Raw genomic sequence first — 54,992 nt, forward strand, 5'->3', positions numbered from 1 at the left:
AGCTGGAGCGAGCCGGGCTGATCAGCGGAATCATCACCCAAAACGTTGACGGGCTCCACGCGGAAGCCGGCTCCCGCAACGTCATCGCCCTCCATGGGGACATGGAGCACGTCGTGTGCCTCGATTGCGGTTTCAAGGAAGCACGCTCGCTTTTCGACGCCCGCCTCGAGCAGGCCAACCCCGGCTACCTGCAATCAGTCCTGGTGGACGAGTCTATGATCAACCCCGACGGCGACGTCGAACTGCCGGAGCAGGCTGTCCAGTCCTTCACCATGGTCGACTGCACGCAGTGCGGGGGCTGGCGCATGAAGCCGGACGTGGTCTATTTCGGGGAGAACGTGCCGGGGGAGCGTCGAAAAGCGGCCGCTGAGTGGCTGGATGCCTCGACGTCCCTGATCGCGGTGGGCACTTCGCTGGCTGTGATGAGCGGATACCGCCTGGTCCTCGACGCGCGCGGCGCAGGCAAACCCGTCGCCGTGATCAACGGCGGGCCCGGGCGCGCCGACACGAAAGCCGCGGCCGTGTGGCGCACCGACGTCGGCGACGCCCTCGACGCGATTTTGGATGCCCTCGACATCTAGCGCGCCGACCGCACACAACGGGCCTTGAGCGGGGTAGCGTTCAATGCGTGAAACAGCTGGCAGGACGTACGACCGTAATCGCAAGCCTAAGTGTGCTTGTGGTGCTCATCGCGCTGCGCTACGCGGCCAACTACGAGTCCCTGAACAGCGTGTTCAAGACTGATGTGCCGCTCGACCTGTGGATCTACATGCGCGGCGGCGAGCGCGTCACCGACGGGGTGAACCTCTACGAAGGCGCCATCTACAACGACCTGCCGTTCACGTACCCGCCGTTCGCGGGCATGATCTTCGCGTGGGTGAGCATGCTTGACGACGCCTCCGTCACCGCCATCTGGCACACCACCACCATTGCGTGTGTCATGGTCGTCGTCTGGCTGTGCCTGCGGCGGATGAAAGTCGACGTGAACCCGATGTCCTTCCTGCTGATCATCCCGCTGCTCGCCGCGTTCTTCCTGCTCGGCACCGAGCCCCTTCACGCCACGATGTTCTGGGGGCAGATCAACGTGGTGCTCATGCTGCTCGTGTGCCTCGACTTCCTGCCGCTGAAATACCGGCTGCCCGGCATCGGCGTCGGATTGGCCGCCGGGTTGAAACTGACGCCCGCGTTCTTCGGCATCCTGTTCCTCATCCAGCGCCGCTGGTGGGCCGCTGCCGGCAGCTTCCTGACGTTCCTGGTCACCGTCGGTCTCGGATTCCTGGCGGTCCCCGATGCGAAGGCTTTCTGGTCCGACGCCATTTTCAACTCCGGCCGCGTCGGCGACCACACCAACCCCGGCGCCCAGTCCTTGAAATCCGTGCTGGTGCGCAACCTCGGTGTTGAATCCGCCGACATGTGGATGCTCGCCGTGATCGCCGCCGTCGCCGTCGTCGCGTACGCCGCCTGGCTGGCCGTCAAGCTCGACTGCATTCCGGCCGCCGTCGGCATCACCGGCTTCGGAGCGTGCCTCGTTTCCCCATTCACCTGGTACCACCACTGGGTGTGGATCATCCCCGTCGCCGTGACCGTCTTCGTCGCCGCGAACCAGGCTGCAGCCCATTTTGCCTGTGGAAACGCCGCGCGATGGCAGTTCGCTGGGCTGCTGTCCGTCGGCGCGCTCGTCTTGGTGTCGGCGCCGTTCGTGGGCATCAGCGTCGCCGCTAACCTGTTGATGGAATGGAACCCCGACCGGGGCTTCTCCTGGATGTACGTGCCGGGTGCGCTGGTGTTCCTCGCGGTCTTCCTCATCTACGCCCTGGTGGAACGACGCCGTATCGCGCTCGCGCGAGACCGCAGGTGGCTAGAGCTGCAGCGCGCTGAACTCGGTGTGGGGTAGCGCGCGGAGATGCCGGGCGGTGCGCCCGGGCAAGAGCTAGGGTAGCTGGACGGCCAGAGGCTCACGCAGCACGAGGTCGAGAGCGACCGCGCGGGCGATGTCGCGCACCATCTCGCGGTGGGTGGGGATCATGCGGAGGCGGGCGTCGGCACCATTGGGGAGCGTCTGGCGGACGGTGCGGGCGAAAATGGCGGGGGCCTTGGAGTCGTCGATGAAGGCGGAGCCGGCGACGACGAGCGTGGAGGCGCCGTTTGCGGCCATCAACCGCGCGGCGACAGTGCCGAGGTTCGCGGCGCGGCGGTCCAGGGCAGTACGGATGGGGGGTTGGGTGTGGGAGAGGGAGACGGCGTCGTTAAGCGATTGCCCGTGTTTGCCGATGCTTGCGAGCAGACCGTGCGTTGTGAGGTCCTCGCGGTCGACGGCGATGGGCACGACGCGTTTGTCTTCCGTGACGGCGGCGCCGATGGAGTCGTCGGCGAAGATCGCCATGATGGGTGCGTCGCCGATAATCTCGCCGGACTGGATTTCGGAGCCGATGATCGCGGCGACCGCGGACGAGACGGTGACGGGCACCGCGAATTGCTCGCTGAGCTGAGCGCCGATATTGACGTCGTGCCACCCGAGGTTCGGCGCGCTGACGACGCCGTCCGGGCTGACCGCGCCGGACGTGGTCACGCCGACGGTCGCGAGCGGGCGGTCGAGGTCGGCCATGAGGCGGTTGAGTCCCGCCATGATGTGCTGGATGAAGTCGTCCTGGCTGAGATTCGCGACGGGCAGGTCGACGTCGGCGTCGCGGATCGTGCGGCCTTTAATGTCGAAGAGCGCGATGTACGTCGCGGTGGTGCCCACGGAGATGCCGGCGAAGACGGGCTCGAGTTCGGCGAGCTCGAGCGGGATGATGGGGCGGCCGCGGCCCTGCGATTTCGACAGGTCCATGCGTTCGTTGACGAAGCCGGCGGACATGAGCGCGGCGATAGCGCGCGTCACGGTGGGCTGCGAGAGACCGGTTGCCGCGACGAGCTCGCTGCGCGAGGTCACGGAGTTCAACCTCACCAAGTGCAAGCACTTCGCGGCAGGGTTCTGGGGGCGTGAGAACGCAGACCACGAGGATTTCATGCATCCTATCTTAGAACGCGACTAGACCATGTTGTCCATTCGGGGCCTGATTCACTGAACCAAGCGGACTATTTCGCGTCTCTGGGCCGGGTCCCGGCTGCTTCCCGAATGCAGAAACCGCCCCGACACGGTTAGACTCTGCACTCATGAGTGAACGCGCCCCATCGCTCCTAGACGCGACGTGCGAGGATTTCGTGTACGATCTCGCCGAGCTCTCGCCGACGCTCGCGACGGAGCTCGGCATTGCCGGCCACGACGACCAGCTGCAGGACTTCAGCCCGCAGCACTGGAACGACATCGCGGACCGCATCCGCGACCTCATCGCGGACGTCGACGCGCTTCACGACGGCACCGACGCCTCCGACGACGACGACGATTTCGACGAGGTCGATTACGTCACCGGCGCGATCCTGCGTGACCGCATGCTGGTGGAGCTGGAGCTGCACCACCGCGGCGAGAATCTGCGCATGCTCAACAACGTCACGTCGCCGGTGCAGATCATCCGCAACGCTTTGCGGGTCATGCCGAAGGAGACGGCGGAGGACCTGGACAATCTAGCGGAGCGCATGCTGCATGTGCGGCGGTCGCTGGCGGGCTACCGTGAGTCGTTGGCGGAGGCGGCGGGGCAGGGCGATGTGGCCTCGCAACGCCAGATCGATGCTGTGATCAGCCAGTGCGAGGCGCTCGCGGAAGACGGCTCGTTGCTTGAGTCGATGGGGCTGGCGATTGATTCGGAGCCGGTGTCGCAGGCGAAGAATGCGTTCGCCGAGATGGCGGATTGGCTTTCGACTGAGCTCGCGCCGCTGGCCTCCCACGAGGATTCGGTGGGGCGCGACCGCTACGAGCTCTTCTCCCAGTTCTTCCTGGGCCGCGAGATCGACCTCGATGAGGCGTATGCGTGGTCGCTGGATGCGCTGGCACAGATCGTCGAGAGGCAGCAGAAGGTCGCGCACGAGCTGTTCAGCGAGGAATGCACAGCGCGCGGCGCTTATCGACGGCTCGATGAAGACCCCCACTACACCCTCACCGACAACGACGTCCTGGTGGAGTGGATGCAGAAAGTCTCCGACCAGATGATCGAACGCCTCGACGGCGAAATGTTCACGCTGCCGGAAGAGGTCAAGCACCTGGACTGCCGCGTCGACGCCGCTGGCACCGGCGGAATGATGTACACTGCCCCGTCCGAGGACCTCGCGCGCCCCGGCATCCTGTGGTGGTCGGTCCCGCAAGGCCAGGACGGCTTTCACGCGTGGCACGAGCTTGCCCGCATCTGCCATGAGGGCGTGCCCGGTCACCACGTGCAGCAGAGCATCGCGATGGCGCAGCGCTCCACACTGAACCTGTGGCGCCGCACCCTGAACTGGAATGCCGCCCACGGCGAAGGCTGGGCCGTCTACGCCGAGACCCTCATGGAAGACTTGGGCTATTTCGACGACCCCGGCTACCGCATGGGCCTGCTCGACTCGCTGCGGATGCGTCTCGCGCGCGTTGCCGTCGACATCGGCGTCCACCTGGGCAAGAAGACTCCCGACGGCACCGGCCACTGGGACGCCTCCTACGCCAAGGCCTTCCTGCGCGACAACACGGCTATGAACGAGCAGAACCTGAGCTTCGAGCTCGACCGCTACATGGGCTGGCCGGGTCAGGCGACTTCGTACGCCCTCGGTTACCGCGACTGGATGGACCTGCGCGAAAAGGCGCGCGAGCAGGGCATGACTCTGCGCGAATTCCACGACAAGGCGCTGCGCCTGGGCTCCATGCCGATGGACATGCTCGCGCGCGAGGTGCTCTGCCGTTAGGGAATAGACGCTAAGCCCTAGCGCTTCCCGCGCCTGTCGATCGCCCGCAGAATCTTCGGTAGCGACCCCGCGAACAGCAGGATGCAGATCAGGCGGATCAGCTGAAGCGCCACGACGGCCGGCCCGCCGCCACCTTCGGAGGACAGCGCCAGCACGGTCTCGATCGCGCCGGGGCTGGTGGCCAGGTAGCCCTCGAAGAACGTGATGTCCAGCCACACCGACACGACGGCGCCCATCGCGGCGCACGACACCATGACCACCACGATGAACGTGATGGTGGCGGGCAGCAGTGTGGCGAACCGTTTCAGCGCCGGCACGCTCAGTCCGCCGCCGCAGACCCAGCCGATGGACATGAACGCCGTGACGGCGAGCGGCTCCGGCGGGGCGATGGGCACGGGAAGCAGCGTCGCAATCACGGCGGTGAGGATCAGCGGCCCGAACACCGCCGGTGCCGGAAGGTGGACCTTGCGGGCGATGGGCTCGCCGATCAACGCGATGGCGATGACGAGCAGCCACATCCACCAAGTCACCTCCAGCCCGGCGGAGTGGTTCTCGCCGGGGTGGGTGAGAAACGACGCAACGAGGGGCAGGGTCATTGAGACAGCGAGCAACCGCAGGTACTGGGTGAGGGCGACGTAGCGCATGTCGGCGCCGAGTTCGTCGGCAAGCGTCATCATGATGGACGCGCCGCCCGACAGCATGGACAGGACGCCGGTCTCGCGGCTGACGGTGAGCTCGTCGCCGTGGCTTTTGCGCGCGGAGTATTGCGCAAGCGTGAGCCCGCCGACGAAGCCGATGCCGATGATCACGGCCGCTGAGACGAGCCCGGGTAGCAGGTAGTGCAGCAGTTCCGCGGGCGGGACCCCGGCGAGCGGCAGGGCGGCGAGCACGCCGATGATGCCGCGGCAGAAATTGTAGAACTTCGCGTTGACCTTTAGCTCGCGGCCTGTTCCCAGCGCTGAGATGCCGGACACCACGATCGCGCCGAGGATCCAGGCGGCGGGCACGTGGAGCCGGGCGAGCACGAATCCGAGGAGCACCGAGAGCGGTGCGACAATCATCCATCGGTTGCGTTGTTCCACGGTTGGTCATAGTAGCGTGGGGGTTCATGTTCGCTTTGTTGGTCGCCGCTGCAGCTCTCGCGGGCTGGGTCGATGCGGTGATCGGGGGCGGCGGGCTCGTCCTCATTCCGGTGCTGATGGCAGGCACGTCGATGCCGCCGGCGGCGATCTTGGCGACGAATAAAGTGGCGGCGGTCTTCGGCACGGCGTCCGCGGCCGTCACGCTCGTCCGCCGCGTGGGCGTGCCCCGCCAGACGTGGGGTTACGCGCTCATCGCCGGGGCACTGTCAGCAGTGGGTGCGCTTCTCGCGTCGCTTATCGACGCCTCCCTTCTCCGCCCCCTCATCCTCGTCCTCCTCATCGCCGTGGGCGTGTTCGTGGCGCTGAAACCGGAATTCGGCACGAGGCAGTCGCTGGAGGATCAACCGGTGCTCACCCCGCGCCGGGTTCTCGCCGCCGCTGGTTTGGTTGCCGTGATCGGGTTTTACGACGGAACCTTCGGCCCCGGCACCGGCATGTTCCTCATCATGGGATTCACGGCGCTGTTCGCCCAGAACTTCCTGCGCTCCGCCGCGATGGCCAAAGTGATCAACACCGCGACGAATCTCGGTGCACTGGCGGTGTTCATCGCAGGCGGGTTCGTCGACTGGCCGTTGGCTATCGCACTCGCCGTGGCCAATATCGTCGGCGCACAGATCGGAGCCCGCACAGTGCTGGGCGGCGGTGCGAAACTGGTGCGGTACGCCCTGCTCACGCTTGTGGTCGTGCTGTCGACGTATCTGGCGTTCCAGCTCTAGAGCCAGCGCAGCTCTCGGCGGAACCTACAGACAACCACAGAGATTCCTCAGCCGGCAGGGTTAGAGTCTCCGTTCATGATCACAACTAAAACGGCCATGGCGGTGACGGTGGCAGCTGCGGAGGATGGCGCGGCCGTCGATACGCAAAAGGCCGAGGAAATCGTGGATGCTGCCGTGAAATTCGTGGGCGGCACCACCATCGAGCAGCTGCATATTGTCGCTGACTCGGAGGCGCTGCCCGCGCTCGCTGTCGCCCTTGCAACGAGGGAAAATCTTCCGGAAAACCTCACGTTGGTGGAGGCGGGCCACGAGCTCGACAACGAATTCGTGGTGGTCTCCGCCGACTTCATCCTGGCGATGGCCGGCTAAGAGCGGCTTACTCGAGGACCAGCGACCCGTTAGCCAGGCCGACGACTGCGGCGATAGCCCCGACGATGACGAGGCCGACGATGACCCACTCAAAGGTGTTGAAGACTTTCTCCTTGTTGGCGATGCGCGTCCACAAATACGGGATGAGACCCGGAAGGACGGCGAGAGCGCCGAAGAGCACGTAGACGGGGTCGGCGGCGTAGATCAGCCACATCGAGTAGATGAAGCCGACGATGCCGATGGCCAGGTGGCGGCGGTTGTCGGAGGAGGAGATGGCGGGGCCGGAGTCGTCGAAAAGCTCGCCCGCGTGCGGGTGCGTCAGGCCCTTGCCGCGGACGGCGAGGAGCACGAGGTAGAGCGCCGAGAAGATGTACGGCAGCAGGTACATGATGGTCGCGAGCTGGACCATCGCGTTGTACGACGTCTCATTGGCGAAGAAGAGGATGACGAAGAACTGCACCACGCTGGTGGAGACGAGCTGCGCCATCCACGGTGCGCCCGCCTCGTTCTTCGCGGCGAGGCGCTTGGGCAGCAGGCCGTCGGCGGCCATCATGACGATCGGTTCCGCGCAGAGCATCTGCCAGGAAATGTAGGCGCCCAGAACCGACAGACACAGGCCGATGGAGATCAGTGCGCCGCCCCACGGGCCGACCGCGGCTTCGAGGACCGCGCCCATGGAGTTGTCCGGCAGCGCCGCGAGCTCCTCGCGGGTGAGCACGCCGTACGACAGCGTGGACACGGCGACGAGCAGGCCCAGCACCGACAAAAAGCCGATCACCGTCGCACGCCCGACGTCCTGGCGGGACCGCGCCTGCTTGGAGTACACCGACGCGCCCTCAATGCCGATGAACACCCAGACGGTGAAAAGCATGATGCCCTGGATCTGGTCCGACAGGGAGATGCCGGAGTTCTCGCCCCAGAAATCCAGCGTGAACTTGTCCCAGCTGAACCCGATGAAGGCTATGAGCACGATGAACGCCAGAATCGGGACCAGCTTCGCGATGGTGGTGACCAGGTTCATCAGCGCCGCTTGCTTCACGCCGCGGGTCAGTGCGAAGAAGATGCCCCAGGTGAGCACAGAGACAGTCAGCGCCATGACCCACGGGTTGTCCTGGTCGAAGAACGGCAGGTAGTGGCCGAGGGTGCCGAAGAACAGCGTCGCGTACCCCACCTGCGCCATCACCGAGCCGAGCCAGTAGCCCCAGCCGGAGGTGAACCCGATGAAGTCACCCAGCCCCGCGCGCACGTAGGAGTACACGCCGGAATCCAGGTGCGGCTTACGCCGCGCGAGGATCTGGAAGACGAATGCGATGGAGAGCATGCCCACGCCCGCGATCGCCCAGCCGATCAGCATCGCGCCCGGGCTGGCCACCGAAGCGATGTTCTGCGGCAGGGCGAAGATGCCAGATCCGACGGTGGAGCCGATGATCAAGGACACCAGGGTCCAGATGGTCACCGAATGGGCGCGCTGACTGTGGGCTGTGCTCATACAGGATTAACTTACTGGGAGATTCCCAGCTTTAGCGAATGATGGGGTCACATCCGGTTCTTGGTCCTCGCGGTCGCTTGCGCGCTCCAAGGGTCTTCGGGCCAGGGATGCTTGGGGTAGCGGCCGCGCATCTCTTTGCGGACTTGGATGTAGGGGCCGTCCCAGAAGCTGGTCAGGTCGTCGGTGACGGCGAGTTCGCGGCCGGCGGGCGACAACAGGTGGAACAGTACCCGCACGCCGCTGACCTCGGGGGAGGCGGACAGGCCGAAGCATTCCTGCAGCTTGACGCGCACGACGGGGCGCTCGGTCGAATAATCCACGCGCGGGTGCGAGCCGCTGGGCACGCTCAGCCGCTCGGGCGCGAGCGCATCCATGTCGGCGGCTTCGGGCCACGGCAGTTGCCGCATGAACGCGGCGTGCATGTCGAGTGCGCTTATCGACGCCCCTTCTGCCAGCTTCCCCACCTCCGGCGAATAGTCACCGGCGGTCACGTCGGGCCATGGTTCGCCGTGGCGTTCGCGCAGGAAATCCAGCCTGTCTTTGAGGCGCTGAGCTTTCTCGTCCAGCTGGAAGTCATCGAAGGAGATCCCGATCCCGGCGAGGGCTTCCTGCGCCTCGGCACGGGAGAGGGTGATCGGGGTGGAGGTCAGCTCGATGGCGCCGAGGGTGGTGGTGCGGCGGGGGCGGAGGCGGCCGTCGATAAGCGATGCTGTGGTTGTCTCGGTGACGCGGTGCTCGGGCAGCTCGGTGGCGGCGGCCGCACGAATGACGGCGCCTTTGGCGGTGAGCTGGATTTCGGCGGCGGCGATCCAGTCGGCGGGCGGGATGGTGGCATCCAGCTTGGCGCGCGTGCCGCTGGCCAGCAGGTATTCGCGGTCGCCGAGGTGTTTGCCCACCCACTCCGGGTACGCGGCGGCGACCACGTCGCCCGCTGGGACGTCGCCGGTGCGTGGAACCATGCGCGCGAAGCGTTCGATCTGCTTCCGCGGCGGCTGCGCGCGGGCGAGATCCCCGCTGATACCTTCCGCGAGCGCCGCGACCGTGCGCGCGGCGCCGGACCCGTGCTCGAGCAGCGCGGTGCCCAGGCGCGGGTCGAGCGGCATCGCGGCGAGCTTCTCACCGAGCGCTGTAGTTCCGCTGTCGTCGAGGGCGCCGAGTTCGCGGAGTGTGCGCTGGGCGTCGGCGAGCGCGTTCGCGGGCGGACGGGTGAGAAGCGGCAGGTCGGGCGAGCCCCACGCGGCGAGCGTCAGCGCGGCCGAGGTCAGGTCCGCGGTGGTGATCTCCGGGGCGATATCGGCGCTGAAGTGCTGGTAGTCCGACTGCGAATAGGCGCGCAGAACCTCGCCCGGGCCGAGACGTCCCGCACGTCCCGCTCGCTGGTCCGCGCTCGTCTTCGCACTCGAGACAGTGACTAGGCCCGTCATTGCGCGGGCGGCGTCGCGGCGCGGCAAGCGGGAGAGCCCGGCATCGACGACGCGGTTGACGCCCGGCACCGTGATCGAGCTTTCCGCGATCGAGGTAGCCACGACGACCTGCACGTTCCCGTTCAGCGCCTCGTCCTGCTCCTTGTTGGTCAACCGGCCGTGGAGCGGCGCGGCACTCGGCAGCTGCGCGCATACCGCGTCGACTTCGCGCGCACCGGGCACGAAGACGAGGGTGCGGCCGTCCCTGTCGCCGTCGTGCGGGCTCCCCGCGAGCTTCGCGACGTGGGAGTAGAACTCCCGCGACCCCTCCGCGCGGCCGGGGTGCGGATGGTAGCTGACATCGAGCGGGTGGGTGACGGCCTCGGTGGAGAGGATCTGTGCGCCCATGTGCTCGGCCAGCGCCTTCGCGTCGAGGGTCGCCGACATGACGGCCAAGTAGAGGTCGTCGCGCAGGAACGCGACCTCCATCGCCATGGCCAGCACCAGGTCGGTGTCGAGCTGACGTTCGTGGACCTCGTCGATGACCACCGCGCCGACACCGGTCAGCTCCGGGTCTTTGAGTAGGCGGTTCAGGAGGACACCAGGGGTGACAAACTGCACCGCGGAGCCTTGTTTATGCTCGCCGCGGATGGAGTAGCCGACACGGTCGCCTAAGGGCGTGCCGTCAAGAAACGCGAGCCTGCGGGCGGCGGCACGTACCGCCACGCGCCTGGGTGCGGTGACGAGTGTGACGCCGCTGTCGGTGGTGAGGTTGCTGATCGCGGGCGGCAGCAGCGTCGTCTTGCCTGTGCCCGGCGGCGCTTCCACCACGAGCGGGCCACGCGGTGGGAGGTCCCCGATGAGGTCTGCTACTGGCAGCCCTGCGCCGATGGTGGATAGGTCGAACATGGTGTTCTTCAATCTACCCGCGGTGCGGTATTGCGCACTATAGTGCGCATTCTTCCCTCAACTTCATGGCCCCACACGTTCAATATCTCGGGCGATGAGATCTATCTCGATGCCGATGGCGGTGTGGATATGGCGGGTTAGTTCGGCCTGCCTGGTGTGTCGAGTGTGCGGATCAACTTCGCTGGGACTCCGCCGACCAACGAGTTATCGGGCACGTCTTTGGCCACCACGGCCCCGGCGGCGATGACGCAGTTGTCCCCGACGGTCACGCCGGGCATGACCATGGCGCCGGCGCCGAACCAGCAGTTGTCGCCGATGGTGATGGGGCGGCCGCGCTCCCAGCCGGCGGCGCGGGCGTCGGCGTCGTTCACCGGGTGCTCGACGGTGATGAGCTGGCAGCCCGGCCCGAACAAGGTGTTGTTGCCCACGGTCACCTCCGCGATGTCCAAGATGACGCAGTTGTAGTTGAGGAAGCAGTGCTCGCCGAAGGTGGTGTTCCCGCCGAATTCGACGTAGAGCGGCGCGAACACGCCGGGCACGGCGGAGCCGGGTGCGAAGATCTCCGCGAGGATCTCCTCGGCCCGGGGTCGGTCGGTGTTGCCCAAACTATTCAGCTCGCGCATGCGCCCCCACGCGGCGCGGTGCGCGTCGTCAATCTCCTCAGAACTGGGCCGGTACCAGCGGGAGACCCGGAGATCGGCGAGGGAAGGGGAGTCGGTGATCGCGTTGTCGGGCGTGGTCATAGGCCCCAGCGTACGTGCGAAAATCGTGTCGCCGCTGTAGAGCGCGCCTACACTGCATCCCATGAGCGAGAAGAAGATTGCAGTAGTCACCGGCGGTTCCGCAGGCATCGGGGAGGCCGCGGCGAGGGCATTAGCTGACGACGGCTACACCGTCTACGTTTGTGCCCGCCGCAAGGAGCTGTGCGAGAAGATCGCCGGTGAGATCGGCGGCGTGGGGGTGGAGCTGGACGTGACGGACCAGGGGAGCGTCGATAAGCTCGCCGAGCAGCTTGATCGTGTCGACGTGCTGGTGAATAACGCGGGCGGCGCGCGCGGGCTCGACCCGTTGCGCGAGGCCAAGCCCGAGGATTGGGACTGGATGTACCAGACGAATGTGCTGGGCACCGTGCGCGTGACCAAGGCGCTGTACCGTGCACTCGTCGGGGCAGAGGGCTTGGTCATCAACGTCGGTTCCGTCGCCGGGTGGGACGCGTACGTCGGCGGCTCCGGCTACAACGCGGCCAAATTCGGGCTGCGCGCGCTCACCCGCGCTTTCCGGCGCGAAGAGGTCGACGCCCCCATCCGCATCACCGAGATCGACCCCGGCCGCGTGAAGACCGACTTCGCCTTCAACCGCTTCGGCGACGAAGCGCGCGCCGCGGAGGTCTACGACGGCAAGCTCAATCTGACCGCCGAGGACATCGCCGAGGCGATCCGGTGGGTGGCCTCCCTGCCGCCGCACGTCAACATCGACACGATGAATATCATGCCGCGCGACCAAGCGGAACGTTAATGGCAGCCGGTCAATTACTGGTGCTGATCGGCGTCTGGGTCGCGGCGATCGCCAGCCCCGGCCCCGACATCGTCCAGATCGCGCGCCTCGGCGTGAAGTCGCGGGCGGCCGGAGTGGCGTGCGCCGTCGGAATCATGGTCGGCAACACGTTGTGGATCGCCGCGTCCCTCCTTGGCTTGAGCGCCCTCATCCAGGCCGTGCCGCAGGTGCTTGCCGTACTCCAACTCGTCGGCGGGGCGTACCTGCTGTGGATGGGCATCGGCGCCATTCGCGCCGGGTTCGCCGTGAGGAAGGAAGCAGCGAACGACGGCACAGCCGGCGGCTCGGACGCGGTCGCAGCTGCCGACGTTCCGCCCGTCGCAGCCCTGCCGACCAGCAAAGCTTTCCGCATTGGCGTGGCCACGAACCTGGCTAACCCGAAGGCGGTGCTGTTCTTCGGGGCGGTTTTCGCTCAGTTCGTCAAACCCGGCATGGGCTGGGAATGGATGCTTGTCATCCTGCTCACGTTGGTGGTGATCGGGTTCGCGTGGTTCGTGGGGTTCGCGGTCCTCGTCGATAAGTTCGCGGGCTTTTTGGACCGCTACGGACACGTCGTCGATGTTGTGACGGGGCTGATTTTCGTGGCGCTGGCGGTGTGGATGCTCGTAGAGGGCGCCACGAGTCTGCTTTGAGGCGAAAACGCAGACGGCGTGCCGCGCTAGCATTGCTTTCATGATCCTCACGACCACGCAGACAGTTGAAGGCCGGACAATCACGGAGTACATGCGCATCATCGGTGGCGAAACGATCACCGGCATGAACATGTTCAAGGACATCGGCGCAGGCTTCCGCAATATGGTGGGCGGCCGCGCGAGCTCCTGGGAGCAGGAGCTGATTCAGGCGCGCGACAGTGCGCTGAACGAGTTGTGGGAGCGCGCACGCCAGATCGGTGCGGACGGCGTGGTGGGCGTTGAGCTGGACTATTCGCCGATGGGTGCGGATGGCTCGATGATGCTCGTCGCTGCGACGGGCACGGCGGTTCGGCTGGACTAGCGGCGAGCTGCTTACATAGAGGCATGGATGTAAGCATTAGCGGCGGCAGCATCAAGCTGGGCCAGTTCCTGAAACTCGCCGGCCTCGCGGAGACGGGCGGTCACGCAAAAGAGCTCATTTCTTCGGGCGAGGTCGCGGTCAACGGCGAGGTCGTCACCACGCGCGGACATGAGCTTATCGACGGCGACGTTGTCTCTATCCCCTCCTTGAGCACCACCGCCACCGTGGTGGCCGACGGCGGGGACGACGGCGACTATTTCGACGAGCGCACCGCCAATGACGATTTCGACCCGGAGAAGTGGAGGAACCTCTAAGCCATGCCCGCTTTCGAGGCCCGTGAGGGCATGCCGTACTGGATCGACCTGCTCACCTCGGAGACGAGGAAGTCGGCGTATTTCTACTCCCGGATCCTCGGCTGGGATGTCGAGGAGGGCGAGTACCGCATCGCGCGCTTACAGAGCATGCCCGTCGCGGGTATGGTGCCGCAGGAGGACATGCCGGATGCGTGGGTGACGTACTTCCTGTCCGCCGATATCGAGCAAGCCGCGCAGCGCGTGGGCGAGCTCGGCGGCCGGGTACTGGCCCAGCCGCAGCGCGTCTCCCTGGGCACGATGGCGCTGTGCGCAGACAGCGCGGGCGGCTGGTTCGGCCTGTACCAGCCGGAAGGGGAGGATTCCTTTGTCGCCGCCGGTGAGCCCGGGACGCCGGTGTGGCATGAGTACACGTGCACGGGGGACGTCGATAAGCTGGCGCGTTTTTATGGCGAGCTGTTCGATTGGGACATCGTGGAAAACGATGGCTACCTGCTGGCTATGCAGGACGGCGCGGCGTTCGCCGGCATCTGGGACGCGCGCGAGCAGATTCCCGCCGATGTGCCGAGCTTCTGGCGCTCGTATTTGGGCGTGGCCAATATCGCGGAAACGCGCAGCCGCATCGAGGAATTCGGCGGCGAGGTGCTGCGCGGTCCAGAGAATTCGCCGTTCGGCCTGCTGTTGACCGCCGCCGATTCGACCGGTGCCGTGGTGACGCTGTGCGAGGTCGACGAACCCGTCGATGAGGAGAGCCTCGACGAGGGCGATTCGATCCTGCACCTGTAGCTGCGCTCGGCCTGTGGACCGAGCCTGACGTGCGCGGGAATTCCCAGTGTGCGAGTTCCAGTGCATAATGAGCACTTGTGAAAAAGTTCCTCGTCTCCGCCGTCGCGGCGGGCCTGTTTGCGGTGCACGCCTCGCAGGCGCCGCAGGCGAGCGCGGTGGACGTCATTCCCGGTGACCCGGGGGACCGTACTGACCTGGTGGTATACCACTCTGACGGTCACTGGACGGGTTCGCCGAATGCCCGTGAACCGCGCCCAGCGTTGTCGCTGGCAAAGCTGTACCTGGGCTACTACGTGTTGGCGAACGGCAACCCGGAGGAGCAGGGCAAAGTGCTGCGGATGATCCGCACCTCCGACGACCTGCTGGCCGTCGAGCTCGACGAGGAATACCCCGACGCGATCAACGACATCGCCGAAGACTACGAGCTGGAGAGCACCCACAGCGACGGTTACTGGGGCAAGTCCGTGACCTCGCCCTACGACTTGGCGCGGTTCGTCACGGCGATTCTCGGCGACCCCGTCGCCGAACCGCTGGTCCGCGGCATGGCCAACCACGCCCCGTATGCGGAGGACGGGTTCAAGCAGGACTTCGGCACCGACCAGCTCGACGGGGCGATCGGCTCGAAGTTCGGGTGGGCAGACGACCTCGAATCCGCCTTCGGCTCCGTCACCTTCGGCCCGGACTGGGTGGCCGCCGCGATGAGTTACGGCGATGTTGACGAGCACACCGACGACGTCCACGCCTGGATCGACCAGGCCGAGAAGAACCCCCTGTCTTTCGGGCTGAGCGATGCGACCACTGAGTTGCTCACCATGCCCAACGGCGCAGCCCAGTTGACCATCTGGACGAGCGACGAAGGTCACTGGGGGATGCGCACCGTCGACATCCTCTAGATCACGTGGATGCTCTAGCTGCCCGCTACACGAAGCTGGTCCGCGAGGTCGCGGACGATGCGGCGGTATTCCTCCGGCGTGGCGATGACGCCGAAACTCTCAGCACTTCCATCGCCGATGGCGGCCGTGGCGTAGCCAGGGCAGGGGGAGAAGAGCGGCGCGGCATCGATACGCGTTGCTCTGTCGGTATCTCCTGCTGAGTGTTGCTCAGCAATGATCGCTCTGGTCGTAGCCGGCTGCTCTGCGATGAAGCCGAGCGCAGCCTCGATCGCGCCCGCCGGCGCCTCGACGATCGCTGTGCCCGACAGCTCCGCTAGCGCCGCGACCATCGGGCGCCAGTGGTGCTCGGTGGCGCGGGGCCCGAAACCGGGGTTGAGGGCCACGGCCCAGCGCTCGTTGGCTCCGGTGCTGGGCGTGAACACGCACGCGCCGAGCTCGGGCAGCTCGCGCACGTCGACATTCATGCCGTAGGCGACGCCCGGCATCGTGTGGTCGAGGCCCGAGCCGAGCATCAGCATCGCGGCGTGCGTGAGGCGGTCCGGCAACGCGGCGAGGTAACGGTCGAGCGCATCTGCGTCGGGACTATCCGGCACCGGGTAGCTGTTCTCCATGTAGGAGACGATCTGCGCCAACTGTTCCTCAGGCGGCAGGGAGCGCTCAACGCCGCCGACCTGGAAGTCCTCGAGGTGCTGCTCGTTAACCGGGTAAGCGGCGCCGGACTCGCCGGCGGGCAGAGGAGCCTCCGGCTGGACAGGCTCGGGGACGTGGCGCATGCGCTGCTGCGCGGCGGCGAAATCGGGGGTTGTTGTGCCAGAGTCCGTCACCAGATCACCACGCGGTCGTCCGGGGCGACCCACATCTCGGAGTCCTCGCCAACGTCGGGGAATGCCTCGTAGAACTCGGCGATATTGCCGGCGATGACATTGCAGCGTAACTCGGCGGGCGAGTGCGGGTCGATGGCCAGGTACTGTTCGGCCATCTCGGGGCGGATGGCGGTGCGCCAAATACGGGACCAGGACAGGAACAGGCGCTGCAGGCCGGTGAATTCCTTCCCGTTCAGTTCCTCCGAGGAGCCGTCGGCCTCGAAGGGGAGGGAGGGGCCGTCGTCAAGCTTGTTGTCCTTGAGGTAGTTCTTGTACGCGACGACGGCGATGCCGAGTCCGCCCAGGTCGCCGATATTCTCGCCGAGGGTGAATTCGCCATTGACACCGGAGGTGCCGCGGCCTTCGAGGACGTGCGGGACGAGGCCGTTGTACTGCTTGACCAGCTTGCTGGTGAGTTCCTCGAAGCGGGCGCGGTCGTCGTCGGTCCACCAGGAGTTGAGGTTACCGGCGCCGTCGTAACGCGAGCCCTGGTCGTCGAAGCCGTGGCCGATCTCGTGGCCGATGACGGCGCCGATCGCACCGAAATTCTCGGCTGCGTCGGCGTCGATGTCGAAGAACGGCGGGCGCAGGATCGCGGCGGGGAACGTGATGTCGTTGACCACCGGGTTGTAGAACGCGTTGACGGTCTGCGGGGTGGTCACCCATTCGTCGCGGTCGGCGGGCTTGCCGATCTTGGCCACCTGGTAGTCGTGCTCGAATTCGGCGCCCGCGCGCACGTTGGCGACAATGTCGGCGCCGCTGCGGGAGAAGTCGAGGCCGTCGAACGAACGCCAAGAATCCGGGTAGCCGATCTTCGCGCGGAACTGCTCGAGCTTCTCCAACGCGCGCTCGCGTGTGGCGGGCGACATCCAGGAAAGGTCGCTGATGCGCTCGCGGTACGCGGCGACAAGGTAGTCGACGAGGTTGAGCATTTGGTCCTTTGATTCAGGCGGGAAATGCTTCTCGACGAACTCCTTGCCCATGTCCTCCCCCACTAGCGATTCGGCGAGGGCGATGCCGCGCTTCCAGCGGTCGCGCTGCTGTGTCGCGCCGGACAGCGCGGTGCCGTAGAACTCGAAATTGGCGGCGCCGACCTCTTCCGGAAGCACGCCGGCGCGCGAGATGAGGATGTGCCAGGTCGCCCACAGCTGCCAGTCCGGCAGGGTCTCGGGGCGGAGCATCGCCGCCAGCTCCTCGGTGTAGGAGGGCATCATGTCGACGACGCGGCCGTCGGAAAGCCCGGAGCCGCGCAGCAGCGTCTGGATGATGGCGGGCAGGTCGCCCAGTTGCTTCGGGTTGTAGGTCTTCACAGCGTCGCGGCTAGCCACGACGTCCCAGTGGCTGTGCGCGATCTGTTTTTCTGTCTCCACGATGCGCTCGGCGGCGGTGGCGGCGCTGAGGCCGAACAGGCGAGATGGGTCGAGGAAGCCGAGCATGCGCTCGACGTGTGAGCGGTATTTTTTCAGCGTCTCGGCGTGCGCCGGGTCGCGGTAGTACGCCTCGTCCGGCAGGCCCAGGCCCGACTGGACGAGGTAGGGCACTGCTTCATCGCCCTCCGAGTCCTTCTCCACCCAGTAGGCGAGCGGTCCGGAGATGCCGCGGCGATCGAGCTCGCCCAGGTTACGGGCGAACTCCTCGATATCGGCGACGCTGAGGAGTGCGAAATCGTCGTCAAGCGGGCTCATTCCGGCCGCGTTGATCGCGTCGGTGTCCATGAACGAGGCGTACAGGTCGCTCGCGAGGCCGTCGCCTTCCTTGACTAGTTCGTGCACATCTTCCTCGGCGCGGTCGCGCAGGCCGTGGAAGGTGCCGTCCACACCGCGGTCGTCGGGGATGACGTGGCTTTCCAGCCAGGGTCCGTTAACAATTCGGTAAAGGTCCTTCATAGGACCCCACTGTAGTGAAAGGCCGGGAACCGATCGTCCGGTTCCCGGCCCCTCATCCGTGTCGGCGCGCCCTAGTCCTTGTTCTCGTTCGGGTCGCGGATCTTCATGTCGGACTGCTTCCACCAGCCGGAGCGGGTGATCTGCTCGTGGTAGATGTCAGCCTCGGCAGGCGCCTCGCCCCTCGAGTTGGTGCGCAGCACATAGCGGTAGGCCGAACCCCAGTCGCGGTGCCAGTCCTGGTCCAGGTAGCCCGGCATCTCGTAGGCGGAGTTCACGGCCTCGGCGGTGGACATCGCACCGCCGCCCATGAAGTCCTGGAACCCGCTGAGCTGCTCCTTGCCCGGTGCGTCCGGCGCGATGCGGAACTGCGGGATCTCCGTGACACCGGCGTAGTGGTTGAACGTGCGGTGGCACGGGAACTGCAGAGCGACCGGCCAGTCGAGCAGGCCCGGGGTGTCGGAGTCGAAGACATCGGTGATGTGCTCCAACTTCGGGTTGCGCAGCGGGGTCAAGGCCATCCACTCGTACGGGTCGAGGTTGATGTCCGCGCCCACCAGGCGCACGACATTGGCGCCCTCCGGCAGGTCGGAGATGGGGTAGCGCAGGTTGCGCCACTTCACGCTCGGGCCCGGATCCATCATCTCCACCTCGCCGATGTCGGTGACGGACCCGCCCGAGTTGCGGGTGCCGTACTCGAGCTTGAGGGTCTGGCCTTCCTTCTCTTCGCCGTTGATGTCGTGGTGCTCCAGGCGTCCGGCGACGGAGGCGACCAGCAGCGGTGCTTCCTCGGTGGCTTCGGGCAGCTCGAACCAGCTGGTGGTGATCTCGGAGGAGGTCTGCGCTTCCTCGTCGAAAGTGCCCAGCACCGGGATGCGGTTGTAATCGAGGTTGAACGGCAGGCGCACCGTCGAGCCGTTGATGCCGATCTCGTCTGCGGAGCGGTTGCCCTGGGTGCCGGCGCGGCTGGTGGACTGGACGGTGTCGGAGGTGACGTCGTCGCCCTTCGTGTTAGAGCCGGTGGCGGTGTCGGTTCCAGTGCCAGTACTGGAACCGGTGCCGGAGTCGCCGGAATCGGAGTTCGCGGAGTTGGCGGCGTTCGCGGCCGTGCCTGCACCGGTATCCGCGTTGGCGGCCGGGTCGTTGCCTATGGCGCCGACGCTCGCCGAACCCTCATTGGCCGAGTCGATGTAGGCCGGCACGCCCTCCGGGTGGAAGCCGCGGACGGTGCCGGACTCGAGCGAGTTGCCGAGCGGGACGCCGTCGACGGGGGTGAGGAAGGAGTCGTTGGTGTTGGTCTCTAGCAGCACGTCGCTGCTGAGCTGGCAGGTGTCGCCCTTTAGAGAGCGGACATTGCCCATTCCCACGGAGTAGGCGGGCGCCTGGTCCACGAAGGACTTCACGAAGGTCAGGCAGGAAAACGCGACGATGAGGATGGAGGCCACAGCGATCGGCGCGGTCATAGCGGTGCGGAAGCGCGAGCCTTCGGCGGCCTGGGCTGCTTTGAATTTGCGCAGCGTGCCCGCCTGGTCAGCCTCAGCGCGGCGCTGGTTGTAGCGCAGCGACTGGACCACGCCGACCACGACGGTGATAAGGCACAGCGCCAGCATGACGCTGCTTGCCTGGACGCCCTTGAGAGAGACGGGCTTGTCCCACCACGGCACAGCGAAGGAGGAGACGTACCACCAGGCGTTCCAGCCGGCGAGCGAGAGCGCCATGAGGAACATTACCGCGGCGAGCGCGAAGGTGCGGGCGCGCGCGGACTGCGCCGCGATCTGCGCCAGCACCACCGCGCCGAGAGCGGCCGCGGCACCGGCGAGACCGGCGTAGATGCCGAAGTGGTGGGTCCACTTCGTCGGGGTGAACATGAGGAAGAACATGGACAGCCCGAAGATCGCGAGCATGCGCTTCGTCGGGTCCTTCTCCGCGCCGTGCACGTTGCCGAAGCGGGACATGCTCCAAAGCACCAGGCCCAGGCAGAACAGCAGCGCGAACATTGCGTATCGACGAGTCAGCGACCCGTCCACCGCCGCCTCGAAGAGAGTGGAGTAGCGGACGTACTCGTTGAACCACTCGAGTGCGGGGCCGACCTCGGCACGCACAGAGGTAGCTTCCAGCACCGCGGCCAGGGTCTGGTCGTGGAAGACCGGGATCATCACTGCGAAGCCGAGGCCGAGGAACGGCAGGACGAATGCGCCCGGGGGAGCGATCACGGTGCGCTCGCGCACGATGCGCAGCAGGTGCGGCAGGCACACGATGAACACGCCCACGGCGGTCAGGCCCGTCGGCCCGCACGCCAGGGTGAAAGCGGCGATGATGGTGCCCAACGCGGCGGGCAACAGGCGCCGGGAGGCGATGGCACTCTCAAACGACGCCCACGTGACAATCGTGCCGAGCGCGATGATCGGTTCCGGGCGCAGACCGTTGTCGTACGGCATCCAGAACGCCAGGAACATGAACGCGGCCGTCCAGTACGCCACGCGCCGGGAGGCGATGGCGGTGCCCAGCCGCGGCAGGATCTCGCGCGAGAGCACCCACCAGATAGCGATGCCGGACAGCAGCGTCGGAAGACGCATCCACGCCGAGGCGGTGCTGACCTGCGCCAGCAGCGACAGAAGGTTGTAGAACGGCGCGCCGAAGGGCGACTCGGGCACGCCGTACCAGCGGTAGTAATTGGCCATGTAGTCCGAGTCGTTGGCCACGCGCGCCATGGTGAGCAAGAAGCCGTCGTCGGAGGTGTTCGCGCCGAAGAAGTGCCAGAACAGCAGAAGACCGACGACCACTGCGTCGAGAGGCTTGAAGGTGCGCCATTCCGGGCGCAGCGGGCGCAGGCGCCGACCATCGAGCAGGTCGAGGCGGGCCAGGGACCACAGGGCCACAATCGCGGACAGGGTGCCGCCGATCATGGCCACCCACTTCACCGCGGTGGGCTCAGAGGTGAAGCGGGAGTTGATGTCGACGTGGGCGGTGAGGCCGGCGCCGATAAGCGCTTGCGCCTGCTCTTCCGACAGCTCGCTGTAGATGCCCGTGAGCTGCGGGCGCATGTCCTCGTCTGTCTCTTCGGAGAAGTCCGTGCCAGGGACCTCGACTGTCACGCCGTCGCCCGTCGCGGTCAGGTGCAGCGCCGCGTCGTTCGCCTTGCGAGCCTTGTCCATCTCGGCGGGCGTGAGCTCGAAAATGACCTCGTTGAGCGAGGAGACCGTGATCCCGCCGTCCTCCGGCGCGGTGATGAATAGGCCGCGGTCGAGCGCCTCCGTCGAATCCGGCGGCAGCGTCGACAGCACGTTGGTCTGGCCCTCGTTGAGCGAATCCGTCACGCTCAGCGGGATGGTCATGTCCATCGATTCCGGCGCCAGCGAGATCAGCGGCGCGTTGACGGAGTTGAGAGACCCGTTCTGCGGCCAGTCGAACGATGACTGCGTCTGGTTGACCGGCAGCAGCGGCGTGAGCACGAAAAACAGGAATGCCAGAATGCCGGAGAGCATCGCCGTGCGTTTCAGCCAGCGCGGGCTGCGTTGCATCGTGGCTTCGACGCGCGTGCTCCCGTCGTTGCCCGCGGCGGGCGCATCTTGCCTCGTACTCTCGTTGTTCGCCTGGTTCACCTTGCTCACCTCGTTCACGGCGGGTGATTCTACTTTCTGCTTGTCGCTGTTCGTCACTTGTTGCGGACCACCACCACGAACGGGCCGAATTGCTCCGTGGTCCAATCAGCGGAATCAAAGGCCTCCGGGTTGAAGAACAGTGCCTCGTAGTGGACATTCGGCTGGCTGGGGAAGATGTCGTGGGCGATGTGCGTCTTCCACGGCTCGTCCGGGTCGGTCTCGCTGCCGCGCAGGAGGAAGACCTCGGGGGCGCGCCAACGGTCGTTTGCCTTATCGACGGCCGCCGTAAACTCCGCCGGATCTGCCAGCTCGTCGAAGGAGCCGCGGGCCCATGAGGCGATCTGTTCGTTGCGGGCGTCGAACTCCCCGAGCGGGTTGGCGTAGTGGCTGGTGAAGGCGTTGAACCCGTGGTACGGGTGGTAGGCCATGAAGTTGATCTCGTCGGTGAGCATCACGGTGTCGGCAGGGGTGTAACCCTGTTGCTGGATGAAGTCGTGGATCTGGATGTAGTAGCGCCCAACATCGGATTCACGCAGGTCGGCCCGCTCACCGTTGCCGTCGGTGCTGGTGTAGGCCTCGTCGATGAAGCTCTCGTTCTCGTCCGGGATCTGCTGGACGTAGGCCAGCGTAGCGGCGCCCAAGAGGACGACGAAGACGGCGGTGACGATGCGGTTGACGCGTTCGCTGAGCCCGTCGGGGTAGAGCAGGTCCACGCCGACGAGGCGCAGGTCCGCGATGGCGAAGACGCCGGCGGTGGACAGCAGCAGCGCAATCAGCACTTCCACGCGGAAACCAAGCAAGGTGGTGCCGGTCAGGGCGATCACCATGGAGCCGAAGACCCAGGCGTAGCAGACGCTCACAGCCAGGGCGAGGTAGGTGATCTCCGGTTCGCGGAGGCGCACGATGATGTAGATCAGGCCCAGCAGGCTGAGCGCGCCGACGGCGCTCAACGCGAAGAACGGCAGTGGAATCGTGGTGCCCTCGGACGGCAGGAAATGCTGCGCGGTCGAGCGCACTGCCTCCGGGCTGCGGATCAGGCCCAGCAAGTACGGCATCCACGCGACGAGCGCGATGGCGATCGAGCCAAAGCCGATCACCGCGAGCTGCCGCACCGGCACCCACCAGTGCAGCCAGCGCGGGCCGGAGGCGATAGCGGTGATGGCGAAAGCGATCATCGTCAGCGCCAGGATGCCGGTGAACAGCGTGTAGAAGCAGGCGGAAATGCCCAGGTACACAGCCAGCCCGATCGTGGAGGCCCAGGAGCCCCGCATGGCGCGGAAGCCCATCACGGCGGCGGCGGGTACGCCCATGGCGACGATCGCGGCGTACGGCTCGTCCGGCACCATCGTCAGGCAGATCGCGGTGGTGGCAATGGCGATGCCCGTGGCCACCGGCAGCGAGCCGATAAGCTTCCGCCACACCGGTACCAGAGCGCACCCGGCCGCGGCGAGCGAGACGATCGCCCACGGCTGGTAGACCTCCCAGCCCGGCATGCCCAGCAGGTTGGACAGCCGCCCGCCGAGCCAGAACCAGCCGAGCGGGTAGAACGACGGCATGTCGACATAGTTCATGTCCTGGTTGGAGGCGGTTTCCGCCATGCGCGTCAAGAACTGCGTGCGGAAGCCCTGGTCGACTTGGATGCCGTCGAGGTACAGCTTCGTCGACGCCAGCGGGATGCCGAGCGCGGAGACCACCAGGCCGGCGGGCGCCAGGGTGGACACGACTTCCGTGAGTGCTGTGCGCCACCGCGGCCGCGTGTTGCGGCCGTCGCGCAGCCACAGCCAGTTCAGAACGCATACAGCGACGACGACCAGCAGGGAGCACGCCGTCGCGAGCGCGCGGGTGACCATGGAGACGTTGAACGCGGCGAGCGGCACCGAGTGCAGCACGTACCAGCAGCCGAGCGCGAAGACTGCGCCGCCGATGATGGCGCAGACAAAACGCACCAGGGCGGCTGTCGTCGATAAGCCGTCTGGTGCGTACGCGGAAACGCGTCTGCGCTCCGCAATTGTCTTCTCTGACTGCCGCTCGCGCTGCTCGGTGAGGTGCTCTGTCATACCTGACAGTCTCCCACAGCACGGGGCAGTTCCCGGTATTAGAAGCTCAACCGGCGCATGATTGGGGCTGGGATGTGCTGCAGCACGAGCGAGATCGGGCCGAAGAGCTTGTGCACGAACACGTTCGGTTTGCCTGCGAGCGCGGCGTTCACAGCGGCTTTCGCCACGTCTTGCTTATCGACTGTGAGTGGCGCCTCATCCAGCCCCTGTGTCATCTTCGTGCGGACCTGGCCCGGACGGACGACGGTGACCGTCACGCCCGAACCGCGCAGCGCTTCGCCGAGCTGGGTGTAGAAGCCGTCCATGCCCGCCTTGGTCGAGCCGTAGACGAAATTCGAGCGGCGCACCTTCATGCCCGCCACCGAGCTCATCGCGATGATGCGGCCGTGGCCCTGCTCCTTGAGCTTCTGGCCCAGCAGCACGCCCACCGAGACCGGGGCGGTGAAGTTCGTCTGCGCGGACGCGACGGCCGCCTCCTGGTTCTGCCAGAGTTCTTCCTGGTCGCCCAGGGTGCCGAATGCCACGATCGCCACGTCCACGTCGCCGTGCGCGAAGGCTTCCTCGATGACGGCCGGGTGGGATGCGGTGTCGAATGCGTCGAAGTCGACCACGCGCACCTCGCCGGCACCGTGGCTGGTGACCTCTTGAACGGCGGCGTCGATACGAGGGCTGTTCTTGCGGGCCGCGAGCGTGACGCTGGGTTTGCCGCCGCGGGATGCGATCTCGTCGACAATCGCGAGACCGATCTCGCTCGTGCCGCCGAGAAGAAGGATGTTCTGTGCCTGTCCAACTGCGTTGAGCATTGTGTTTCCTATTCCTCTGTGTCCGTTGTGGGGTGTCTTCTGTGGAGCCGAAAGGTGCTAGGACAGCTCGAGTCGGCGGGACATGTCGGAGGCGAAGACCCCAGTCGGGTCGATTGCGCGGCGGGTTTCCAGCCAGCTCTGCATCTCCGGGTACATCTTGTGGAAGTTCTCCGCGGAGGTGCGGGACTCCTTGGCCAGGTAGAGGCGGCCGCCGAACTCCATTACCTGCTCGTCGAGGCGGTCGAGGAAGGCGTGCAGGCCGTCGCGGATCGGGAAGTCCACGCACACGTTCCATCCGCGCATCGGGTAGGACAGCGGCGCGCGGTTGCCCTCGCCGAACAGCTTGAACACGTTCAGGGCGGTGTAGTGGCCGGAGGACTGGATGTCGTAGATGATCTGCTTGAACGGCTCGACCGCGTCCGTCGGGACGACGAACTGGTACTGCAGGAAGCCGGCCTTGCCGTAACCGCGGTTCCACTCCGCGATCATGTCGAGCGGCTGGTAGAACTGCGTCAAGTTCAAAATATCGTTCTGGCTGGGCGAACCCATCATGTAGTAGGCCTCGCCGATCGCCGACAGGGTCAGCTTGTTCATGGTCCAGGACGGGAAGATGTCCGGCACCGTCATCAGCTGCGGGGCGGAGAATTTCAGCGGGTTTTTGGCAAGCTTCGGCGCGTACTCCTCCAGCTGCGCGAGCGTTGCCAGCGAGCCGCGGGAGATCGTGGAGCGGCCGGTCTTCGGCGGCGCGGAGATCGCGTCGAACCATGCCGAGGAGTAGGTGTAACCCTCCTCCTGGCCGTGGGAGTGCTCCTCGATCGTCTCGTCCAGCGTGGACGTGCGCACGGTGTCCGAGATGAAGTAGGCGGTCTCCGTGAACGTCATCTGGATGCGCGCGCGGAGGATGATGCCGGTCAGGCCCATGCCGCCGACCGTCGCCCAGAACAGCGTGCCGTCCGGGTCGTCCGCGGAGCCTTCCGGCTTCAGGTGCAGCACGCGGCCGTCGGCGACGAGCAGCTCCATGGACAGGACGTGGTCGCCGAAGGAGCCGGCGGAGTGGTGGTTCTTGCCGTGAATATCCGGGCCGATCGCACCACCGATGGTGACCTGGCGGGTGCCCGGCAGCACCGGGACCCACAGGCCGTAGGGGAGTGCGGCCTTCATCAGCTGGTCGAGGGTGACACCACCGTCGACGTCGACAATGCCGGTGGAGGGGTCGATCTCGTGAATCTTGTTCAGTTCCTGGATGTCGATGACCAGGCCGCCGCCGTTCTGCGCCGGGTCGCCGTACGAGCGGCCCATGCCGCGGGCGATGACGCCGCGGCGGCGGTTCTCCGGAAGCGTCGCATTGTCTTCAGCGATCTGGCGGACTGCTTCTTTGATCACGTCCACGTCCGGAGTGGACAGGACCTGCGCGGTGGACGGAGCCGTGCGGCCCCAGCCGTAGAGCGATTTCGTAGTGGTGTGAAGTTCCATCTCTTCCATCCCCATAGGTTGTGGTTGCCCATTTGGGCACTGGGGGCAAGCCTACTCCCGGACCAGTGCGCCCTTAGGGGCTGAAATGCCTAGAGGAGGGTTTAAGCGAGAAGAATCACAGCTCCATGATCTCCCGGATCCGCTCCGGCAGCTCCTCCTGGCTGGTGATCGTCGGCTTGCCCGAGGCCTGGTATTCCCGCAGCTCTTCGTAGACGATGCCGCGGCTCGTGCTGTCCAGCAGCGGCAGTTCCTGCGCCACCAAACGGGTCATGAAGTCGTCCAGCGGTAGGTTGGTGAGCTGCGCCGCGATGTGCGGGGAATCGTCGTGATTGGCCATGTCAGTCATCTTACGGCCGGTGAGCCCGCCGGTAGGATGGCGGCATGACAGAGCAGACAACCGGGCAGCAGACGCAGCAGGAAACAGCCCAGGAGCAGACGGGCGAGGAGCGCATCGACTACAACGCGCTGGACAACACCACCGGCGGCCGGTTGATCCAGGCGGCCTTCGCCCTCGCGTTCACGGCGGTGCCGGATTATGTGCAGTCCACGCCGGCGCGCGTGGCGTCGTGGGTGGGCATCTCCGCGGCCTTCGCGGGCACGGTCGCCGCGTTCAACGCTTTCGACGAGGACCCGCGCAACGACCTCACTGCCCGCGTCGACGAAAGCTCCGAGACCGCCAGCCCGGCCCGCACGTGGGCGGTCTTCGCCGGCGGCACAGCGCTTCTCATCGGCGGTGTGCGACTGAGCATCGCCGTGCAGAACAAACTGGCCGAGAGCTTGCGCCGCTGCGGCGCGAAGCGCCCGCACACCCTGCTCGGCCTGGGTGCCGCGGCCCTGCTCTTCGCCGGCACGGAGCTTCAGGCCCGCGTCAACGCCTCCTAAACGTCACTAGGCTGGGGTTCATGCCGAGCACGTTGTATCGACCGCACCGTCACCAGCAGGTGGCGTCTGTCGTCGACCTCGACGCCGCCCGCGCACGCTTGCGGAGAGCCCCGCGGAATCAGCCCCGCACGCTTCTCGTTCGTTGCGCCACATCGTTCGCCGACGAAACCATCCTCCGCCACATCGGCCTTTCCTCCGACACCTCTTTAGAGGATGTCCGGCGGTCCCTCCACATCGCGTTTTCGGTGCCGGGGGACACGCCCACGCCCAGCCGGTTCACCCTCGCCTCCTCCGACCAGGGCCGCCTGGATACCGCCGGCGCGATCGGCCAATACCTGCACGAAGGCGGCGACGAGCTGTTCTTCCACTGGGGCCTGTGGCGCTTCACCTTGACCTTGCTGGACATCTACCCGCGCGACGATGCCACCCCGCGCGCCCTCTGTGTCGCCGGCGCCGGCGATTTCGCGGGCGAGCCTTTCGACGTCGCCGCCATCAACGCCCAGCTCCTCGGCCCGTCGGCCGTGGAGAATGTTCTGGCCAGCGTCCGCCCCGAAGTGGTCGATATTGTCTCCCGCTCCACATCGATGGACTTCCTGCCACTGTTGCAAGCCCTCGACTTATCGCGCCCCGCCGAGCTCGATTCCTTCGACGCGTCCGTCGCCCAGATCCTGAACACGCTGCCCCGCGAGCAATCCCGCGAGGCCCGCGACGCCTTCTGGTGCACCATCCTCGCCCTATCCTGCCTCGTCGACGAGACCACCACCGACGACGTCACCGAATCCGCCATGGCTGCGCTCGGTTGGTCGGCCGACAACGGCAGCTCGTATTCCGCCGGCCAGATAAAACAGCTCTGCGCCGGCTCCCTGGTGCGGCTTGCATCCGTGGGGGGATATGGGACGGGGGGACGGTCGGCCGTCGATAAGCTCGATATTTATCGCGCCCTGCTTCGGGTAAAGTAATCCGGCGTGTCATCCAAGGTTGAAGTGAGCCGGCCCGCGAACGCCAAAAAACAGCTGGTCAGATTCATCGCCGTCGGCGTGTTCTGCGCCGTGCTCGATTACGGGCTGACGCACACGCTCACCCACGTCGTCGGTTACGACCGCCTCGTGGCCAAAGTCTTCGGCTGGTGCCTGGGCACGCTCGTCGCGTACCTGCTGAACTCCAAGTTCACCTTCCAGGCGAAGGTCACCGGCAAGCGCGCCCTCGCTGTCTTCATCCTCTACGCGTCCACCTTCGGCGTGCAATGGGTGCTCTTCGCCGTGACCAACGCCCCGCTGCGCGCCCTCGGCTTTGTCGACCCGTGGAAGGACGCCGTCTCCTTCGTCATCGCTCAAGGCGTGGCCACCATCACCAACTTCGTGCTTCAGCGCGTGCTCATCTTCCGCGAGCCCTCGCGCGTCGTCATCGAGGAGGAGCCGCGGTAGGTCGTTGGGGCCTGCTGCTTAGGGGCGCTTTGGGCCCGCTTGGCTAGGGCCGTTCGAAGTCTTCCCGCGCGCCCATCCGCAATAGCTTCAGCCACTCCTTGAACTCCTGCGGGCTGCGGCGCTGAACGAGGAAGAACCAGCCGAAACGCACCAGCTCCTGCAGCTTCATCTTCTGCATCCCGCGCTGATTGATGATGTACCCGCGGTTGCGGTACGTGAAATAGCGCTTCGTGTCGTTGTCCGGCCACTGCGCGTGCGCGCGGCCGCCCATGATCGGGTGGAATTCCGCCGACCCGTCCGGGTGCAGATACGCCGTGGTCAGCGCAGTGCCATACGTCAACCCCGACTGCGCCAGCCGGCGGTGGTATTCCACCTCGTCGCCGCGGATGAACAAGCGGTAATCCGGCACCCCGATCCGCTCCATCGCCTTCGCGCTGATCAGCGCGCCGTTGAACAAGCTCGCGTACTGCGGCAGGAAATCCCCCTCCAGCTCGTCGCGGCGCCGGTGCCATGTCAGGCCCTGGCGCAGGGGAAAGGCCAGGCGGTTCGGGTCGTCGATATTGCACACCACCGGGGAAACCTCTGCTAGGCTTTCCCGTTCGGCGACGGTGTAAAGAGTTTCCAGGACGTTCTTGTCCGCCGGGCGGCCGTCGTCATCCGCGCACCAAATCGCGTCCGCCCCCAACGCCAGTGCCTGCAGGAAACCGTACGCGAAACCGCCCGCGCCGCCCAGGTTGGTCCGCGACGGCAAGTAGACGGCTTTCTCACCCGCGAGTTCAGTGACCAGGTCTTGGACTTCAGATTCGCAGCCGTTATCCACCACGACCACCCAGTCCACCGGGTGCGTTTGCTGCACGACTTGCTCCAACGAATACCGCAGCAGCTCCACCCGCTTATGCGTCACGATCACCGCCGCCGTCCTGCCCTGCGGATTCAGCGTTGCATCGGCGTTGGCTGCGGCTTTTGCTTCGGCGTTGTCGCGAGGGCTCTCAGCGGGGGTCTTCATGCGCCCCATTTTGCCACGCTGCCCGTCCGGGGCCGGGGATCGCGCGCTGGCCCAGTTGGGTCAGGGAACCGTGGGCTACGGGTGCGGAGTCTAAGTAGGCATGAAGACGAAACAGTTAACGCCAAAGACGATCACGTTGCGCAACAACATGGACGTCGCCACCCGCCATACTCATACCCTGCGCGATGACGGGATCGGCGAAAGGATTTCCCGGAACCATTACCTGGCCGAACCCGCCTTGCGCCCCGGAGAGCTGGCCTTTCGAGAAGCGGCCTGCCACCCGCGTGGCACCATTTACCGCGCACCGGCTGACGCCCGCGCCGTCGCCATGGCTCTCGAACATCCCCGCCATTCCATATGCGGGTTGAGCGCAGTTGCCGTCTATGGCCTCCGGTTTTTCGCCGACTGCTGCGACACCACACTCCACGGTCTCGTTAAGCGCACCGTCGAAGCGACTCAATTCACACCGCGGATCACGCGCGTGGCATGGACTAGAACGTGGACGGTGTTCTTCCAGAACCACCCATTTTTAGTGTCCGAACCAGCCTTGGCAGTAGCGGAGGCCATCACCGAAATCCGGTCGCGGGTGCATATGTGGGCGGTGCCTCAGATCGACGGGTGGTCTCCAGAGGAAATCCGCACGATACAGCTCCTCGATGCGGTTAGGAGATTCTTTGGGTTGGAGTGCAGGGAGATAGTTAAAGCGTCGAAAAGCCGGGTGAATCAACGTTGGATGCAGAAAGTGATCCGTCATTCAAGCGTATTGGCGGACTCGCCTAAAGAAACGGAAATGCGGCTGCTGTGTGCGAGTGTGTGTGCTGGTTTGGGGATAAAGCTTTCGGAACAGGTGCCTCTGATCGCCGGTGGAAAGATCGTCACTGTGTTTGATCTCGCGATCGAAGAGCTCAAGATCGGCATCATGTACGACGGCGAGCACCATCTTCAGCGAAAACAACGCGACCGTGATTCGCGCATCAATGTTGAGAGCAGTCTTCAGGGATGGGTAATCATCCGAGTTACGGCGGGAACCTTGGCGAGCAGTGCGAGCTACCTCAAAAGGATGATCGAGATGAGGCGGTGAATCTGTTTACATCGTCGGCATTCGGTGTGCTTTATAAGTGCAGGTAGGGGCATTTCGGTCCTGTCAGGGAGAAAGCTCGGATGTGAACAGATTCACCGGCCTCTTTAGCAGCCTCGCGTCGGGCCCGGGTTGCGCCAGGAATCAGATTGAATCCGGGCGGAACCGCGCGTCCGACCTCTTCTCAGTCCTGCTCGTCGAAGCGGGTGAGAAGGTCGCGGACGTAGTCGCCGGCTTCGGGGCCTTCGTAGGCTTCGACGACTTCGTCGACGAGGCCGGCTTGTTTGATCTCGCCCTTGTCCACCCAGAGGGCGGTGTTGCAGAGCTGGGCCAGGAAATCGTTGGAGTGGCTGGCAAAGACGAGGATGCCGGATCGCTTGACCAGTTCGGCGAGGCGTACGCGGGCTTTGGCCATGAAGGCGGCGTCGACGGCGCCGATGCCTTCGTCGAGCAAAAGAATCTCAGGCTCAATGGATGTGACAACACCAAGGGCCAAACGCACGCGCATGCCGGATGAGTAGGTGCGCAGGGGCATGGAGAGGTAGTCGCCGAGCTCTGAGAATTCGGCGATCTCGTCCATCTTGGCTTTCATCTGCTTACGGGTCTGGCCGAGGAAGAGGCCACGGATGATGATGTTCTCGTACCCGGAGATCTCCGGGTCCATGCCAACGCCGAGGTCGAAGACCGGGGCGACGCGGCCGCGGACATCGGCGACACCGCGGGTGGGCTCGTAAATACCGCTCAACAGGCGGAGCAACGTGGACTTGCCAGCACCGTTGTGGCCAACCAAGCCCACGCGGTCGCCTTCGCGCAGGTGCAGGTTGACGTCGCGGAGAGCTTCAACGACCACGGTGTTCGAGTCGTTTTTGCCGATGGCCCCGCCGGCGGAACTCATGACCGCTTTCTTCAGGGAGCGGGACTTGGCGTCGAAGATGGGGAAGTCGACGCAGGCGTTGTAGGTGTCAATGGAAACCATGGTGAACTCCTTGATCTACACCCAGTACGGGACGCGGAAGCGCCACTGGCGCATGGCGATCATGGCGAGGAACAAGCCGATGACGGTGCCGGCCAGCACGATTCCCCAGTGGTATGCGGCCAGAGGCTCGCCGATGAGCGGGGCGCGGACGACTTCGAGGTAGTGGTAGAGCGGGTTGAGTTCGGCGATGCGTGCACGCTGGGCGACCTCGCCGCCCTGGTCGCGCAGTGTTTTCGTGGTCCAGACGATCGGGGTCACGTAGAACAGCAGCTGGACGAGAGCTTCGAGCAGCGGAGCGACGTCGCGGAAGCGGGTGGCGATGATGCCGAAGAGCATGGTCACCCACACGCCGTTGATGACCATCAGGGCGAGTGCCGGGATGAACAAGAACACGTTCCAGCCCAGATCAATGCGGAACACCAGCACGAGGATCAGCCAGATCACCATGTTGTGGGCGAAGAACAGCAGCTGGCGCCACACCAGGCGGTAGACGTGCACAGACAGGGCTGACGGAAGTTGTTTGATTAAGCCTTCGTTCTCGATGAAGACGTTCGCGCCGTCCTTGATGCAGCCGGAGATGAAGCCCCAGACGATGAAGCCCACGGTGACGTGGGGGAGGAACTCGCGCACGGAGATCTGGAACAGCATGGAGTACAGCAGGCCGAGCGCCAGCGACATGACACCGGTGGCGATGGTGATCCACAGCGGTCCGAGCGTCGAACGGCGGTAGCGCTGCTTGATGTCCTGCCAGCCGAGCTGGAGCCACAGTTCGTACTGGCCCCAGCCACGCGCGAGGTCGGAACCGGCTGCGCCGAGTGTGGTCGACTTCGAAGCGGGAGTGTCGTGATTGGCTGCCGAGGTCATGCGGGAGACGTCGGCAAGCAGCTTTTCGTTGTCCTGCACTTGTCCCACCCTAGTGCCCTGCGTGGGCCAAGTTGTGCAGGCATACTTGTTGCTTGTGGCGTGGGTGGTGTTCAATATCCACACACATTGATTTCGTCCGGAAGGGAGCGGGTCGTGGCTTACGATGTTGCCAGCGTGCGTGGGCTATATACCTCACTTTCGGATGGGTGGACCTATCTCAATGCGCATGATTGCCCGCAGGTGCCGGAGCGGGTGTCGGCGGCGGTGTCGCGTTCGTTCAGGATGGCCACGGCGGTAGCGGCCCCGGAGGTCAATGCCGGGTCGCACTCGCGGAAGGCGATGGGGCGTCCGGAGGGGGAGACGTTCGTGGCGTCGGCACGCCATGCGGTCGCGGATCTCGTGGGGGCGTCGGCGGAGCGCGTGGTGCTGGGCCCGAGTTTGCCTGTGCTGTACGCGTCGTTGGTGGCGGCGATGAAACCGTTGCTCCGCTACGACTCGTCGCTGGTGACCAATCCGCTCGACAAGCCGGAGCTCACCGCAGCTGTGCGCCGCGCGCCGGCCAAGGTCCGTACGGCACACGCAGATTTGGGCACAGGCGAGCTTCCTGCGTGGCAATACGCGCAGCTTATCGACGGCACCACCCGCCTCGTCTCCCTCCCCGCCGCCCACGCGACGCTGGGAACGGTGGCCCCTATTTCCGCGATTGTCGATCAGGTTCGTGAACGCTCGCGTGCCTGGGTCGTCGTGGATTCCTCTTCTTATGCGCCGTACCACGCGATCGATTTCGAAGAGTGGGGCGCTGATGTCGTCGGTATCGACCTCGGTGCGTTGGGCGGGCCGCATATGGCTGCGCTCGTGGTGCGCGATACTGCGATGTTCAAGCGGATGGAATCTCTCAGCGGTGATGAGCGTGTCATGGGTGCGGAGAAGCTGCAGCTGGATGTCTCGCCCGGTCTCGCCGGCGGCGCCGCTGCTCTCGTCGACCACCTGGCGGATCTCGTTCCAGACCAGGGCGGGCGCGCCACGCGCCGGGCGCGTTTGACGCGGTCGATGGGGCAGATGACCGCCTACCTGGACGCTCTGCGCGACGATTTGTACACCTTCTTGGGCACCCTGCCCGCCGTCCACATTCTCGGCGTGACGGGCGAGGCGGCCTCCGAGGCCAGCACCGACCGCACTCCGCGCCTTTCTTTCGGTGTGCAGGGTGTGCCCGCGGCGACGGTGTACGAGAGGCTCTTCGACAACGGCATCGTCACCACGCTGACCACACCGGAGCAGGCGACGCCGCTGCTCACAGAAATGGGCATCGAGGAAATGGGCGGTGCCGTCACCGTCGGTCTGGGCCCGTTCAACACGGAGGCTGACGTGGAACAGCTCATCCGCGTCGTGGCGTCCCTGGCATGAGCCACAGGCTCCGGTGTTGACGGGACCCGCCCGGCCGTGTTGTAAGGTGATTGAGTCGCAATTGCTTTGCGATGGGGAGACGTGGCAGAGCGGCCGAATGCACTGGTCTTGAAAACCAGCGAGGGTCACACCTCCGGGGGTTCAAATCCCCCCGTCTCCGCAGGTACAACTACAGGTGGCGTGAAATTTGCTGCGCCATGAATCGCGAGCCGGCTGGCGTCGGGTGCAGTCCCATATTGTGCTGGGCGTGGGGGTCGATGACGCCGGCGACCCAGCGCTGGGAGTCCCGTGCGCAGGTGCTGTGGTGACGTGACGGGTGCATCATTTCCACGTAGGTCGCGCCGGAAGCGGCGGCTGCTGCGCGCTGGTGGCCGCGGTTGGTGTGCTCGATCTGGTGCAGGGTGGGCATTGGCACGCCGAGCGGTGCATTAGGCGCGACGTTGATGAAGCACAGGCTGTTGAGGCGGTCCGGTTCGGTGATGGACAGGGAGCCGCTGAGGAGGATCTTGGCGTTCGGCGCGGCAACGCGTGCCTTGGAGACACCTTGCCGGATGTTGTTGATGTAGTCGTTGCGCATCTTGGCGGCGTTGAACGGCTGTGCGCCACGCTGGATGCCGTAGGGGCCGTAGTCGTTGATGCCCACGGCGATGACGATTGCGCGGGTGCCGCGGTGAATGTCGCCGGCCGCGATGGCTTTGTCGATCTTGCCGGGGATGACGTGCGAGGACTCCGCGGTGCAGGAGTAGTCCGCGATGGGTGCGCGGGCGATCGAGCCGAGCTGGCGGGGCCAGTTATCGGGGGCTTGCAGGCAGCCGAGGCGGCTGGGGTAGGTGCCCCACACGAAGTGATGGACCTGGGGGAGCGGGACCTTCTTCAGGGTATTGCGGAGTTCGTCGGGATTAGAAGTGTAGGAGTCGCCGAAGGTGACGATATTGCCGTTCGGGGCTGCGTGCGCGTCGGGAACGCCGGTGCCGACAGCGCCGATGCCCGCGACCGCCAGGGCGGCGGTGGTGAGCAGGCGGGTGAGACCGAAGCGGCGGTGCGTGCGACGGGGTGCACGGCGGGTACGGGAGGTAGACATGATTCCTCGGTTTCTTCGTCGGGGTGTGTGCGGCCGAATTGGTCGCGTCAGCCACATGCGTCACACATGCTAGTTGATTCGGTGGTCAAAATGTTAGGGAAGCCTTGAGAAACTAAATAACTAAGGCACCTTACTGGGGCGTAGTTACGCACGAAAAATCCCGCCTCCACGGTGGGATGCCGTGGAAGCGGGGTGGTGACGCGCGGAGCGGATCCGGCAGCGGGCTGGCTTAGTTCTTGGCCCTGTCGCCGGACAGGCCGGTGGCATTGAAGATCGCCTCGACGATCCAGGTGGCGATCGCCATGACGATCGCGCCGACGAATGCGGCCCAGAAACCGCTGATGTCCAGGCCGTTGCCCAGCCCGTCGGAAATCCAGCCGACGATGGAGAACAGCAGTGTGTTCACCAGCAGGGAGAACAGGCCCAGCGTGATGATGGTCAGTGGAAGGCTGATCGTCTTCACGATCGGGGAGATGAAGGCGTTGACGAACATGAAGACCAGTGCGACCCAAATGAAGGCGCCGACACCGCCAAGAATTTCGACGCCCGGGACGATCAGGGTGACCAGCCACAGCGCAATGGCGGTCATGACGACATCAAGGACAAAACGCATGATGAGCTCTCCTACGTAATTTCTAGGTTAAAACTCTTATTACTTACGCTTTCAATTTACGCGATAAGTCAATCACTGTTCAAAGAGCTCGTGGATGATGTGGAATTGGCGGTCGCCGGGGACGTCGATAAGCGCGCTTTGAGCTTGTCGACGCGCGGGCCCGCTCTTCGCGGCAACCACGCGCACCGCGTCGAGGCCGAGCGGGTGGGTTGCCTCGACCGTCGCGCTGGCACCGTCGGTGTAGGAGAGCTGCTGCGGGTCAAGTGCGGAGTCGATGTCGATGTCCGCCTCGCCGACGAGGACGCCGAGGAGAAGGGTGTCTTCGCTGAGCTGCGGGATTGCGCGCGGGGTGAGGTAAAACGTCGTGCTGAGTGCGCTGTCTGCGGCGAGGTCGGATGCGGGCACCGGCGCCCACGCGATCCACGACGAGACATTCTCGCGTGTCGGTGCGGCGCCGTCGCCTGTGGCGAAACCGGAGGTGAGGGAGTAGTTGAGTTTCATGCCCGCAATCCTAGCGTTTTCTAATCAGCCAGCTTTTTGCCCAGCTCGATTCCCCAGAGCGGTGCGGAAGGTGAATTTACGCATGGGAAAAAATCCTTTCGGTGTGTTTGGTGTGTTTAGAGTCCAGCTGTGGCGAGGAGATTCTCCGGCAAGAACGTCAGAGCGGAGTACTCGCCGTTCCCGCCGTTGAGGATGCCTGCGAGGCAACCGGCATCGGTGACAACGGGAGCTCCGGAGTCACCGCGTTCGGATTCGTTGTTGGTGAGCACGTACTCGACCGGGTGCTCTTCACCGAACGCGTTGGCCTCCTTCTGGACCGGCTCGGAAACCACGGTGCCTGTTTGTTCGCCGGAGAAAGCTCCGTCCATGATCACGGCATCGGTGGGTTCCGGAGTTTCGGCGCAGGCGAAGGCTGTGGAATCAGGGAGAGAGTTAACATCGTAGCTGTCGGCAATTTCGATTAACGCGATGTCGATGCCTTTGTTATCGACAAGATAGTTGTCGGTGATTGTGCCGAGAACCCTGTCGCCGTCGCGCACCTCAGCGCCTTCAGGCCCACAGTGACCGGCAGTGACCGCGACGTCCCCGGAGAGGAAGGTCACGGAGCACTTATTCACCGTTTCACCGTCTGCATGGGTGGTGATGACAGGGGTCTCGCTTGCAGCTGACTCCTGCGGATTGAAGATGAAGAATCCTGCGCCGGCAGTGGCCGCAGTGGCAGTGGCGCAAAAAGGGGAGCCTAAGAATAGGCTAATTACGTGCGGGAAATCGCATTCCACGCTGACAGGAATTCTTCAGCGTCGTCACGGTTGGTCACAGTGACGCGCAAACCCTCGGGGAAGGCGCGGACAAGGATTCCACGGTTTGCCAGCTGCTGGGCAAGATCGGCGGCGTCCACACCCGGCAGCCACACGAAGTTAGCTTGGGAGCGTAGGGCGCCGATGCCGTCGGCGACCTCGTCGCGTGCGTCGATGGTGTCCTCGACACGGGCGAGCAGCTCCTCGGAGTGCTCGAGGGATGCGATCGCGCCAGCCTGCGCGACAGCGCTGACCTGGAAGGGAATGCCCATCTTGTCCAGCGCCTCGATGAGGTCGGGGGCGCCGAAGGCGTAGCCGATGCGGGCGCCGGCCAAGCCGTAGGCCTTGGAGAAGGTGCGCAGGCACACCAGGTTCGGGTAATCGCGGAACACGCTGCAGCCCTCGACCGCATCCGGGTCGCGGTTGTACTCCACATAGGCCTCGTCCAGCGCCACGGTCACGTGCTCGGGCACGCGGTCCATGAACGCGGTGAATTCGGAGCGGGTGATCACCTGACCGCTCGGATTGTTGGGGGAGCAGAGGAAGATCAGGGAGGTGGAATCGTCGATAAGCGAAAGCATGCCCTCGAGGTCGTGCTTGCCGTCGGCAAGGAGCGGGACTGGGCGTGCTTCTGTGCCCACGACCTGGCAAAAGATCGGGTACGCCTCGAAGCTGCGCCACGGGAAGATGACGTTGTTCTCCGGTGTCGACGTCGCTTGCACGAGCTGCTGGCACAGCGCGGACGAGCCGCAGCCGACCGTGACGTTTTCCGGCTCGACGCCCAGGTGGCGGGCGATCGCGCGGCGCAGCGACACCGAGCCCATGTCCGGGTACCTGTTCGCCCCGCGCGCGGCCGCGACCATCGCTTCCACCGCCGACGGCAACGGGCCCTGCGGAGCCTCGTTCGAGGACAGCTTGAGCGCGTCCGGGTCGCTCTTGCCCGGGACGTAGGACGGAATGTCGGCGAGGTCGCGGCGAATCATGCTTTAAGAGTCTATTCCCACCGGCACCCAGGTTTTTGTCCGGCTGCCCTGTTGTGGGTAGTGTGTAACAAGGCTATGGAGATGTGCCAGAGTGGCCGATTGGGGCTCCCTGCTAAGGAGTTGACCTTTCACGAGGTCCGCAGGTTCAAATCCTGTCATCTCCGCCATGCGCCCGTAGCTCAACGGATAGAGCATCTGACTACGGATCAGAAGGTTGGGGGTTCGAATCCCTCCGGGCGCACCACTTTTTCGCTGGTCAGAGGATTTTCTGGTTGGCGATTTTCTGTTGCTGCGGCCCACTACCGTTAAGCCCGCGTCGCGGAGCCACCTATCTATTACGCTCGCAGGTGACTTATGGCCCCGCGGGGAGTGGGATGAGAGAAAGAGGTCGCTATGACGACGGCTGAACAGCAGGACGCCTTGTTTGAGCTGGAAAAGCTCGTGGAATCGCGGATCCGCCGGGACCGCGCGGAGGAGATTTCGGGCTTGCTCGCCGAAGCCGAGCTGAGCGACATCATTCGGCTTATCGAGCACTCCCCGGTCAAGCGCGGCGCCGTGCTGTTCCGCCTCCTTCCGCCCGAGCGTGCGGGCGCGGTGTTCGACGCGCTGGATCCGCGCCACCAAGCGGACATGGTGCGCGCACTGGGCAGCGACAGCGTGGGCGCGTTTTTCGAGGAGATGGGTGCGGAGGACCGCGTCATGCTTCTCGACGAGCTCCCCGGGCGCGTCGCCGAACGCCTCCTCAAAGAGCTGGGCGAAAAGGACAAGCAGAATACCGACGCGGTTCTGGGGTACGAGAAGGGGACTGTCGGCCGCGTGATGTCCCCGGAAATCCCGGAGATCTACGGAAGCATGACCGCGCACGAGGTGCGCGAGCTGCTGCGCCGCGAGCACGAGGACTTGGAGACGCTCTACACCCTCCCGGTGATCGACCGCGACCGGCAGCTGACTGGCATCGTGAAAATGCGCCGGCTCTTCCTCGCCGAACGGGACACGCTGGTGGCTGACTTACTCGAGGACACACCGTCAGTGGTGGCCAGCGCGGATGCGGAGGAGACCGCACGCTGGTTCCTGCCGCTCGCTCTCCTGGCTATTCCCGTGGTCGATTCGGGCAACCGGCTGGTGGGCATTTTCACCTTTGATGAGGCGCAGCACGTCGTTGAGAGCGAGGACTCGGAGGATAGCGCCCGCCAGGGCGGCTCGGAGGCGCTCAAGCAGCCGTACCTGTCCACCCCGCTGACCAACCTGGTGAAGTCGCGCATCGTGTGGCTTCTCGTGCTCGCGGTTTCTGCGATCCTCACCGTCCAGGTCCTCGACATCTTCGAGGAGAAAATGCAGCAAGCCGTCGTGCTATCCCTCTTTATTCCGCTGCTCACAGGCACGGGCGGCAACACGGGCAATCAGGCGGCCACGACAGTCACGCGAGCACTCGCGCTTGGCGACGTCAAGAAATCCGACGTCCTCAAAGTCATGTGGCGCGAAGTCCGGGTGGGGTTGATGCTCGGCGCTGTGCTCGGCGCGCTCGGTTTCGCGTTGGCGACCCTGGTCTACGGACTGGATATCGGGATGGTGATCGGATTGACCATGCTATCTATCTGCACCATGTCGGCGACAGTGGGCGGCGCGATGCCGATCGTGGCCAAGACCGTCGGGGCGGATCCGGCGGTGTTTTCCAACCCATTCATCTCCACGTTCTGCGATGCGACCGGCCTCATCATTTACTTCCTCATTGCCACCTCGATCTTGGGCCTGTGACCTGCTGATTTTGCCTGCTGTTCACCGTGGTGTACCGTTACATCTCGTTGCCAAAACAGGCGCCCGTAGCTCAACGGATAGAGCATCTGACTACGGATCAGAAGGTTGGGGGTTCGAATCCCTCCGGGCGCACCAATAGAAATAGGGCCCTACCTGGCGTTTCAGGTAGGGCCCTCAGTATTTCCCTGCCCGCCCCGTGGCGACGCGGAGGGCGCAGTGGGGCAGGGGGCCGGGTGGCTAGGAACTCAGAAGACTAGCTCTCCAGGTCCTTGACGATGTCGGGATTCTCGTTGAGCCAAGCCTCGATAGCCTCCGGCTCCTTGCCCTCGCCGTACTCGTTGACGACGGTGTCCTCGAGGGAGCCGTACTCGTCGTCGGAAAGCTTCAGGCCCTCGAGCCACTTGGCGACCTCGGGGTTCTCCTCGGTGAAGCCATCGCGTGCCAGCCAGTGCAGGGACTCCGGCTCGCCGAGCGCGCCCTTCGGGTCCTCCAGGTCCTTGACCGGGAACTTGGAGTTCGCCCAGAACGGACGCCACAGGGTGACGACGATGTCCTTTTCGCCGTCCACCGCGGTCTGCAGCTCGGAGAGCATCGCCGGGGTGGACGAGGTGGACAGGGAGTAGCCGTCGGCATCCAGGCCGTACTCGCTGATGGTCTCTTCCGAAGCCTTGGTGAGGCCCGCGCCCGGCTCGATTCCGACGACCTTGCCGCCGAAGTCGTCTGCCTTGCCCTTGAGGTCCTCAATGGAGTTGATGTCTTCCATGTACTCCGGGACAGCCCAGGTCAAAATCGCATTGTCGTAGTACGCGCCGAGATCCTCAATGTCGTCGGAGTACTTATCCATGTACTGCGCGTGAGTCTTTTCGGACCATGCTGACGGGTAGATATCGATGTCGCCCTTGGCCAGGCCGGCGTAGAGGACGGCGGCGTCGGTAAGCGTCTCGTGCTCGACGTTGTAGCCCGCTGCCTCAAGCTTGTTCTCCAGCAGGTACGCGGTGGACAGGCCGTCAGTCCAGGACGGGAGGTAGCCCAGGGTGATCGTGCCCTTGTCTCCGTCGCCGCCCTCGCCGGAGGCGCTGTCGCCGGAGTCGGAGCATGCCGTCAGCCCGAAGATGAGCGTGGCGGCAGACAGCGTAGCTAGCGTTTTACGGATGGTCATTGAAAGTAAGTCCCTTCTTCGACTGTGTAAGACGGAATCTCCGTGTCTTCCCCGCACCTGCCAGCAAAGGGCGGCGCCGCCTCACCCCGAGTGACTCAGCGGTGAAGCGGCGCGCATTTTCCAGCGGATGTGGGGTTATTCCACCAATTGTAGAGAAAATTCCAATCTTAAGCCAAGGAAAATTCCAGCTAAAGGCTCTTCTATTAGCCCTTACGGTTGCGGATCTGCGACAGCAGAGACGACTTATATGCGTTCAGATCGCCCAATGCGGCGGTTAGGCGGTCGAGGTAAACAGCCAGGATGACCACGGCCAGACCTGCTTCGACACCCTGGGCGACATCCAGCGTCGAGATCGCGGCGGTGACTTCTTTACCCAAGCCGTCGGCGCCGACCATGCCGGCGATGACAGCCATGGACAGCGAGAGCATGATGACCTGGTTGATGCCGGCCATGATCGTAGGCACAGCCAACGGCAGCTGGATGCCACGGAGAATCTGCCACGGGGTCGCGCCGTAGGAGCGGCCGGCCTCGACAGTCTCCTTGTCCACCTGGCGGATACCAAGCTCCGTCATGCGCACGCCCGGGGGCAACGCGAAGATGATGGTGGAGAACACGCCCGGCACGACACCGATGGAGAAGAAAGTCACGGCCGGAATCAGGTAGACGAACGCCGGCATTGTCTGCATGAAGTCCATGATCGGCCGGACGATCTTGCTGACCGTCTCGGATTTCGCGGCCCAGATACCCAGCGGGATCGCCAGGATCACCGCGGTCAGGGTGGACACGAGCACAAGTGACATGGTCTGCAGCATGGTCTCCCATTGCCGCATGCCCATCACCAGCAAGAAGCCGAGCAGTGCGCCCAGGGCCAGACGCCAGGAGCGGATGAACCAGGCGATGAGCACCAGGACGGCCAGCAGGATGAAGACCGGAATGGATAGCAGTATGTCGGAAAAGCCCTCGACGAGGAGGGTCATGACGGTGCTGAACGCGTCGAAAAGCCAAGTGGCGTTATCTGTGAGCCAATCGATGCCGTCGCTGACCCAGTCGCCGACGTTGATGCGGGGAATCAAGGTCTGGTCCATTACTCGTTCACCTCAATGCTCGTGGTGTTTCCAGTGGTTTCAGCGCGGGCAGCGTCGTCGTCGGCCACGGTGGTCGTGGCTGTGTCGCTGCTCTCGGTGGCCGCGGCGGACAGTAGCGTCACGCGGGGGACGACTCCGCAGAACCTACCGGCGTCGTCCGTGACCACGATCGGGGTCGGGGAGTCTGCGGAGAGCTGGAACAGCTCGTGGAGGGGAGTGTCTTTGTGGACGGTGTGGGTGGCCGGGCCGTCGTTAAGCGGAAGTGCGTCCTCGCTGTTGCGCACGGCGCGGGCGACGGCGTCTTCCCACACCACGCCCGCGGGCGTGCGGTCGCGGTTGAGCACGACGAGCCACGGGTTCTGCGTCTCGCGCAGGAGTTTCTGCGCGGCAAGCGGGCCGTGGCCTGCGCCGAGGGTCTCCTTCGGCTGCTCGACGATGTTGTCGGCGGTGAGCACGCGCGAGCGGTCGACGTCTTTGACGAAGTCGGCGACGAAGTTATTCGCCGGATTCTGGAGGATTTCTTCGGCAGTGCCGATCTGCTCGATGCGGCCGGACCGCATCATCGCGATGCGGTCGCCGATGCGCATAGCCTCGTTGAGGTCGTGGGTGATGAACAAAATGGTCTTGTTCAGTTTGCCCTGCAGCTCGATGAGCTGATCCTGCATGTCCTTGCGGATCAACGGGTCGAGCGCGGAAAACGCCTCGTCCATGAGCAGAACGTCAGTGTCTGCGGCGAGCGCGCGGGCGAGGCCCACGCGCTGCTGCATGCCGCCGGAAAGCTCGCCCGGCATATAGTCGGCCCACCCGTCGAGGTCGACCATGCGCAGCGCCTCGTGTGCCTTCTCCTCGCGCTCGGCCTTGGGCACGCCCTTGATCTCCAGACCGTAAGCCGCGTTCTGCAGCACCGTGCGGTGGGGGAGCAGCGCGAAATGCTGGAAGACCATGGAGATTTTGTCGCGTCGCAGCTCGCGCAGCTGGGATTCGGACATCTCCGTCAGAGGAGTGCCGTCGATCTCGAGAGTGCCTCCGGAGGCGGGCAGGAGCCCGTTGACCATGCGGATGAGCGTGGACTTGCCGCAGCCGGACAGGCCCATGATGACGAAAATCTCGCCGGGTTCTACGTCGAAAGAGGCGTCGATGACGGCAGCTGTACTGCCTTTTTCCATTAGTTCTTCGCGGCTCGCGCCGTTTTCGAGAGCGGCGATCGCTTTCTTCGGATCCTTGCCGAAGACTTTATAGAGCCCCCGAGCTGAAATCGTTGTCATGCAGACCTCCAGATAAACCACACTGAAAATTCAGGTTCTTCAGGCAGTTCATCTTTGCACAAGCTCCACCCAGTGGCGAGCTAGGTACGGGGAGGTCACTGCATGCCCCGCTGTCTGATTGGCGACATCGCCCGAGGTCAAACAGGGATTAGAACACGTCTATGCGCCCGCCGAGCGACTCGGTCTGCCGTAGGGCTTTCACCCAGCCGTGCGCGCCGAGCTGTATGCGCATGACGGGCCGCGACGAGATCTTGATGGGGGAGACCGACTCGGCGCGGGCACCCTTGCGCGCACCCATGCGGGTCACGGCGCGGTAGCCGGCGCCGACGAGCTGTTCCAGGTCGGGTTCGGGCGCGGCTAAGGAGGCGCGCGCGTCCTGCAGCAGCGGGATGATCTCGTCCAAGGTCTTCACCACGGCATCGGCGTTGGTCTCGCACATGGCGCGGACCAGTTGCGGCTCGGTGCCGGCCACTCGCGTCGCGCCGCGGAAGGAGCCGGCGGCCAGGGACTGGGCGAGTGTGCCGCCGCGGTCGCCGACGACGGCAAGGGCCTCGGCCAAAACGTGCGGGAGGTGCGACACGCGAGCGACGGCCTCGTCGTGCTTGTCCACGGACACCGGGACGGCTTCCGCACCGCAGACGCGCGCGAGCTCGCAGACCTGACCGAAGATATCCACCCAGTCCGCGGACACGCGGCGTCCGGCGTCCTCGCACTCCTTGGCGTAGTCGTAGGTGATCGCCCAGGCGGCGCGGGTGAACAGCCCGACGCGCGACGCACCCCAGCCGGAGTCCTCGGTGCCCGACATGGGGTGGCCGCCGACGTAACGTTCCCGCATGCCGCGGGCCCGCACCAGTTCGTCGACGGGCTTTTTCACGCTGACCACATCGGTGATGCCGCAGTTTGGCGCATACATCGCGATTGAGTCGAGCACATCCTCCACCGCGTGCATTGGAACGGCGATCACGATGAGAGCGTGGTCGGAGGAGGCGCGGGAGAGCACACGCGACAGGTCGTCGGAGACATCGAAGCCTTCGCGCGCGGCATCGCGCATGCCGGAGCGGGAGTGCGTATAGCCGTAGACCGGCGCACCAGCGGCGTCAAGGTCGCGCATGATGGATCCGCCGATGAGCCCCAGCCCGATAATGCAGGTCGTGGGCAGGGGACGCCGTGCCCCGACGCGCGCACTGGACCCCTGGCTACCTGACATACGGTGTTGCTCGTTCACGCCGACAAGCTTTCCACAACGCGAGTAGTCTGACTAGGCATGAACGACGGACATGCGGAAGCCAGCTCGGGCGGGGGGTACGACGGAGCCTTCGATGACGGCTACGCGGTCACTGTGGCCAGGCGCGACGGAGAATGGGTCGTCGCGGAATTCGACGATGACTTCGAGAATCTAGATACCTCTATAGGTGCGGTCCGCGGCCTCCGCAGCGAGGGTGCGGCGTTCGCGCTTATCAATGTCGAGGAGGAGTACCTCGTCATCGTGCGCCCCGGCCCGTCGCGCACGCGCGTGCTCATCTCCGATGCGACGATGGCGGTCGATGACGATTTCGCGGCAGAGGTCCTGGACACCGCCGGCATCGACATCCCCGACATCGACCCGGACGAGCTGGACAACATCGACGGTTGGGCCGACGGCGACTTCCGGATCCTCGAGGACGTGGGTGTAAGCGAGGAGGTCATGAGCGTGCTTATCGACGACTCCGCCGCCGACCCGTCTGATGTCATCGACCGGATCGCCGACGAGCTCGGTTTCATCGACGAGCTCGACCGGGCGTTGAATTAGCCCCGTCATGAGCCAGCTCGAACAACGCGCCGAACAGCGGATGCGCCGCGCCATCGAGGTCGCCCGCACCACGCCGGAGGCGGATATCCCCGTCGGCGCTGTCATATACGGTCCCGACGGGAGGCAGCTGGCTACCGGCACCAACCGCCGCGAGACGGACCAGGACCCGGCCGGGCACGCGGAGATCGTCGCAACGCGCGAAGCGGCGCGCGCCCTGGGCACCTGGCGGCTCGACGGCTGCGAGCTCGTGGTCACCCTCGAACCGTGCACGATGTGCGCCGGTGCCATTTTGGGCGCGCGCATGAAAAGCGTCGTCTTCGGTGCGTACGAGCCCAAGACGGGAGCCGTCGGATCGCTTATCGACGTCCTCCGCGACCCGCCCCACATCCACACCGTCGAGGTGCGCGGCGGTGTCCTGGAGGCTGAAACCGCTGCTCTCATGACCGGGTTTTTCGATCGTTTGCGCTGATCGGCGGTGCGCGTTGGGGATTGACATTGAATCGTTACCCAACCGTCGCCTCGGATTCTCTAGCATGGGCCAAGTAAGCGAAAGCAACTTAGAAGGAGACAGATCATGGCTGATCTCAACGGCAAGCTGGACCAGGTCAAGGGCGACGCTAAGGAAGCTCTGGGCAACGTTACCGATAACGAGTCCCTGGAGAACGAGGGCAAGGCTGACCAGCTCTCCGGTGGTGTGAAGGACAAGCTGAACGAGGCGGGCGACGCTATCAAGGACGAGGCCAACGAGGTCGCTGGCAAGATCCAGGACGCACGCGACGAGAACTAAACCGTCGCTCCCCGGCGGCTTCGGCCCGGGGGCCTAGGAATTTGGTTCCCCGGCGGCGCTACCGCTACTCTGTTCTGCGGTAGCGTGTCCGAGCGGCCGAAGGTACTCGCCTCGAAAGCGAGTGAGGGTAAAACCTCCGCGGGTTCAAATCCCGCCGCTACCGCCACTTTCACGAAGTTCGTGGTTTGGGTAAAATTCGGCGAAATGTCGCCGTGCTCATTGCCCAAACCACGAACTTTTTGTTTTTAGGAAAGGATTCCCGTGGCGAAGTTCCTCTACCGGCTCGGCAAATGGTCATTCCTGAATAAATGGAAGGTCATCGTCGCCTGGCTGCTGCTCTTCGCCGCCGGTGTGGGCGGCGCGCTGACGCTATCGAAGCCGCTGTCATCCGACTTCGCCATTTCCGGAACACCGTCGATCGACGCACTCGAGTCCCTCGGCGAGAATTTCCCCGGGATCAGCGACCCGGTCCAGGCCCCTTCGGTGAACCTGGTGTTCAAAGCTCCCGAGGGCCAGCGCCTCGACGATAAGGCGAATATGGCCGCGATCGACGAGACAGTCGCGTATATCGAGGACAACCTGCCCGAGATGGGCGGCAAAGACCGCTTAGGCAATCCCGTCACCGTCTCGAAGGAACAGACGGAACAGATCGTCTCCCAGATGACGGAGATGGGACTGCCCGAGGAGCGCGCCCAGGCGGATGCCGACAATGTGCGCCTGCTGTCTGAGGATGCGCGCATCGGCTACACCACTTTCGAATTCGGCGCGGAAACCTCCATGCAGGTCACTGATGAGGAACGCGCCGTGGTCAACGAGGCGCTCGATCTCGGCCGCTCGAAGGGACTGCAGGTGGAGGCCGGCGGTCCGGGCTTCGGCGATCCCATCGAGATCAAGACGACCAGTGAGATCATCGGCATCGCCGTGGCGTTTGTGGTCATGCTGGTCACCTTCGGCTCCCTCGTCGCCGCCGGCATGCCGGTGATCACCGCCGTGATTGGCGTGGGACTGGGAACTTTCCTCATTCTCATGGCCACCCGTTTCACGGAGCTCAATGAGGTCACCCCGGTCATGGCCGTCATGATCGGCTTGGCTGTGGGCATCGACTACGCCCTGTTCATCCTCTCGCGCTACAAGCAGGAGCGCCGTCGCCTGCCGGGCGCGGAGGCCGCCGGCCTCGCTGTCGGTACTGCTGGCTCGTCGGTCGTGTTCGCCGGCACCACCGTGTTCACTGCGCTTGTCGCGCTGGTGCTCGCCCGCATCGAATTCCTCTCCTGGATGGGCCTGTCCGCCGCGGCGACCGTGGCTATCGCCGTGGCCGTGGCCATCACGCTGCTACCGGCACTGATGGGTCTGCTCGGCGACAAAATCTTCGGGGGCACAATCCCCGGTGTGGCAGGCAATCCCGGCCCCGGCGACCGCCCGGGCAAGGACCTGAACACCCGCTCTCTCGGCCGCGCCTGGGTGAACACCGTGCGCCGAACTCCCGCACTGGTCATGGCCGTCGTCGTGGTCCTGCTTGGAGTGTGCTCGCTGCCGGTGCTGCAGATGGAAATGTCCCTGCCGTCGGATTCCAACGGCGATACCGACACCACCCAGCGCAAGTCCGCCGACCTCATGGCGGAGGGCTTCGGCGCAGGCGTCAACGCGCCATTCTTGCTCGTGGTCGACGCACACGACGTCAACCCGGATACGCAGGCGCTCGCCCCGTACATGAACTCCATCCCGGATGAGGCGGTGGAGGGAGCAGGGGACGCCGATAAGCAAAAGGCGGCGTTGTCCTCCTTCATGTACGCGATGGAGCGCGCGGGCACCGTGACCGGCGTGCGTCACGCGCAGCTGGTCGGCGTCAACGACGATTTCACCGCCGCGCAGATCCTGGCGACCCCGAAGGGCGGGCCCGACGACCAATTGACGGTGGATACCGCGCACGCGCTGCGCGAAATGGACGCCGAGATTGAGGACGCCACCGGCACCGACGTCGGCTTGACCGGCTTCACCGCCGTGCAGATGGACATCACGGAAGAGCTCGCCGACGCGATGCCGCTGTACCTTGGAATCGTGGTGGGCTTGGCGGTCCTGCTGCTCATCATCGTTTTCCGCTCCATCCTCGTGCCGCTCGTCGCGGGCCTCGGCTTCCTGCTGTCCGTCGGTGCTGCTTTCGGCGCGACCGTCGAAGTTTTCCAAAACGGCCTGACCGGCCTGGTGAACACGCCTGGGCCGATCCTGTCCTTCCTGCCGATCCTGCTGATCGGCGTCACCTTCGGCCTGGCGATGGACTACCAAGTCTTCCTGGTCACCCGCATGCGCGAGCAGTACACGCGGCTGCGCCGCCGGGACGACGATCCGGAGGCGGTCCTCGACGCCGTCGAAGAATCCACCGTCGAAGGCTTCGTCCAAGGCGCGCGCGTGGTCACCGCCGCCGCCATCATCATGATCGCGGTCTTCGTCGCGTTCATCGACCAACCCCTGCCGTTCATCAAGATCTTCGGCTTCGCGCTCGGCGCCGCCGTGCTTTTCGATGCCTTCTTCGTCCGCATGGCCCTCGTCCCCGCCACCATGTTCATCCTGGGCACCACCACCTGGTGGATGCCGAAATGGCTCGACCGCATCCTGCCCAACCTGGACATCGAGGGCGAGGAGCTGGAGCGCGAATTCGAGCCCGAGTCTGACAAGGAGCACGTCCCCTCATGACCGACACATCTGGTACCGGTTCCCGCGTCGACCTCAGCTTCGAGGTGGGCACCCGCCTCGAGGAGGCCCCGGGCCGCCACGGCCGCACCGGCGTGATCCACACCCCGCACGGCGACATCCAGACGCCCGCGTTCATCCCGGTAGCCACCAAGGCGACGGTGAAAACGCTCACCCCGGAGCAGATCCGTCAGACGGGCGCGCAGGCCATCCTGTCCAACGCGTACCACCTCTATCTCCAGCCCGGCCCCGACATCGTGGACGAGGCCGGGGGAGTGGCCGCCTTCGAGAACTGGCACGGCCCCACCTACACCGACTCCGGCGGGTTCCAGGTCATGAGCCTGGGCGTCGGCTTCAAGAAGGTCCTGGCCATGGACGTCGCCGGACTCACCGACGAGGACATCCGCGCCGCCAACAAGGACCGCATGGCGCGTGTCGACGACGACGGTGTCGACTTCAAGTCCTTCATCGACGGCTCCTCCCACCGCTTCACACCGGAGGTGTCCATGCAGATACAGCACCAGCTCGGCGCCGACATCATGTTCGCCTTCGACGAGCTGACCACGCTCGTGGATACCCGCGCCTACCAGGAGCATTCCGTCGAGCGAACCCGCCAGTGGGCACGTCGATGCCTCATCGAGCACGATCGCTTATCGACGGCCCGCCCCCACAAACCCCTCCAATCCCTCTGGGGCGTGGTGCAGGGCGCCCAGTACGAGGACCTGCGCCGCCAGGCCACCCGTGGACTGATCGCCCTGGACGAGGAAGCCCGCGCCGAAGGCCGCCGCGGTTTCGGAGGTTTCGGCATCGGCGGAGCCCTGGAGAAGGAGAACCTGGGCACCATCGTCGGCTGGGTCACCGACGAGCTGCCGGAGGACAAGCCCCGCCACCTGCTGGGCATTTCCGAGCCCGACGACCTGTTCACCGCCATCGAGGCCGGTGCCGACACCTTCGACTGCGTCGCCCCGACCCGCCTCGGCCGCCGCGGCGGGGTGTACACCTTGGACGGCCGCATGAACCTCATGGCCGCCCGCTTCCGCCGCGATTTCTCCGGCGTGGACGAGGAATTCGGCGGCTATGTCTCCGAGAACTACTCCCGCGCCTATATCCACCACCTGCTGCGCGCGAAGGAATTCCTCGCCGGCACCCTGTGCACCCTGCACAACCTCGAGTTCATGGTGCGCCTGGTGGACAATATCCGCGCCGCGATCGACGCCGGTGACTACGAGGCTTACCGCGACGAGTTCCTCGGGCGCTATTACGCGGGGCACTGAAACGTCCTAGGATGTAGGTATGTACCTACAGGAGGTGTGGGATGACAACGCTGAGCGCCCGGGAATTCAACCGCGATGTCAGCGCCGCTAAGCGCGCTGCTCTTGATGGGCCAGTGGTGATCACTGACCGCGGCCGCGCATCGCATGTGCTGTTGTCGGCGGAGCGTTACGAGGAGCTCGTGGCGAACACATCTAATTGGGCGAGTCGCCTCCACATGGACGAGGACATCGAATTTGAACCGGCCCGCATGGAATTCGGTCTGAGGAATCCGGAGCTATGAGTTTCCTGCTGGACACCAACGTGGTCAGCGAGCTTCGAAAGCCCGCCTCGAAAGTCAATCCCGGAGTGTTGGCCTGGTCGACAAAACACCCGCTTGTCGAGCAATTTCTCTCGGCCGTCACCATCTTCGAGCTTGAGCTGGGGGTGTCGCTGAAGGAACGCCGCGATCCAGTGCAAGGCGCGAAGCTGCGGGCGTGGATCGAAGATCAGGTGAAACCGTCCTTCGAAGGGCGGGTACTACCGCTTGATGCTGCGGTTGCTGCGCATGCGGCTCGCCTGCACGTGGATGATCCCCGCCCTCTGGCGGATTCTTTCATCGCGGCAACAGCGCAGTTGCATGGTCTCGCTGTTGTGACCCGGAATGAGCGTGACTTCATCCCATTCCGGGTACCGTGCATCAACCCCTGGTCGGATTAAGCCGTCACCGCGCTCGCGCGCTCCTCGGCGCGGCGCACGGCGGCAATCGTCGGGTAGGTGACCGGCAGCAGGACGACCTCCATGAGGGTCTTCCACAGGAACCCGACGATGACGTAGTTCACGAATGCGCCGACGGAGTCGATACCGATCACGCCGGCGGCGATGGAGCAGAACAGCAGGGTATCGGCGAATTCGCCCACAACCGTCGAACCGATCAGGCGCGCCCACAGACGGTCGGTGCCGAAGCGGTCCTTCATTTTCTGCAGCACCCACGCGTTGAGCAGTTGGCCCACGACGTAACCGGTCAGTGACGCCAAGATGATGCGCGGCAGCAGCCCCAGCACGGCGGCGAAGGTGTCTTGCATGTCGTAGAAGCTGGCGGCGGGCAGCCAGATCGCGATGTAGAAGGACAGCACCGCGAGCACGGCGATACCGAAACCGGTGAACACAGCACGGCGGGCGGCTTTGAAGCCGTAGACTTCGGCGATCACGTCGCCGATGACGTACGAGATGGGGAAGAGGAAGAACGCGCCGTCGGTGACGAGTGGCCCGAGCTCGACGCCCTTCTGCGCGGTGATATTTGAGATGAGGAAGACTGCGCAGAACACCGCAAGCAGGTACGGGTACGGCGAGCGCGCGATGGGGTGCGGGTGGGAGATGGGGTTCGACATGCGCAATATCATTGCACATATGTCTCATTCACAATCCGCAGCTGGCCGATATGCACCGAGTCCGAGTGGGGATCTCCACTTCGGCAATTTGCGCACGGCGGTGCTTGCGTGGTTGTTTGCGCGCCAGTCGGGCCGCAAGTTCTACATACGCGTGGAGGACATTGATTCGGAGCGTTCCAGCATGGAATCGGCCCGGCGCCAGCTGGAGGATCTCGCGACGCTGGGCATTGAGTGGGATGAGCCGGTCATCTACCAGCATGAACGCGGTGATGCGTACGCGGCGGCGTTGGAGCAGCTCGACACGTATGAATGTTATTGCTCACGCCGCGATATCCGGGAGGCGGCGTCCGCACCTCACGCCCAGCCAGGCATGTATCCAGGCACGTGCCGCGACCTCACGGAAGAGGAGCGCGCTTATCGACGTTCCCAGCTCGCCACCGAAGGCCGCCTCCCCGCCATCCGTCTGCGTGCGCTTGACCTTAAGTGGACCGTGTCCGACTACTACAAAGGCGAGTTCACCGGCCCAGTCGACGACGTGATTCTCAAACGCGGCGGGAACATGAACCAAGCACAAGCGGGGGATTGGGCGTACAACCTCGCTGTGGTTGTCGACGACGGCGCCCAGAATATCGACCAGATCGTCCGCGGCGACGACCTTCTCGGTTCCGCACCCGCGCAGGCGTACCTCGCCGACCAACTCGGGCTGCCCCAGCCGAAGTACATTCATGTTCCGCTTGTCGTTAATGCCCAAGGAAATCGGTTAGCCAAGCGTGACGGTGCTGTCACGTTGCGGGACATGTTGGCTCGCCGAACAATCACAGAAATCATTGGGCAACTCGCCTCCTCGGTCGGCGTGGAGGGCGCGACTAGCGCGGATGAGTTGATGCGGAAGTTCGAGCCAGACATGCTTTCTGGCGAGCAATTTTTGTGGGCATGACGAAAAATCTCCCAGCCCTTGAGTGTGGGCTGGGAGACATTGCGGAGGATGTGGGATTTGAACCCACGAGGGTCGTGAAACCCGCACGCGTTCCAGGCGTGTGACATAGGCCGCTAGTCGAATCCTCCAGCGACGTCACCGTTGTGCAAGGGCAAGCCCCGGCGCAACGCGTCGAGGCACTACTTTAGCGGATAGAGGGGGAGGGACAAAATTGGTGGTGGGAGGGGGCGTCGATACGCGAAAAGCGCGGTTTTTGAACTGCTTGCCGCAAGCTACTAAACTTGCCCGCAGGATCCCACGTGGTGCATATCTTGTGAACTCCCCCAGGGCGGGAACGCAGCAAGGGTCAGCGAGCTCTGGCAGGTGCGTGGGGTCCCTTTATTTTGCCCGGATCCGCTGGGGGCTATGGGTGCAGGGCGCATGTAGTCTGGGCGACGTAGAAAGTCCACTCCTTCGAAGGAAGTGATCCCACAATGTCCCTGCTCAATCTGGACCCCGCTGCCCGTGAGGAACTCGCGGCGAAGGTGCGCGAGGAATATGAAACCCTCAAGGCCCGCAACCTGGACTTGGACCTAACGCGCGGGAAACCGTCGTCGGAGCAGCTGGACCTCAGCAACGAGCTGCTAGAGCTGCCGGGCAGGGACAACTACGTGGATGCTGCGGGCGCGGATGTGCGCAATTACGGCAACCTCAAGGGCATTAAGGACATCCGGGAGATCTGGGCCGAGCTCATCGGCGTGTCGGTAGACAATCTGTACGCGGAGGATTCCTCCTCGCTGAACATCATGTTCGACCTGATCAGCTGGTCGTTCATCTTCGGCAACAACGATTCGGAGCGCCCGTGGCGCGAAGAGGAGACCGTCAAGTGGATCTGTCCGGTGCCGGGCTACGACCGTCACTTCGCTATCGCTGAGAAGCTCGGCTTCGAGATGGTCTCTGTGCCCATGCTGGAAGACGGCCCGGATGCGGACGCCGTCGCCGAGCTGGTCAAGGACCCGGCGGTGAAAGGCATGTGGGTCGTGCCGATGTTCGCCAACCCGTCCGGCGTGACAGCGACGGAGGAAGTCGCGCGTGCGCTCGCCACGATGGAGACCGCGGCGCCCGACTTCCGCATTGTGTGGGATAACGCCTACGCCGTGCACACCTTCACCGAGGACTTCCCGGCCATCGTCGACGTGCTCGGCATCGCGGAGGAGGCGGGCAACGCGAACCGTTTCTGGGTGATGAGCTCCACCTCCAAGATCACGCACGCGGGCGCGGGCGTGGCCTTCTTCGCGTCCTCGACGGAGAACCTGGACTGGTACGCCTCCATCGCAGGTATCCGCGGCATCGGCCCGAATAAGGTCAACCAGCTGGCGCACGCGAAGTTCTTCGGCGACGCCGACGGCGTGCGCGCGCTGATGCAGAAGCACGCGCAGATCCTCAAGCCGAAATTCGACGCGGTCCTGGAGATCCTCGAGAACCGTCTCGGCGAGTACGAGGTCGCGCGCTGGACCACCCCGGCCGGCGGCTACTTCATTTCCCTCGACGTCATCGACGGCACCGCCCACCGCGTGTGGGAGCTCGCCCGAGAGGCCGGCATCACCCTGACCAAGGCCGGTTCCGCTTTCCCGAAGGGGGAGGACCCGAACGACCGCAACATCCGTCTCGCGCCGTCGCTTCCGCCTATCGACGAAGTGCGCACCGCCATGGACGGCGTGGCCACCTGCGTGCTCCTCGCGGCACTGGAGAAGCTCGAGGGCTAGTGACACCGCAGGAGACACACGCCTGGCTCACCGACGTTCTGGGTCCCATGGACCTTCTCGACGTTAACGGGATGGCCATCGGGGTCGCACCGGTGATTCCGGCGACGGTCAGCGTTGGGTTCAGCGGGATCGACAGCGGCCTCGTCGTCGACGATCCCGAAACGGATGGCACCGGCGCTGCTCCCGTAACGGAGGTGCGCTGCGAGATCATCTGCGCCGCTGACGGTGCGACCCCGCAGCAGCCTGTCATGGCCGTTGCGGGTGCATGGAACACGCTGGTCACTGCGGGCATTCCGGGGCAGCCGGGCACTGCGCTTCCGGGGTTGGTGAACGACCCGGCGCTCACCGTCCACCACGGTCTGCTGCGCGAGCCGCAGATCTTCGACCGCGGCACGCCGCTGGTCAATGAGCCCGCCACCGACGACGCCCCGGCACGCATGACGCTGCTGCTGGAGCTGGTGCTGCTCACCGACGACGAGTACGAGATCGCGTCAGAGCAGGGCATCGATGTGTTGGAGCGCCGCATGCACCGTCGTCAGACTAGCCTCGGAAACTGGAGCCGCGACTAAGGCCACCACAGGCCGTTAGGTGATCCCCCGCTCGGAGAGGTACATCAGGATCGCGCGGACGCGGCGGTTCTCCTCGTCGGGGGTCAGCCCCAGCTTGGAGAAGATGCTGGACACATGCTTGGCCACCGCGGCGCCGGAGAAGTAAAGCTTTTCCGCGATCTCGGCATTGGACAGACCCTCCGCCATGAGCTCGAGGACCTCGCGTTCGCGCGGGGTGAGCGCGGTCAGCCACTGGGAACTGGCGGCCATGAGCTCGCCCGCCACATCCGGGTCGATGACCACGCCGCCGCTGGCCACGGTCTCGCATGCCTGGACGAAGTCTTTCACCTCCGCAACGCGGTCTTTGAGCAGGTAGCCGGTGCCGCCGTCGCCGCCGGAGAACAGCTCTCGGGCGTACGCGGGCGCGACATACTGCGACAGCACGAGCACATTCACGGGGCCGTTCTCACGCAACTTCAAGGCAGCTTGCAGGCCGTCGTCGCGCATGGCGGGAGGCATGCGCACATCAGTGATCACGAGGTCGGGTGCATGCTTATCGACGGCCCCCGGGAGCACCTCCGCATCCCCCACCTGCCCGACCACCTCGTGGCCGCGCCGGATGAGCAGACCTGCGACGCCTTCGCGCAGCAGGGCGGAATCGTCGGCTATCACGATCTTCATTGAGCTAACCCGCTTTCTCCTCGGTACAGCAGCAACGGTATCCGCGCAGCGATGGTCGTTGGGCCGCCGTTGGGTGAATTCACTTCGATTCCGCCCCCGAAAGCGGCGATCCGCTCCCGCATGCCGTCGAGTCCGCCACCGGGCATGAAGCGCGCGCCGCCGTCGCCGGAGTCGGTCACCGCGACATTCAGCGTGTGGTCGCTGGTTATCAGCACGCTGACGGGAGCGCCCGGCGCGTGCTTCGCGG

General features: G+C 64.9%; 54 protein-coding genes, 6 tRNA genes and 1 other RNA gene (2 of these 61 only partly in view). 33 read left to right on the top strand and 28 right to left on the bottom strand.

Going from position 1 to position 54,992, the window contains the following annotated elements; all coding sequences use genetic code 11:
* Positions 1–581: the 3' portion of a Sir2 family NAD-dependent protein deacetylase gene (locus CAPP_RS00285; RefSeq protein WP_076598212.1), read on the top strand. The gene continues 373 nt to the left of window position 1, outside the view; 581 of the gene's 954 nt are visible here — the last part of the coding sequence; its start codon lies beyond the left edge, outside the window; its stop codon occupies positions 579–581.
* A gap of 47 nt (positions 582–628) precedes the next feature.
* Positions 629–1,894 carry a glycosyltransferase 87 family protein gene (locus tag CAPP_RS00290; RefSeq protein ID WP_076598211.1) on the top strand — a complete coding sequence of 422 codons (1,266 nt, stop codon included), beginning with the start codon at positions 629–631 and terminating at the stop codon, positions 1,892–1,894.
* 36 nt (positions 1,895–1,930) lie between these two features.
* Here CAPP_RS00290 and CAPP_RS00295 read toward each other — a convergent pair whose 3' ends face one another.
* Entirely contained in the window at positions 1,931–3,010 is a 1,080-nt protein-coding gene (locus CAPP_RS00295; protein ID WP_076598210.1) for an ROK family transcriptional regulator, read from the bottom strand.
* A gap of 146 nt (positions 3,011–3,156) precedes the next feature.
* Between CAPP_RS00295 and CAPP_RS00300 the strand changes: the two genes are divergently transcribed.
* The gene (locus CAPP_RS00300) at positions 3,157–4,809 is read left to right on the top strand and encodes a DUF885 domain-containing protein (protein WP_076598209.1); all 1,653 of its coding nucleotides are present in this window, start codon (positions 3,157–3,159) and stop codon (positions 4,807–4,809) included.
* Positions 4,810–4,826: 17 nt separating this feature from the next.
* Here CAPP_RS00300 and CAPP_RS00305 read toward each other — a convergent pair whose 3' ends face one another.
* On the bottom strand, positions 4,827–5,891 hold the full coding sequence (locus tag CAPP_RS00305; RefSeq protein ID WP_234958676.1) for an AbrB family transcriptional regulator: 1,065 nt from the start codon (positions 5,889–5,891) through the stop codon (positions 4,827–4,829).
* A 26-nt stretch (positions 5,892–5,917) separates the two neighbouring features.
* Here CAPP_RS00305 and CAPP_RS00310 point away from each other — a divergent pair, with 26 nt between their 5' ends.
* Positions 5,918–6,667: a TSUP family transporter gene (locus CAPP_RS00310; RefSeq protein ID WP_076598207.1), complete on the top strand. Its 750-nt coding sequence runs from the start codon at positions 5,918–5,920 to the stop codon at positions 6,665–6,667.
* A gap of 75 nt (positions 6,668–6,742) precedes the next feature.
* On the top strand, positions 6,743–7,036 hold the full coding sequence (locus tag CAPP_RS00315) for a hypothetical protein (RefSeq protein WP_076598206.1): 294 nt from the start codon (positions 6,743–6,745) through the stop codon (positions 7,034–7,036).
* A 7-nt stretch (positions 7,037–7,043) separates the two neighbouring features.
* Here the strand turns inward: CAPP_RS00315 and CAPP_RS00320 are convergent, their stop codons facing one another.
* The 3 genes from CAPP_RS00320 to CAPP_RS00330 form a co-directional block, all read right to left on the bottom strand.
* Positions 7,044–8,525, bottom strand: coding sequence for an amino acid permease (locus tag CAPP_RS00320; RefSeq protein ID WP_076598205.1), 1,482 nt, complete (start codon positions 8,523–8,525; stop codon positions 7,044–7,046).
* Positions 8,526–8,572: 47 nt separating this feature from the next.
* Entirely contained in the window at positions 8,573–10,837 is a 2,265-nt protein-coding gene (locus tag CAPP_RS00325) for an ATP-dependent RNA helicase (RefSeq protein ID WP_076598204.1), read from the bottom strand.
* A 137-nt stretch (positions 10,838–10,974) separates the two neighbouring features.
* A complete protein-coding gene (locus CAPP_RS00330; RefSeq protein WP_076598203.1) occupies positions 10,975–11,580 on the bottom strand; it encodes a sugar O-acetyltransferase in 606 nt (201 codons plus the stop codon).
* A 61-nt stretch (positions 11,581–11,641) separates the two neighbouring features.
* Here CAPP_RS00330 and CAPP_RS00335 point away from each other — a divergent pair, with 61 nt between their 5' ends.
* The 6 genes from CAPP_RS00335 (at position 11,642) to CAPP_RS00360 (ending at position 15,374) form a co-directional block, all read left to right on the top strand.
* Positions 11,642–12,352 (top strand): SDR family oxidoreductase, encoded by a 711-nt coding sequence (locus CAPP_RS00335; RefSeq protein ID WP_076598202.1) that lies wholly within the window; start codon positions 11,642–11,644, stop codon positions 12,350–12,352.
* Entirely contained in the window at positions 12,352–13,023 is a 672-nt protein-coding gene (locus tag CAPP_RS00340) for a LysE family translocator (protein ID WP_076598201.1), read from the top strand. The genes CAPP_RS00335 and CAPP_RS00340 overlap by 1 nt, the downstream gene beginning before the upstream one ends.
* A gap of 40 nt (positions 13,024–13,063) precedes the next feature.
* A complete protein-coding gene (locus CAPP_RS00345; protein ID WP_076598200.1) occupies positions 13,064–13,384 on the top strand; it encodes a heavy metal-binding domain-containing protein in 321 nt (106 codons plus the stop codon).
* A 23-nt stretch (positions 13,385–13,407) separates the two neighbouring features.
* Entirely contained in the window at positions 13,408–13,698 is a 291-nt protein-coding gene (locus CAPP_RS00350; protein ID WP_076598199.1) for an RNA-binding S4 domain-containing protein, read from the top strand.
* Between the two features lie 3 nt (positions 13,699–13,701).
* Entirely contained in the window at positions 13,702–14,481 is a 780-nt protein-coding gene (locus CAPP_RS00355) for a VOC family protein (protein ID WP_076598198.1), read from the top strand.
* Positions 14,482–14,558: 77 nt separating this feature from the next.
* On the top strand, positions 14,559–15,374 hold the full coding sequence (locus CAPP_RS00360; RefSeq protein WP_076598197.1) for a hypothetical protein: 816 nt from the start codon (positions 14,559–14,561) through the stop codon (positions 15,372–15,374).
* A gap of 14 nt (positions 15,375–15,388) precedes the next feature.
* Here the strand turns inward: CAPP_RS00360 and CAPP_RS00365 are convergent, their stop codons facing one another.
* The 7 genes from CAPP_RS00365 to CAPP_RS00395 form a co-directional block, all read right to left on the bottom strand.
* Positions 15,389–16,198: an alpha/beta hydrolase gene (locus CAPP_RS00365; protein ID WP_234958674.1), complete on the bottom strand. Its 810-nt coding sequence runs from the start codon at positions 16,196–16,198 to the stop codon at positions 15,389–15,391.
* The gene (locus CAPP_RS00370; protein WP_076598196.1) at positions 16,195–18,123 is read right to left on the bottom strand and encodes a M13 family metallopeptidase; all 1,929 of its coding nucleotides are present in this window, start codon (positions 18,121–18,123) and stop codon (positions 16,195–16,197) included. The genes CAPP_RS00365 and CAPP_RS00370 overlap by 4 nt, the downstream gene beginning before the upstream one ends.
* A 71-nt stretch (positions 18,124–18,194) precedes the next feature.
* Positions 18,195–21,641: an arabinosyltransferase domain-containing protein gene (locus tag CAPP_RS00375; RefSeq protein WP_076598351.1), complete on the bottom strand. Its 3,447-nt coding sequence runs from the start codon at positions 21,639–21,641 to the stop codon at positions 18,195–18,197.
* 134 nt (positions 21,642–21,775) lie between these two features.
* A complete protein-coding gene (locus CAPP_RS00380; protein WP_084560443.1) occupies positions 21,776–23,779 on the bottom strand; it encodes a galactan 5-O-arabinofuranosyltransferase in 2,004 nt (667 codons plus the stop codon).
* Positions 23,780–23,817: 38 nt separating this feature from the next.
* On the bottom strand, positions 23,818–24,582 hold the full coding sequence (gene dprE2, locus CAPP_RS00385) for a decaprenylphospho-beta-D-erythro-pentofuranosid-2-ulose 2-reductase (protein ID WP_076598195.1): 765 nt from the start codon (positions 24,580–24,582) through the stop codon (positions 23,818–23,820).
* 57 nt (positions 24,583–24,639) lie between these two features.
* Positions 24,640–26,055, bottom strand: a complete 1,416-nt coding sequence (gene dprE1, locus CAPP_RS00390) for a decaprenylphosphoryl-beta-D-ribose oxidase (protein ID WP_076598349.1) — start codon at positions 26,053–26,055, stop codon at positions 24,640–24,642.
* 115 nt (positions 26,056–26,170) lie between these two features.
* Positions 26,171–26,392: a hypothetical protein gene (locus CAPP_RS00395; RefSeq protein WP_234958673.1), complete on the bottom strand. Its 222-nt coding sequence runs from the start codon at positions 26,390–26,392 to the stop codon at positions 26,171–26,173.
* 44 nt (positions 26,393–26,436) lie between these two features.
* Between CAPP_RS00395 and CAPP_RS00400 the strand changes: the two genes are divergently transcribed.
* Genes CAPP_RS00400 through CAPP_RS00410 form a run of 3 tightly spaced genes read left to right on the top strand, consistent with a single transcriptional unit; the run spans position 26,437 to position 28,361 of the window.
* Positions 26,437–26,937, top strand: coding sequence for a hypothetical protein (locus tag CAPP_RS00400; RefSeq protein WP_076598193.1), 501 nt, complete (start codon positions 26,437–26,439; stop codon positions 26,935–26,937).
* A gap of 20 nt (positions 26,938–26,957) precedes the next feature.
* On the top strand, positions 26,958–27,896 hold the full coding sequence (locus tag CAPP_RS00405) for a plasmid pRiA4b ORF-3 family protein (protein ID WP_076598192.1): 939 nt from the start codon (positions 26,958–26,960) through the stop codon (positions 27,894–27,896).
* 6 nt (positions 27,897–27,902) lie between these two features.
* The gene (locus tag CAPP_RS00410) at positions 27,903–28,361 is read left to right on the top strand and encodes a GtrA family protein (protein WP_076598191.1); all 459 of its coding nucleotides are present in this window, start codon (positions 27,903–27,905) and stop codon (positions 28,359–28,361) included.
* A 43-nt stretch (positions 28,362–28,404) separates the two neighbouring features.
* On the opposite strand, the gene glfT1 is transcribed toward CAPP_RS00410, so the two are convergent.
* Positions 28,405–29,376, bottom strand: coding sequence for a galactofuranosyltransferase GlfT1 (gene glfT1, locus CAPP_RS00415; RefSeq protein WP_412459481.1), 972 nt, complete (start codon positions 29,374–29,376; stop codon positions 28,405–28,407).
* Between the two features lie 91 nt (positions 29,377–29,467).
* Between glfT1 and CAPP_RS00420 the strand changes: the two genes are divergently transcribed.
* Positions 29,468–30,448 carry a putative endonuclease domain-containing protein gene (locus CAPP_RS00420; RefSeq protein ID WP_076598190.1) on the top strand — a complete coding sequence of 327 codons (981 nt, stop codon included), beginning with the start codon at positions 29,468–29,470 and terminating at the stop codon, positions 30,446–30,448.
* 181 nt (positions 30,449–30,629) lie between these two features.
* Here the strand turns inward: CAPP_RS00420 and wzt are convergent, their stop codons facing one another.
* Positions 30,630–31,421: a galactan export ABC transporter ATP-binding subunit Wzt/RfbE gene (gene wzt, locus CAPP_RS00425; RefSeq protein WP_076598189.1), complete on the bottom strand. Its 792-nt coding sequence runs from the start codon at positions 31,419–31,421 to the stop codon at positions 30,630–30,632.
* A 15-nt stretch (positions 31,422–31,436) separates the two neighbouring features.
* On the bottom strand, positions 31,437–32,285 hold the full coding sequence (wzm, locus tag CAPP_RS00430) for a galactan export ABC transporter permease subunit Wzm/RfbD (RefSeq protein ID WP_084560462.1): 849 nt from the start codon (positions 32,283–32,285) through the stop codon (positions 31,437–31,439).
* A gap of 153 nt (positions 32,286–32,438) precedes the next feature.
* Between wzm and CAPP_RS00435 the strand changes: the two genes are divergently transcribed.
* Positions 32,439–33,689 carry an aminotransferase class V-fold PLP-dependent enzyme gene (locus CAPP_RS00435; protein ID WP_076598187.1) on the top strand — a complete coding sequence of 417 codons (1,251 nt, stop codon included), beginning with the start codon at positions 32,439–32,441 and terminating at the stop codon, positions 33,687–33,689.
* Between the two features lie 75 nt (positions 33,690–33,764).
* Positions 33,765–33,849: transfer RNA gene (locus CAPP_RS00440), tRNA-Ser, on the top strand.
* A 9-nt stretch (positions 33,850–33,858) separates the two neighbouring features.
* On the opposite strand, the gene CAPP_RS00445 is transcribed toward CAPP_RS00440, so the two are convergent.
* The 5 genes from CAPP_RS00445 to hisC all read right to left on the bottom strand — a co-directional run bounded on the left by CAPP_RS00445 (position 33,859) and on the right by hisC (position 37,664).
* Positions 33,859–34,770: a GDSL-type esterase/lipase family protein gene (locus tag CAPP_RS00445; protein ID WP_076598186.1), complete on the bottom strand. Its 912-nt coding sequence runs from the start codon at positions 34,768–34,770 to the stop codon at positions 33,859–33,861.
* Between the two features lie 229 nt (positions 34,771–34,999).
* Positions 35,000–35,383 (bottom strand): phage holin family protein, encoded by a 384-nt coding sequence (locus CAPP_RS00450; protein WP_076598185.1) that lies wholly within the window; start codon positions 35,381–35,383, stop codon positions 35,000–35,002.
* A 72-nt stretch (positions 35,384–35,455) separates the two neighbouring features.
* Positions 35,456–35,884 carry a hypothetical protein gene (locus CAPP_RS00455; protein WP_076598184.1) on the bottom strand — a complete coding sequence of 143 codons (429 nt, stop codon included), beginning with the start codon at positions 35,882–35,884 and terminating at the stop codon, positions 35,456–35,458.
* Positions 35,885–36,000: 116 nt separating this feature from the next.
* On the bottom strand, positions 36,001–36,663 hold the full coding sequence (locus CAPP_RS00460) for a trypsin-like serine protease (RefSeq protein WP_076598183.1): 663 nt from the start codon (positions 36,661–36,663) through the stop codon (positions 36,001–36,003).
* Positions 36,639–37,664, bottom strand: a complete 1,026-nt coding sequence (gene hisC, locus CAPP_RS00465; protein WP_076598182.1) for a histidinol-phosphate transaminase — start codon at positions 37,662–37,664, stop codon at positions 36,639–36,641. The genes CAPP_RS00460 and hisC overlap by 25 nt, the downstream gene beginning before the upstream one ends.
* A gap of 77 nt (positions 37,665–37,741) precedes the next feature.
* On the opposite strand from hisC, the gene CAPP_RS00470 reads away from it, so the two are divergent.
* From CAPP_RS00470 to CAPP_RS00485, 4 genes are all read left to right on the top strand, one after another.
* Positions 37,742–37,831 (top strand) — tRNA-Ser (locus CAPP_RS00470).
* 1 nt (position 37,832) lies between these two features.
* Positions 37,833–37,908: transfer RNA gene (locus CAPP_RS00475), tRNA-Arg, on the top strand.
* 149 nt (positions 37,909–38,057) lie between these two features.
* Positions 38,058–39,419 carry a magnesium transporter gene (mgtE, locus tag CAPP_RS00480; protein WP_076598181.1) on the top strand — a complete coding sequence of 454 codons (1,362 nt, stop codon included), beginning with the start codon at positions 38,058–38,060 and terminating at the stop codon, positions 39,417–39,419.
* Between the two features lie 59 nt (positions 39,420–39,478).
* Positions 39,479–39,554, top strand: a tRNA-Arg gene (locus CAPP_RS00485).
* Between the two features lie 118 nt (positions 39,555–39,672).
* Here the strand turns inward: CAPP_RS00485 and CAPP_RS00490 are convergent.
* From CAPP_RS00490 to CAPP_RS00505, 4 genes are all read right to left on the bottom strand, one after another.
* Positions 39,673–40,578: a glycine betaine ABC transporter substrate-binding protein gene (locus CAPP_RS00490; RefSeq protein WP_076598180.1), complete on the bottom strand. Its 906-nt coding sequence runs from the start codon at positions 40,576–40,578 to the stop codon at positions 39,673–39,675.
* A gap of 203 nt (positions 40,579–40,781) precedes the next feature.
* Complete coding sequence (locus CAPP_RS00495; protein ID WP_076598179.1) at positions 40,782–41,663, bottom strand: ABC transporter permease; 882 nt, start codon at positions 41,661–41,663, stop codon at positions 40,782–40,784.
* Positions 41,663–42,928: a quaternary amine ABC transporter ATP-binding protein gene (locus tag CAPP_RS00500; RefSeq protein ID WP_076598347.1), complete on the bottom strand. Its 1,266-nt coding sequence runs from the start codon at positions 42,926–42,928 to the stop codon at positions 41,663–41,665. Before CAPP_RS00500 ends, CAPP_RS00495 begins: the two co-directional genes overlap by 1 nt.
* 148 nt (positions 42,929–43,076) lie before the next feature.
* A complete protein-coding gene (locus CAPP_RS00505; protein WP_076598178.1) occupies positions 43,077–44,135 on the bottom strand; it encodes a prephenate dehydrogenase in 1,059 nt (352 codons plus the stop codon).
* Positions 44,136–44,192: 57 nt separating this feature from the next.
* Between CAPP_RS00505 and CAPP_RS00510 the strand changes: the two genes are divergently transcribed.
* From CAPP_RS00510 to CAPP_RS00545, 8 genes are all read left to right on the top strand, one after another.
* Positions 44,193–44,717, top strand: a complete 525-nt coding sequence (locus CAPP_RS00510) for a tRNA adenosine deaminase-associated protein (protein WP_076598177.1) — start codon at positions 44,193–44,195, stop codon at positions 44,715–44,717.
* Between the two features lie 7 nt (positions 44,718–44,724).
* Positions 44,725–45,186, top strand: a complete 462-nt coding sequence (locus CAPP_RS00515) for a nucleoside deaminase (RefSeq protein ID WP_076598176.1) — start codon at positions 44,725–44,727, stop codon at positions 45,184–45,186.
* Between the two features lie 105 nt (positions 45,187–45,291).
* The gene (locus CAPP_RS00520) at positions 45,292–45,504 is read left to right on the top strand and encodes a CsbD family protein (RefSeq protein WP_076598175.1); all 213 of its coding nucleotides are present in this window, start codon (positions 45,292–45,294) and stop codon (positions 45,502–45,504) included.
* Positions 45,505–45,582: 78 nt separating this feature from the next.
* A tRNA-Ser gene (locus tag CAPP_RS00525) sits at positions 45,583–45,670 on the top strand.
* A gap of 95 nt (positions 45,671–45,765) precedes the next feature.
* Complete coding sequence (locus CAPP_RS00530) at positions 45,766–48,195, top strand: MMPL family transporter (RefSeq protein WP_076598174.1); 2,430 nt, start codon at positions 45,766–45,768, stop codon at positions 48,193–48,195.
* Positions 48,192–49,466: a tRNA guanosine(34) transglycosylase Tgt gene (gene tgt / locus CAPP_RS00535; RefSeq protein ID WP_076598173.1), complete on the top strand. Its 1,275-nt coding sequence runs from the start codon at positions 48,192–48,194 to the stop codon at positions 49,464–49,466. The genes CAPP_RS00530 and tgt overlap by 4 nt, the downstream gene beginning before the upstream one ends.
* A gap of 41 nt (positions 49,467–49,507) precedes the next feature.
* Positions 49,508–49,747, top strand: coding sequence for a type II toxin-antitoxin system Phd/YefM family antitoxin (locus CAPP_RS00540; protein ID WP_076598172.1), 240 nt, complete (start codon positions 49,508–49,510; stop codon positions 49,745–49,747).
* Positions 49,744–50,163 carry a type II toxin-antitoxin system VapC family toxin gene (locus CAPP_RS00545; protein ID WP_076598171.1) on the top strand — a complete coding sequence of 140 codons (420 nt, stop codon included), beginning with the start codon at positions 49,744–49,746 and terminating at the stop codon, positions 50,161–50,163. The genes CAPP_RS00540 and CAPP_RS00545 overlap by 4 nt, the downstream gene beginning before the upstream one ends.
* On the opposite strand, the gene CAPP_RS00550 is transcribed toward CAPP_RS00545, so the two are convergent.
* On the bottom strand, positions 50,160–50,834 hold the full coding sequence (locus tag CAPP_RS00550) for a queuosine precursor transporter (protein ID WP_143313806.1): 675 nt from the start codon (positions 50,832–50,834) through the stop codon (positions 50,160–50,162). The genes CAPP_RS00545 and CAPP_RS00550 overlap by 4 nt on opposite strands.
* Positions 50,835–50,853: 19 nt before the next feature.
* Between CAPP_RS00550 and gluQRS the strand changes: the two genes are divergently transcribed.
* Positions 50,854–51,771 (top strand): tRNA glutamyl-Q(34) synthetase GluQRS, encoded by a 918-nt coding sequence (gluQRS, locus tag CAPP_RS00555; RefSeq protein ID WP_076598169.1) that lies wholly within the window; start codon positions 50,854–50,856, stop codon positions 51,769–51,771.
* Between the two features lie 42 nt (positions 51,772–51,813).
* Here gluQRS and CAPP_RS00560 read toward each other — a convergent pair.
* Positions 51,814–51,899: transfer RNA gene (locus CAPP_RS00560), tRNA-Ser, on the bottom strand.
* A gap of 158 nt (positions 51,900–52,057) precedes the next feature.
* Between CAPP_RS00560 and ffs the strand changes: the two genes are divergently transcribed.
* The 3 genes from ffs (at position 52,058) to CAPP_RS00575 (ending at position 54,085) form a co-directional block, all read left to right on the top strand.
* An RNA gene (ffs, locus tag CAPP_RS00565) (signal recognition particle sRNA small type) lies at positions 52,058–52,154 on the top strand.
* Between the two features lie 90 nt (positions 52,155–52,244).
* The gene (locus tag CAPP_RS00570) at positions 52,245–53,516 is read left to right on the top strand and encodes an aspartate aminotransferase type Ic (RefSeq protein ID WP_076598168.1); all 1,272 of its coding nucleotides are present in this window, start codon (positions 52,245–52,247) and stop codon (positions 53,514–53,516) included.
* Complete coding sequence (locus CAPP_RS00575; protein ID WP_076598167.1) at positions 53,516–54,085, top strand: hypothetical protein; 570 nt, start codon at positions 53,516–53,518, stop codon at positions 54,083–54,085. The genes CAPP_RS00570 and CAPP_RS00575 overlap by 1 nt, the downstream gene beginning before the upstream one ends.
* Positions 54,086–54,100: 15 nt before the next feature.
* Here CAPP_RS00575 and CAPP_RS00580 read toward each other — a convergent pair whose 3' ends face one another.
* Both CAPP_RS00580 and CAPP_RS00585 read right to left on the bottom strand, forming a co-directional pair.
* A complete protein-coding gene (locus CAPP_RS00580) occupies positions 54,101–54,745 on the bottom strand; it encodes a response regulator transcription factor (protein ID WP_076598166.1) in 645 nt (214 codons plus the stop codon).
* Positions 54,742–54,992, bottom strand: partial view of a sensor histidine kinase gene (locus CAPP_RS00585; protein ID WP_076598165.1) — the 3' portion only. 427 nt of this gene lie beyond the right edge of the window; the window shows 251 of its 678 coding nt (coding positions 428–678); its start codon lies off the right edge, out of view; the stop codon is at positions 54,742–54,744. The genes CAPP_RS00580 and CAPP_RS00585 overlap by 4 nt, the downstream gene beginning before the upstream one ends.

It is taken from the genome of Corynebacterium appendicis CIP 107643 (genome assembly GCF_030408415.1).
Lineage (GTDB): Bacteria > Actinomycetota > Actinomycetes > Mycobacteriales > Mycobacteriaceae > Corynebacterium > Corynebacterium appendicis.

What these genes read in the sequence shown, in the direction of transcription:
- CAPP_RS00295 (WP_076598210.1), bottom strand. Translation starts at nt 3,010, where the DNA reads ATGAAATCCTCGTGGTCTGCGTTCTCACGCCCCCAGAACCCTGCCGCG.
- CAPP_RS00300 (WP_076598209.1), top strand. Translation starts at nt 3,157, where the DNA reads ATGAGTGAACGCGCCCCATCGCTCCTAGACGCGACGTGCGAGGATTTC.
- CAPP_RS00310 (WP_076598207.1), top strand. Translation starts at nt 5,918, where the DNA reads ATGTTCGCTTTGTTGGTCGCCGCTGCAGCTCTCGCGGGCTGGGTCGAT.
- CAPP_RS00315 (WP_076598206.1), top strand. Translation starts at nt 6,743, where the DNA reads ATGATCACAACTAAAACGGCCATGGCGGTGACGGTGGCAGCTGCGGAG.
- CAPP_RS00320 (WP_076598205.1), bottom strand. Translation starts at nt 8,525, where the DNA reads ATGAGCACAGCCCACAGTCAGCGCGCCCATTCGGTGACCATCTGGACC.
- CAPP_RS00325 (WP_076598204.1), bottom strand. Translation starts at nt 10,837, where the DNA reads ATGTTCGACCTATCCACCATCGGCGCAGGGCTGCCAGTAGCAGACCTC.
- CAPP_RS00330 (WP_076598203.1), bottom strand. Translation starts at nt 11,580, where the DNA reads ATGACCACGCCCGACAACGCGATCACCGACTCCCCTTCCCTCGCCGAT.
- CAPP_RS00335 (WP_076598202.1), top strand. Translation starts at nt 11,642, where the DNA reads ATGAGCGAGAAGAAGATTGCAGTAGTCACCGGCGGTTCCGCAGGCATC.
- CAPP_RS00340 (WP_076598201.1), top strand. Translation starts at nt 12,352, where the DNA reads ATGGCAGCCGGTCAATTACTGGTGCTGATCGGCGTCTGGGTCGCGGCG.
- CAPP_RS00345 (WP_076598200.1), top strand. Translation starts at nt 13,064, where the DNA reads ATGATCCTCACGACCACGCAGACAGTTGAAGGCCGGACAATCACGGAG.
- CAPP_RS00350 (WP_076598199.1), top strand. Translation starts at nt 13,408, where the DNA reads ATGGATGTAAGCATTAGCGGCGGCAGCATCAAGCTGGGCCAGTTCCTG.
- CAPP_RS00355 (WP_076598198.1), top strand. Translation starts at nt 13,702, where the DNA reads ATGCCCGCTTTCGAGGCCCGTGAGGGCATGCCGTACTGGATCGACCTG.
- CAPP_RS00370 (WP_076598196.1), bottom strand. Translation starts at nt 18,123, where the DNA reads ATGAAGGACCTTTACCGAATTGTTAACGGACCCTGGCTGGAAAGCCAC.
- CAPP_RS00375 (WP_076598351.1), bottom strand. Translation starts at nt 21,641, where the DNA reads ATGCAACGCAGCCCGCGCTGGCTGAAACGCACGGCGATGCTCTCCGGC.
- CAPP_RS00380 (WP_084560443.1), bottom strand. Translation starts at nt 23,779, where the DNA reads ATGACAGAGCACCTCACCGAGCAGCGCGAGCGGCAGTCAGAGAAGACA.
- dprE2 (WP_076598195.1), bottom strand. Translation starts at nt 24,582, where the DNA reads ATGCTCAACGCAGTTGGACAGGCACAGAACATCCTTCTTCTCGGCGGC.
- dprE1 (WP_076598349.1), bottom strand. Translation starts at nt 26,055, where the DNA reads ATGGAACTTCACACCACTACGAAATCGCTCTACGGCTGGGGCCGCACG.
- CAPP_RS00395 (WP_234958673.1), bottom strand. Translation starts at nt 26,392, where the DNA reads ATGGCCAATCACGACGATTCCCCGCACATCGCGGCGCAGCTCACCAAC.
- CAPP_RS00400 (WP_076598193.1), top strand. Translation starts at nt 26,437, where the DNA reads ATGACAGAGCAGACAACCGGGCAGCAGACGCAGCAGGAAACAGCCCAG.
- CAPP_RS00405 (WP_076598192.1), top strand. Translation starts at nt 26,958, where the DNA reads ATGCCGAGCACGTTGTATCGACCGCACCGTCACCAGCAGGTGGCGTCT.
- glfT1 (WP_412459481.1), bottom strand. Translation starts at nt 29,376, where the DNA reads ATGGGGCGCATGAAGACCCCCGCTGAGAGCCCTCGCGACAACGCCGAA.
- CAPP_RS00420 (WP_076598190.1), top strand. Translation starts at nt 29,468, where the DNA reads ATGAAGACGAAACAGTTAACGCCAAAGACGATCACGTTGCGCAACAAC.
- wzt (WP_076598189.1), bottom strand. Translation starts at nt 31,421, where the DNA reads ATGGTTTCCATTGACACCTACAACGCCTGCGTCGACTTCCCCATCTTC.
- wzm (WP_084560462.1), bottom strand. Translation starts at nt 32,285, where the DNA reads ATGACCTCGGCAGCCAATCACGACACTCCCGCTTCGAAGTCGACCACA.
- CAPP_RS00445 (WP_076598186.1), bottom strand. Translation starts at nt 34,770, where the DNA reads ATGTCTACCTCCCGTACCCGCCGTGCACCCCGTCGCACGCACCGCCGC.
- CAPP_RS00450 (WP_076598185.1), bottom strand. Translation starts at nt 35,383, where the DNA reads ATGCGTTTTGTCCTTGATGTCGTCATGACCGCCATTGCGCTGTGGCTG.
- CAPP_RS00455 (WP_076598184.1), bottom strand. Translation starts at nt 35,884, where the DNA reads ATGAAACTCAACTACTCCCTCACCTCCGGTTTCGCCACAGGCGACGGC.
- hisC (WP_076598182.1), bottom strand. Translation starts at nt 37,664, where the DNA reads ATGATTCGCCGCGACCTCGCCGACATTCCGTCCTACGTCCCGGGCAAG.
- mgtE (WP_076598181.1), top strand. Translation starts at nt 38,058, where the DNA reads ATGACGACGGCTGAACAGCAGGACGCCTTGTTTGAGCTGGAAAAGCTC.
- CAPP_RS00490 (WP_076598180.1), bottom strand. Translation starts at nt 40,578, where the DNA reads ATGACCATCCGTAAAACGCTAGCTACGCTGTCTGCCGCCACGCTCATC.
- CAPP_RS00495 (WP_076598179.1), bottom strand. Translation starts at nt 41,663, where the DNA reads ATGGACCAGACCTTGATTCCCCGCATCAACGTCGGCGACTGGGTCAGC.
- CAPP_RS00500 (WP_076598347.1), bottom strand. Translation starts at nt 42,928, where the DNA reads ATGACAACGATTTCAGCTCGGGGGCTCTATAAAGTCTTCGGCAAGGAT.
- CAPP_RS00505 (WP_076598178.1), bottom strand. Translation starts at nt 44,135, where the DNA reads ATGTCAGGTAGCCAGGGGTCCAGTGCGCGCGTCGGGGCACGGCGTCCC.
- CAPP_RS00510 (WP_076598177.1), top strand. Translation starts at nt 44,193, where the DNA reads ATGAACGACGGACATGCGGAAGCCAGCTCGGGCGGGGGGTACGACGGA.
- CAPP_RS00515 (WP_076598176.1), top strand. Translation starts at nt 44,725, where the DNA reads ATGAGCCAGCTCGAACAACGCGCCGAACAGCGGATGCGCCGCGCCATC.
- CAPP_RS00520 (WP_076598175.1), top strand. Translation starts at nt 45,292, where the DNA reads ATGGCTGATCTCAACGGCAAGCTGGACCAGGTCAAGGGCGACGCTAAG.
- tgt (WP_076598173.1), top strand. Translation starts at nt 48,192, where the DNA reads ATGACCGACACATCTGGTACCGGTTCCCGCGTCGACCTCAGCTTCGAG.
- CAPP_RS00540 (WP_076598172.1), top strand. Translation starts at nt 49,508, where the DNA reads ATGACAACGCTGAGCGCCCGGGAATTCAACCGCGATGTCAGCGCCGCT.
- CAPP_RS00545 (WP_076598171.1), top strand. Translation starts at nt 49,744, where the DNA reads ATGAGTTTCCTGCTGGACACCAACGTGGTCAGCGAGCTTCGAAAGCCC.
- CAPP_RS00550 (WP_143313806.1), bottom strand. Translation starts at nt 50,834, where the DNA reads ATGTCGAACCCCATCTCCCACCCGCACCCCATCGCGCGCTCGCCGTAC.
- gluQRS (WP_076598169.1), top strand. Translation starts at nt 50,854, where the DNA reads ATGTCTCATTCACAATCCGCAGCTGGCCGATATGCACCGAGTCCGAGT.
- CAPP_RS00570 (WP_076598168.1), top strand. Translation starts at nt 52,245, where the DNA reads ATGTCCCTGCTCAATCTGGACCCCGCTGCCCGTGAGGAACTCGCGGCG.
- CAPP_RS00580 (WP_076598166.1), bottom strand. Translation starts at nt 54,745, where the DNA reads ATGAAGATCGTGATAGCCGACGATTCCGCCCTGCTGCGCGAAGGCGTC.